Annotated in this window: 50 protein-coding genes (2 of these 50 cut by a window edge); 22 read left to right on the top strand and 28 right to left on the bottom strand. The window is 69.2% G+C overall.

Annotation, left to right across the window (positions count from 1 at the left end):
* From GA0116996_RS16980 to GA0116996_RS16965, 4 genes are all read right to left on the bottom strand, one after another.
* Positions 1-752, bottom strand: the 5' portion of a protein-coding gene (locus GA0116996_RS16980; protein ID WP_092313978.1) for a phosphotransferase. 325 nt of this gene lie to the left of the window's left edge; only the first 752 of its 1,077 coding nucleotides appear in the window; it begins with the start codon at positions 750-752; its stop codon lies off the left edge, out of view.
* A 56-nt stretch (positions 753-808) separates the two neighbouring features.
* A complete protein-coding gene (locus tag GA0116996_RS16975; RefSeq protein ID WP_092313976.1) occupies positions 809-1,537 on the bottom strand; it encodes a histidine phosphatase family protein in 729 nt (242 codons plus the stop codon).
* Positions 1,538-1,610: 73 nt separating this feature from the next.
* Positions 1,611-2,390, bottom strand: a complete 780-nt coding sequence (locus GA0116996_RS16970) for an oxepin-CoA hydrolase, alternative type (RefSeq protein ID WP_092313974.1) — start codon at positions 2,388-2,390, stop codon at positions 1,611-1,613.
* 52 nt (positions 2,391-2,442) lie between these two features.
* Positions 2,443-3,966, bottom strand: coding sequence for a 3-hydroxyacyl-CoA dehydrogenase (locus GA0116996_RS16965; RefSeq protein WP_092313972.1), 1,524 nt, complete (start codon positions 3,964-3,966; stop codon positions 2,443-2,445).
* 187 nt (positions 3,967-4,153) lie between these two features.
* Between GA0116996_RS16965 and GA0116996_RS16960 the strand changes: the two genes are divergently transcribed.
* On the top strand, positions 4,154-4,798 hold the full coding sequence (locus GA0116996_RS16960; protein ID WP_092313970.1) for a glutathione S-transferase: 645 nt from the start codon (positions 4,154-4,156) through the stop codon (positions 4,796-4,798).
* Between the two features lie 109 nt (positions 4,799-4,907).
* On the opposite strand, the gene GA0116996_RS16955 is transcribed toward GA0116996_RS16960, so the two are convergent.
* Entirely contained in the window at positions 4,908-6,080 is a 1,173-nt protein-coding gene (locus GA0116996_RS16955; protein ID WP_092313968.1) for a pyridoxal phosphate-dependent aminotransferase, read from the bottom strand.
* A 77-nt stretch (positions 6,081-6,157) separates the two neighbouring features.
* Positions 6,158-6,706, bottom strand: a complete 549-nt coding sequence (locus GA0116996_RS16950) for a PIN domain-containing protein (protein WP_092313966.1) — start codon at positions 6,704-6,706, stop codon at positions 6,158-6,160.
* Positions 6,707-6,755: 49 nt separating this feature from the next.
* Here GA0116996_RS16950 and yaaA point away from each other — a divergent pair, with 49 nt between their 5' ends.
* Positions 6,756-7,541 carry a peroxide stress protein YaaA gene (gene yaaA / locus GA0116996_RS16945; RefSeq protein ID WP_092314152.1) on the top strand — a complete coding sequence of 262 codons (786 nt, stop codon included), beginning with the start codon at positions 6,756-6,758 and terminating at the stop codon, positions 7,539-7,541.
* Between the two features lie 38 nt (positions 7,542-7,579).
* Positions 7,580-8,713 (top strand): M14 family metallopeptidase, encoded by a 1,134-nt coding sequence (locus GA0116996_RS16940; protein ID WP_092313964.1) that lies wholly within the window; start codon positions 7,580-7,582, stop codon positions 8,711-8,713.
* Positions 8,714-8,899: 186 nt separating this feature from the next.
* Here the strand turns inward: GA0116996_RS16940 and GA0116996_RS16935 are convergent, their stop codons facing one another.
* The 3 genes from GA0116996_RS16935 to GA0116996_RS16925 form a co-directional block, all read right to left on the bottom strand.
* A complete protein-coding gene (locus tag GA0116996_RS16935) occupies positions 8,900-9,694 on the bottom strand; it encodes a BspC domain-containing protein (protein WP_375790488.1) in 795 nt (264 codons plus the stop codon).
* 250 nt (positions 9,695-9,944) lie between these two features.
* The gene (locus GA0116996_RS16930; RefSeq protein WP_092313962.1) at positions 9,945-10,832 is read right to left on the bottom strand and encodes an N-formylglutamate amidohydrolase; all 888 of its coding nucleotides are present in this window, start codon (positions 10,830-10,832) and stop codon (positions 9,945-9,947) included.
* Positions 10,833-10,846: 14 nt separating this feature from the next.
* Positions 10,847-11,833: a tripartite tricarboxylate transporter substrate binding protein BugE gene (locus tag GA0116996_RS16925; protein WP_092314148.1), complete on the bottom strand. Its 987-nt coding sequence runs from the start codon at positions 11,831-11,833 to the stop codon at positions 10,847-10,849.
* A gap of 130 nt (positions 11,834-11,963) precedes the next feature.
* Here GA0116996_RS16925 and GA0116996_RS16920 point away from each other — a divergent pair, with 130 nt between their 5' ends.
* Positions 11,964-12,872 carry a LysR substrate-binding domain-containing protein gene (locus tag GA0116996_RS16920; RefSeq protein ID WP_092313960.1) on the top strand — a complete coding sequence of 303 codons (909 nt, stop codon included), beginning with the start codon at positions 11,964-11,966 and terminating at the stop codon, positions 12,870-12,872.
* Between the two features lie 98 nt (positions 12,873-12,970).
* On the opposite strand, the gene GA0116996_RS16915 is transcribed toward GA0116996_RS16920, so the two are convergent.
* The 3 genes from GA0116996_RS16915 to GA0116996_RS16905 are packed head-to-tail and all read right to left on the bottom strand — an operon-like array spanning position 12,971 to position 15,677.
* A complete protein-coding gene (locus tag GA0116996_RS16915; protein ID WP_092313958.1) occupies positions 12,971-14,146 on the bottom strand; it encodes a vWA domain-containing protein in 1,176 nt (391 codons plus the stop codon).
* Between the two features lie 29 nt (positions 14,147-14,175).
* A complete protein-coding gene (locus tag GA0116996_RS16910) occupies positions 14,176-14,778 on the bottom strand; it encodes a GNAT family N-acetyltransferase (RefSeq protein WP_092313956.1) in 603 nt (200 codons plus the stop codon).
* Positions 14,779-14,795: 17 nt separating this feature from the next.
* The gene (locus GA0116996_RS16905; RefSeq protein ID WP_092313954.1) at positions 14,796-15,677 is read right to left on the bottom strand and encodes an AAA family ATPase; all 882 of its coding nucleotides are present in this window, start codon (positions 15,675-15,677) and stop codon (positions 14,796-14,798) included.
* Between the two features lie 539 nt (positions 15,678-16,216).
* Here GA0116996_RS16905 and GA0116996_RS16900 point away from each other — a divergent pair.
* Both GA0116996_RS16900 and GA0116996_RS16895 read left to right on the top strand, forming a co-directional pair.
* The gene (locus tag GA0116996_RS16900; RefSeq protein ID WP_018005502.1) at positions 16,217-16,564 is read left to right on the top strand and encodes a c-type cytochrome; all 348 of its coding nucleotides are present in this window, start codon (positions 16,217-16,219) and stop codon (positions 16,562-16,564) included.
* 10 nt (positions 16,565-16,574) lie between these two features.
* The gene (locus GA0116996_RS16895) at positions 16,575-16,973 is read left to right on the top strand and encodes a c-type cytochrome (RefSeq protein WP_012352395.1); all 399 of its coding nucleotides are present in this window, start codon (positions 16,575-16,577) and stop codon (positions 16,971-16,973) included.
* A gap of 83 nt (positions 16,974-17,056) precedes the next feature.
* Here the strand turns inward: GA0116996_RS16895 and GA0116996_RS16890 are convergent, their stop codons facing one another.
* Positions 17,057-18,007, bottom strand: a complete 951-nt coding sequence (locus GA0116996_RS16890) for an FAD:protein FMN transferase (protein WP_167355521.1) — start codon at positions 18,005-18,007, stop codon at positions 17,057-17,059.
* Positions 18,008-18,377: 370 nt separating this feature from the next.
* Between GA0116996_RS16890 and nosZ the strand changes: the two genes are divergently transcribed.
* From nosZ to GA0116996_RS16860, 6 genes are all read left to right on the top strand, one after another.
* Complete coding sequence (nosZ, locus tag GA0116996_RS16885) at positions 18,378-20,321, top strand: TAT-dependent nitrous-oxide reductase (protein WP_092313951.1); 1,944 nt, start codon at positions 18,378-18,380, stop codon at positions 20,319-20,321.
* A gap of 69 nt (positions 20,322-20,390) precedes the next feature.
* The gene (locus GA0116996_RS16880) at positions 20,391-23,009 is read left to right on the top strand and encodes a 4Fe-4S binding protein (RefSeq protein ID WP_092314144.1); all 2,619 of its coding nucleotides are present in this window, start codon (positions 20,391-20,393) and stop codon (positions 23,007-23,009) included.
* Positions 23,006-24,292, top strand: a complete 1,287-nt coding sequence (locus GA0116996_RS16875) for a nitrous oxide reductase family maturation protein NosD (protein ID WP_092313949.1) — start codon at positions 23,006-23,008, stop codon at positions 24,290-24,292. The genes GA0116996_RS16880 and GA0116996_RS16875 overlap by 4 nt, the downstream gene beginning before the upstream one ends.
* Positions 24,267-25,208 (top strand): ABC transporter ATP-binding protein, encoded by a 942-nt coding sequence (locus GA0116996_RS16870; RefSeq protein ID WP_092313947.1) that lies wholly within the window; start codon positions 24,267-24,269, stop codon positions 25,206-25,208. Before GA0116996_RS16875 ends, GA0116996_RS16870 begins: the two co-directional genes overlap by 26 nt.
* A 2-nt stretch (positions 25,209-25,210) precedes the next feature.
* A complete protein-coding gene (locus tag GA0116996_RS16865; RefSeq protein WP_092313945.1) occupies positions 25,211-26,047 on the top strand; it encodes an ABC transporter permease in 837 nt (278 codons plus the stop codon).
* Entirely contained in the window at positions 26,047-26,592 is a 546-nt protein-coding gene (locus GA0116996_RS16860) for a nitrous oxide reductase accessory protein NosL (protein WP_092313943.1), read from the top strand. The genes GA0116996_RS16865 and GA0116996_RS16860 overlap by 1 nt, the downstream gene beginning before the upstream one ends.
* 35 nt (positions 26,593-26,627) lie before the next feature.
* On the opposite strand, the gene aroG is transcribed toward GA0116996_RS16860, so the two are convergent.
* Both aroG and GA0116996_RS28075 read right to left on the bottom strand, forming a co-directional pair.
* Complete coding sequence (gene aroG / locus GA0116996_RS16855) at positions 26,628-27,707, bottom strand: 3-deoxy-7-phosphoheptulonate synthase AroG (RefSeq protein WP_092313941.1); 1,080 nt, start codon at positions 27,705-27,707, stop codon at positions 26,628-26,630.
* Between the two features lie 164 nt (positions 27,708-27,871).
* Complete coding sequence (locus GA0116996_RS28075; protein WP_133250543.1) at positions 27,872-28,252, bottom strand: hypothetical protein; 381 nt, start codon at positions 28,250-28,252, stop codon at positions 27,872-27,874.
* Here GA0116996_RS28075 and GA0116996_RS16850 point away from each other — a divergent pair.
* Positions 28,218-29,273 carry a class I SAM-dependent methyltransferase gene (locus tag GA0116996_RS16850; RefSeq protein ID WP_092313939.1) on the top strand — a complete coding sequence of 352 codons (1,056 nt, stop codon included), beginning with the start codon at positions 28,218-28,220 and terminating at the stop codon, positions 29,271-29,273. The genes GA0116996_RS28075 and GA0116996_RS16850 overlap by 35 nt on opposite strands.
* Positions 29,274-29,367: 94 nt before the next feature.
* Here GA0116996_RS16850 and tldD read toward each other — a convergent pair whose 3' ends face one another.
* From tldD to GA0116996_RS16835, 3 genes are all read right to left on the bottom strand, one after another.
* Complete coding sequence (gene tldD / locus GA0116996_RS16845; RefSeq protein WP_092313937.1) at positions 29,368-30,828, bottom strand: metalloprotease TldD; 1,461 nt, start codon at positions 30,826-30,828, stop codon at positions 29,368-29,370.
* A 96-nt stretch (positions 30,829-30,924) separates the two neighbouring features.
* On the bottom strand, positions 30,925-31,752 hold the full coding sequence (locus tag GA0116996_RS16840) for a carbon-nitrogen hydrolase family protein (protein ID WP_092313935.1): 828 nt from the start codon (positions 31,750-31,752) through the stop codon (positions 30,925-30,927).
* 17 nt (positions 31,753-31,769) lie between these two features.
* Positions 31,770-36,104 (bottom strand): YhdP family protein, encoded by a 4,335-nt coding sequence (locus GA0116996_RS16835; RefSeq protein WP_208601253.1) that lies wholly within the window; start codon positions 36,102-36,104, stop codon positions 31,770-31,772.
* A 302-nt stretch (positions 36,105-36,406) separates the two neighbouring features.
* Here GA0116996_RS16835 and glnE point away from each other — a divergent pair, with 302 nt between their 5' ends.
* Positions 36,407-39,274, top strand: coding sequence for a bifunctional [glutamate--ammonia ligase]-adenylyl-L-tyrosine phosphorylase/[glutamate--ammonia-ligase] adenylyltransferase (gene glnE, locus GA0116996_RS16830; RefSeq protein WP_375790487.1), 2,868 nt, complete (start codon positions 36,407-36,409; stop codon positions 39,272-39,274).
* Positions 39,264-39,908 carry a rhombosortase gene (gene rrtA / locus GA0116996_RS16825; protein ID WP_092313931.1) on the top strand — a complete coding sequence of 215 codons (645 nt, stop codon included), beginning with the start codon at positions 39,264-39,266 and terminating at the stop codon, positions 39,906-39,908. The genes glnE and rrtA overlap by 11 nt, the downstream gene beginning before the upstream one ends.
* Positions 39,909-39,923: 15 nt before the next feature.
* On the opposite strand, the gene mprA is transcribed toward rrtA, so the two are convergent.
* From mprA to GA0116996_RS16805, 4 genes are all read right to left on the bottom strand, one after another.
* Complete coding sequence (mprA, locus tag GA0116996_RS16820; protein WP_092313929.1) at positions 39,924-41,555, bottom strand: MprA protease, GlyGly-CTERM protein-sorting domain-containing form; 1,632 nt, start codon at positions 41,553-41,555, stop codon at positions 39,924-39,926.
* 149 nt (positions 41,556-41,704) lie between these two features.
* Complete coding sequence (locus GA0116996_RS16815) at positions 41,705-42,151, bottom strand: hypothetical protein (RefSeq protein WP_092313927.1); 447 nt, start codon at positions 42,149-42,151, stop codon at positions 41,705-41,707.
* A gap of 89 nt (positions 42,152-42,240) precedes the next feature.
* Positions 42,241-43,983: a DNA repair protein RecN gene (gene recN / locus GA0116996_RS16810; RefSeq protein ID WP_092313925.1), complete on the bottom strand. Its 1,743-nt coding sequence runs from the start codon at positions 43,981-43,983 to the stop codon at positions 42,241-42,243.
* A 66-nt stretch (positions 43,984-44,049) separates the two neighbouring features.
* The gene (locus GA0116996_RS16805) at positions 44,050-44,967 is read right to left on the bottom strand and encodes an NAD kinase (protein ID WP_018006940.1); all 918 of its coding nucleotides are present in this window, start codon (positions 44,965-44,967) and stop codon (positions 44,050-44,052) included.
* A gap of 102 nt (positions 44,968-45,069) precedes the next feature.
* Here GA0116996_RS16805 and hrcA point away from each other — a divergent pair, with 102 nt between their 5' ends.
* The 3 genes from hrcA to GA0116996_RS16790 all read left to right on the top strand — a co-directional run bounded on the left by hrcA (position 45,070) and on the right by GA0116996_RS16790 (position 47,718).
* On the top strand, positions 45,070-46,104 hold the full coding sequence (hrcA, locus tag GA0116996_RS16800) for a heat-inducible transcriptional repressor HrcA (RefSeq protein WP_018006939.1): 1,035 nt from the start codon (positions 45,070-45,072) through the stop codon (positions 46,102-46,104).
* A gap of 106 nt (positions 46,105-46,210) precedes the next feature.
* The gene (gene hemH, locus GA0116996_RS16795; protein ID WP_092313923.1) at positions 46,211-47,326 is read left to right on the top strand and encodes a ferrochelatase; all 1,116 of its coding nucleotides are present in this window, start codon (positions 46,211-46,213) and stop codon (positions 47,324-47,326) included.
* Complete coding sequence (locus GA0116996_RS16790; protein WP_092313921.1) at positions 47,323-47,718, top strand: RNA-binding S4 domain-containing protein; 396 nt, start codon at positions 47,323-47,325, stop codon at positions 47,716-47,718. Before hemH ends, GA0116996_RS16790 begins: the two co-directional genes overlap by 4 nt.
* 62 nt (positions 47,719-47,780) lie before the next feature.
* Here GA0116996_RS16790 and GA0116996_RS28555 read toward each other — a convergent pair whose 3' ends face one another.
* Positions 47,781-47,903 carry a hypothetical protein gene (locus GA0116996_RS28555; protein ID WP_260153857.1) on the bottom strand — a complete coding sequence of 41 codons (123 nt, stop codon included), beginning with the start codon at positions 47,901-47,903 and terminating at the stop codon, positions 47,781-47,783.
* Positions 47,904-48,228: 325 nt separating this feature from the next.
* Between GA0116996_RS28555 and grpE the strand changes: the two genes are divergently transcribed.
* On the top strand, positions 48,229-48,804 hold the full coding sequence (grpE, locus tag GA0116996_RS16780; RefSeq protein WP_092313917.1) for a nucleotide exchange factor GrpE: 576 nt from the start codon (positions 48,229-48,231) through the stop codon (positions 48,802-48,804).
* A gap of 99 nt (positions 48,805-48,903) precedes the next feature.
* Positions 48,904-49,335 carry a thioredoxin family protein gene (locus GA0116996_RS16775; RefSeq protein ID WP_092313915.1) on the top strand — a complete coding sequence of 144 codons (432 nt, stop codon included), beginning with the start codon at positions 48,904-48,906 and terminating at the stop codon, positions 49,333-49,335.
* A gap of 42 nt (positions 49,336-49,377) precedes the next feature.
* Here GA0116996_RS16775 and GA0116996_RS16770 read toward each other — a convergent pair whose 3' ends face one another.
* Positions 49,378-50,673: a phospholipase A gene (locus GA0116996_RS16770; RefSeq protein WP_092313913.1), complete on the bottom strand. Its 1,296-nt coding sequence runs from the start codon at positions 50,671-50,673 to the stop codon at positions 49,378-49,380.
* Positions 50,674-50,806: 133 nt separating this feature from the next.
* Positions 50,807-51,238 (bottom strand): DUF1841 family protein, encoded by a 432-nt coding sequence (locus GA0116996_RS16765; protein WP_092313911.1) that lies wholly within the window; start codon positions 51,236-51,238, stop codon positions 50,807-50,809.
* Between the two features lie 100 nt (positions 51,239-51,338).
* On the opposite strand from GA0116996_RS16765, the gene GA0116996_RS16760 reads away from it, so the two are divergent.
* On the top strand, positions 51,339-52,277 hold the full coding sequence (locus GA0116996_RS16760) for a DMT family transporter (protein ID WP_092313909.1): 939 nt from the start codon (positions 51,339-51,341) through the stop codon (positions 52,275-52,277).
* An 88-nt stretch (positions 52,278-52,365) separates the two neighbouring features.
* Positions 52,366-52,953 (top strand): malonic semialdehyde reductase, encoded by a 588-nt coding sequence (locus tag GA0116996_RS16755; RefSeq protein WP_092313907.1) that lies wholly within the window; start codon positions 52,366-52,368, stop codon positions 52,951-52,953.
* A gap of 74 nt (positions 52,954-53,027) precedes the next feature.
* On the opposite strand, the gene GA0116996_RS16750 is transcribed toward GA0116996_RS16755, so the two are convergent.
* The 3 genes in view from GA0116996_RS16750 to GA0116996_RS16740 are tightly spaced (at most 16 nt apart) and all read right to left on the bottom strand, a layout consistent with a single transcriptional unit that may run on beyond the window.
* A complete protein-coding gene (locus tag GA0116996_RS16750) occupies positions 53,028-53,753 on the bottom strand; it encodes a Coq4 family protein (RefSeq protein WP_092313905.1) in 726 nt (241 codons plus the stop codon).
* A gap of 16 nt (positions 53,754-53,769) precedes the next feature.
* Positions 53,770-54,753, bottom strand: a complete 984-nt coding sequence (locus GA0116996_RS16745; protein WP_092313903.1) for an alpha/beta fold hydrolase — start codon at positions 54,751-54,753, stop codon at positions 53,770-53,772.
* On the bottom strand, positions 54,750-55,895 hold the 3' portion of the coding sequence (locus GA0116996_RS16740) for a flavin-containing monooxygenase (RefSeq protein ID WP_092313901.1). The gene runs 408 nt beyond the window's last position; only the last 1,146 of its 1,554 coding nucleotides appear in the window; its start codon lies off the right edge, out of view; the stop codon is at positions 54,750-54,752. The genes GA0116996_RS16745 and GA0116996_RS16740 overlap by 4 nt, the downstream gene beginning before the upstream one ends.

The raw sequence follows: 55,895 nt of genomic DNA, 5'->3' as shown, positions 1-55,895 counted from the left end.
ATCGGATGGCCCAGCGTCGACAGCTCCCAGTCCAGCACCGCCAGCACGCGCGGCTCGGTCGGATGGAACATCAGGTTGTCGAGCCGGTAGTCGCCATGCACGATCGAGGTCAGGTCGGCATCCTGCTGCGGGATATGCTGCGGCAGCCAGTCCATCAGCGCATCCATGGCCGGGATCGATTCGGTCTCGGACAGCTTGTACTGCTTGGTCCAGCGCTCGATCTGGCGCTGGAAGTAATTGCCGGGCTTGCCGTAGTCGCCCAGGCCGATGGCGTTGTAGTCGACCGAGTGCAGCGCGGCGATGACGCGGTTCATCTCGTCGTAGATGGCGCTGCGCTCGGCCGCGCCCATGCCGGGCAGCGACTGGTCCCACAGCACGCGGCCGGCGACGAATTCCATGATGTAGAAGGCGCGCCCGATCACGGATTCGTCCTCGCACAGCGCATACATGCGCGCCACCGGCACATCGGTGCCGGCCAGCGCAGCCATCACGCGGTACTCGCGCTCGATCGCGTGCGCCGACGGCAGCAGCTTGCTCTTGGGGCCGGGCTTGGCGCGCATCACGTAGGTCTGTCCCGGCGTGGCCAGCTTGAAGGTCGGGTTGGACTGGCCGCCCTTGAACTGCTCCACGGTCAGCGGGCCGGCAAAGCCCTCCACGTGCTGGCGCATCCAGGCTTCCAGCGCGGCGGTGTCGAAACGCTGCGTGTCGGCCACCGGGCGCGTGCCTTCGAAGTGCGATACGTTGCTGGTCATGCTGTCTCCGTTGGTTTTCTGTTCGGGTTCGATGAGGAAAGCGGGGGCGGGGAACCTTAGGCGGGCGGCTGGCGTCCGCGCAAATACTGGTGCAGCAGCACTTCCATGGTGGTGTGGCGCGAGCCGCTGTGCACCGGCGTGGGCGGCGAGTAGTTGGTCATGCGCACCACCCAGTCGAGCGGGCCGTCGCCCATGTCGAGCACGTTGATGCAGCCGGCGGTCTGCAGCAGCGAGCCGAAGAACACGCGCCGCCCGCAGCTGATGGCCTGCGACAGGATGGCGCGGTTGGTGCCGCCATGCAGCACCATCAGCACGGTATCCCAGTCGGGGTCGTCGCGCAGGCGCGCCAGCGCGGGCAGCACCCGGTCGAGGAAGGCGCCGACGGTCTCGCCGTTGAGAAAGCGCTTGTGTTCCGGCACCTCGCCTTCGAAGGCGCCGATAAAGGCGTCGCGCAGGTCCTCGCTGGCAATCGCGGACAGGTCGCCGCCGCGGATTTCCTGCAGATCCGGCCAGACTTCGGGGGCGATGCCGTCCATCTCCGGCAGTTCGGCCAGCACGCGCTGCGCGGTCTCGACCGTGCGCGGCAGGCCGCTGACGATGACGCGGTCGAAGCGGACCTGCTCCGCGGCAAAGGCGCGGCCGGCGGCGCTGGCCTGCATGCGGCCGGTTTCGTTCAGCGGCACCAGCTCGGGCAGGGCGGTGCGGCGCCCGGCGTCGTCGAAGTAGGAAACCGCACCATGCCGCATCAGGTAGATGCGGCGACGCGAGGACGGCGGCAATTCCATGCGTGGTCTCCTTGCATTGTGCCGGCATGCCCGTCTGCGCAGGCTGGCCGTGGGGTTGATCCGCCCGCGCGGATCAGCGGTATTGCGGCTTGCGCTTCTCCAGGAAGGCGCTGATGCCTTCGCCGCCGTCGGGGTGGTGCAGCGCGGCCACGAAGCTGTCGCGCTCGGCCAGCAGATGGTCGGCGCGCGAGGCGGTGGCGGCATGGTTGATCAGCGCCTTGATGCGGCCCACCGCGTGCGGCGATTGCCGCGCCAGGCCCGATGCCAGGCGCAGCGCTTCGTCCAGGGCCTGGCCCGGCTCGGTGACGCGGTTGACCAGCCCGAACTGCGCCAGCCGGCCGGCGTCGACCGGCTTGCCTTCCATCATCAGCTCGCTGGCCAGCGGCCGCGGCAGCGCGCGCGCGATCTCGTACGAGCCGCCGCCGTCGGGCGTCAGGCCCACCGAGACGTAGGCCATCACGAACTTGGCATCGCTCGCTGCCACCACGAAGTCGCAAGCCAGCACCACCGAGAAGCCCGCGCCCGCGGCCGCGCCTTCCACCGCCGCGATGATCGGCTTGGGAAAGGCGTGCAGCGACTCGATCCAGCCGTTCAGCAGCGCGATGCTGGCGGCCTGCACCTCGGGCGGCTGGCTGCGGTTGCCGAGCAGCCGGTTCAGGTTGCCGCCGGCGCAGAAGATGCCGTCGGCGCCGGTGATGATGACCGCGCGCAGCGAGTCATCCGCCGCGGCCTGTTCCAGCGCCTGCTGCGAGGCCGCGTAGATGTCCGGGTGCAGCGCGTTGCGCGCCTCGGGGTTCGAGATGGTCAGCACCAGCGTCGAATCGACGCGGCGGGAAAGCAGCTGTGCGGGCATGGGCGTGGCTCGGTGGGGGCGGGCTGTGGGGGCGGCCGCGACGGCGGACGGCTTACTGCTCTTCGGCCAGCAGCGACAGGCCCAGCCCGGCACGGCGCCACAGCCACGGGCTCGGGCGGTAGCGCATGTCGCCGGTCAGCGCTTCCATGTTGCGCAGCGTCTCCAGCACCAGTTGCGGGCCGACCGCGTCGCCGAGCGCCAGCGGGCCCTTCGGGTAGCCAAGGCCGAGGTTCACGGCAAGGTCGATGTCCGCCGGCGTGGCGATGCGCTGCTGCGCGATATCGCTGGCGATGTTGATGATGCAGCAGAGCACGCGCTGGGCGACAAAGCCGGCCGAATCGCGGATTACCGTGACCGGCACGCCGTCGCTGGCAAACAGGCCGTGCGCGGCGTCGCGCGCGGCGGCGCTGGTGGCCGGCGTGGTCATCAGGGTGCGGCGCCTGGTGGCCTCGAACGGCAGCAGCGTGTCGATGGCGACGGTGCGGGCCGGGTCCAGGCCTTGCTGCAGCGCGCTGGTGGTGGCGTCCAGGCCCAGCGGCGTGACGATGATCAGTGCATCGGCCGAGGGCTGGTTGCCGCCTTCCGGGGTCACGCCGAGCGCACCCAGCAGCTTGGTCACCATGGCATGGCCGCGCTCGCTGGCGTGGCTGACCCAGACGCTCGACGGGCGCGCGGCCGGCACCGCGGCGGCGGCCGGCACCTGCTTCTGGCCATCGGCGTAGGCATAGAAGCCGGCGCCGGCCTTGCGCCCGATCAGCCCGCCGACCGCGCGGATCGCGGTGATCGGCGACGGACGGTAGCGCGGCTCCTGGTAGAACTGGTTGTAGATAGATTCCATCACCGGGTGCGACACGTCCAGCCCGGTCAGGTCCATCAGTTCGAACGGGCCCATGCGGAAGCCGGCCTGCTCGCGCATGATGTTGTCGATGTCGGCGAATTCGGCCACGCCTTCCTGCGCGACCTTCAGGCCTTCGATATTCATGCCGCGGCCGGCATGGTTGACGATAAAGCCCGGCATGTCCTTGCAGCGCACCGGCGTATGGCCCATGCGGCGCGACAGCGCCATCAGCGCATCGCCCACGGCGGGATCGCCCGACAGGCCGTCGATGACCTCGACCACCTTCATCAGCGGCACCGGGTTGAAGAAGTGGTAGCCGGCGATGCGGCCCGGATACTTCGCGCCCACGGCGATCGCGGTGATCGACAGCGACGAGGTGTTCGAGGCGATGATGGCGTCCTCGCGCAGGATCGCTTCCAGCTTTGCGATCAGGTCGCGCTTGACTTCCAGCTTCTCGACGATGGCTTCCAGCACCATGTCGCAGCCGGCCAGGTCTTCCAGCGCGCCGCAGGGCTTGACGCGGGCCAGCGTGGCCTCGGCGTCGGCGGCGCTGAGCTTGCCCTTGTCGGCGAGCTTGGCCAGCGTGTCCTGCAGGTACTTGCGCGCGGCTTCCACCGCCTGCGGGTTGGCGTCGTACAGGTTGACGGTCAGGCCTGCCTGCGCGGCGATCTGCGCGATGCCCCGGCCCATGGCGCCGGTGCCGACGATACCCAGCGTATCGATGGTGAAAGTGCTCATCATTCGTCCCAAAAGTTGTGGTTAAATTAGCACGATCGTACGTTTTTTGCACCTTCCGCGACAGACCGGCAGGGCAGGCGGCGTGCGCTGATCGGCCAGCCGGTTCACTGCAGACGCCGGATGGTCCACAATCCCCCGTTCCACGCGATTCGATGCGGGAACCCATCCCATAACGGAGACAGACGACATGCTGAAGCTCTGCGGATTTGCCGCCAGCAACTACTACAACAAAGTGAAGCTGGCGCTGCTGGAAAAGAACGTGCCGTTCGAAGAGGTGCTGGCCTGGATCGGCGAGACCGATCCGGCTGCCACGCCCGCGGGCAAGGTGCCCTACATCATCACCGAATCCGGCCCGCTGTGCGAGTCCGAGGCCATCGCCGAATACGTGGAAGCGGCCTATCCGCAGACGCCGCTGCTGCCGGCCGACCCGTACCAGGCGGCCAAGGTGCGCGAGATCATCGTGTTCCTGGAACTCTACCTGGAGCTGACCGCGCGCGAGCTGTACGCGGAAGCCTTCTTCGGCGGCAAGGTCAGCGACAGCGTCAAGGAACGCCAGCACAAGCTGCTGAGCCGCTATATCCCCGCCTTCGCCAGCCTGGCGAAATTCTCGCCCTACATCGCGGGCGACCGCTTCACGCTGGCCGATTGCGCCGCCGCGGTGCACCTGCCGCTGGTATCGTCGTGCACCAAGATCATCTATGGCACCGACATGCTGGCGGACCTGCCGGTCAAGGACTACCTGAAGACGCTGTCGCAGCGCGAGTCGGTGCAGAAGGTCAATGCGGACCGCAAGGCGAATACCGAGCTGATGATGAGCCGCAGCAGGAAGTAAGCGGTTCGGCTTGCCACTGGAGTAATCCCACCCTCGCTTGCGGGAGAGGGGAGAAACACCGCCATCCGCTGCAAAAACGCCCGCGATCCGCGGGCGTTTTTATTTCACTTCAAAGCTTCCCCAGCCGCTCCAGCGCCAGCGCCAGCGTCTCTTCCTTTTTCGCAAAGCAGAACCGCACCACGCCCGATTCACGCGGCTGCGAGTAGAAGGCCGAGACCGGAATCGCGGCCACGCCGATCTCGCGCGTCAGCCACATGGCGAAGTCGGCCTCGCTCAGGTCCGAGATCGCGGAATAATCGACGCACTGGAAATACGTGCCGTCCGACGGCAGCAGCTTGAAGCGCGAGCCCGCCAGCCCCGCGCGGAACAAATCGCGCTTGGCCTGGTAGAACGCCGACAGCTGCAGGTAGGGCGCCGGATCGGCCATGTAGTCGGCCAGGCCATGCTGCACCGGCGTGTTCACCGTGAATACGTTGAACTGGTGCACCTTGCGGAACTCCGCCATCAGCGCCGCAGGCGCGGCGACATAGCCGACCTTCCAGCCGGTCACGTGATAGGTCTTGCCAAAGCTGGAGATGACGAAGCTGCGGCGCGCCAGCTCCGGGTGGCGCGACACCGATTCATGCTGCTGGCCATCGTAGACCATGTGTTCGTAGACCTCGTCCGACAGCAGCAGGATGTCGGTGCCGGCCAGGATCTGCGCCAGCTGGTCCATGTCGCCGGCGCGCCAGATCGTGCCGGTGGGATTGTGCGGCGTGTTGACGAGGATCATGCGCGTGCGCGGCGTGATCGCGGCGGCGAGCTTGTCGAAGGGCACGCGGAACGCGGGCGCTTCCAGCGCGACCGGCACCGCGGTGGCGCCGGCCAGTTCGATCGCGGGCAGGTAGCTGTCGTAGCACGGCTCCAGCACGATCACCTCGTCGCCCGGATGCACCGCGCACAGGATCGCGGTCAGGATGCCCTGGGTGGCGCCCGCGGTGACCGTGATCTCGGTGTCCCAGCTGTACTGGTGGCCATACAGGCTGGCGACCTTGGCGGCGATGGCCTGGCGCAGGCGCGGCACGCCCGCCATCGGCGGGTACTGGTTATGGCCGGCGCGCATGGCACCGGCCACGGCATCGACGATGCTCGGGTCGCAGTCGAAGTCCGGGAAGCCCTGGCCCAGGTTGACCGCGTTCTTTTCGGCGGCGAGTGCCGACATCACGGTAAAGATGGTGGTGCCGACGCCGGGCAGGCGCGACGGCGGCGGCGTCAGTGGGGCGAGCGTGGTGTCTGCGGACATAGAGCGCGAGTCAATGCAGTGGGAACGGTAGGCGGTCAGGCGTGCGGCAGCGCAGGGCGGCGCCGCGAGCCGCCATTCTAAAGCGGATCCGCGGCGGTGGCCGGGTCCAGCGCGGCCAGCCAGGCGCCGAATGCCGGCGGCGTCATCACTTCCACGCCGCTGCTGCGGCGCAGGCGGCTGCGCAGCTTGAGCACGGCCTTGTCCTTCGACACCAGGCAGGCGGCGCCGGCAAAGTGGGCAAGCTCGACGAACTTCTGGTCGTCGGTGTCCTTGCAGCGCGGCAGGCGGAGCGCGTCGCAGTCGGCCTGCGGCGGCGGCGCCTCGAGGCTGGCGAGGCGGTCGACGGTGGCCAGCGCGGCGCCGATATCGACGTCAAAGCGCGCAAATTGCGGATAGGCCAGCACCCGGCGCAGTTCCTCGCGGCAGTCGGCGCGTATCACCGGGGCGATGGTGCCGGCTTCCAGGGCGGCGCGGATCGGCTCGACGTGCGGGTCCTGGAAGACCAGCAGGTCCACCCAGATATTGGAGTCCAGCACCACGCGCGGCGCGGATGTGATGCCGGCGGGGCGGCCGGCGGTCCCGGCAGTGCCGGCAGGCGGGGTGGTTGCGGTGGTGTCGAGGCGCATTCGCTACAATCTGGGCTTGTTTGTCCTTGGCTACTGCCGCGATTTTGCCATGCTCATCGTTTTGTCTCCCGCCAAGTCGCTGGACTACGAGACTCCCGCCCGCATCAAGACCCACACGCTGCCGCGCTTCATCGACCGTTCCGCCGCGCTGATCGAGCGCCTGCGCCGGCTGGCGCCGCAGGACGTGGGCGCGCTGATGGACATCTCCGACAAGCTCGCCGTGCTCAACGTGACGCGCTACGCCGACTGGTCGCCAGCGTTCACCGCGGCCAACAGCAAGCAGGCGGTGCTGGCCTTCAACGGCGATGTCTACGACGGCCTCGACGCGAAATCGATGTCGCCCGAAGACCTTGGCTTTGCGCAGAAGCACCTGCGCATCCTGTCCGGCCTGTACGGCGTGCTGCGCCCGCTGGACTGGATGCAGCCGTACCGGCTCGAAATGGGCACGCGCCTGGACAATGCCGCCGGCAAGGACCTGTACGCGTTCTGGGGCGACGACGTCACGCAGATGCTCAACGCCGACATGGCCGAGCTCAGGCCGGAGGGCGCGCCGGTGCTGGTCAACCTGGCTTCGGAAGAATATTTCAAGGTGGTGCGGCCCAGGGTGCTGCAGGCGCGCATCGTCACGCCGGTGTTCGAGGACTGGAAGGGCGGCCGCTACAAGATCATTTCGTTCCACGCCAAGCGGGCGCGCGGCACCATGGCGCGCTACGCGCTGACGCACCGCGTGACCGAGCCGGAGAAGCTCAAGCGCTTCGCCGAAGACGGCTATGCCTTCGACAAGGCGGCCTCGGACGCCACCCGCTGGGTGTTCCGCCGTCGCCTCGAAGACTGACCACGCGTTCTGAACCCATCGCCACGAGACCGCCAGCCATGCTGCATATCTCTTCGCATTTCGATTCCGGCGCCATCGAGGTCGAGGCGCTCGACCGCGCCGACGATATCCGCCTGCGCATCCGTGCCGATTCGCATGCCGACTTCCGCCAGTGGTTCCATTTCCGTTTGCAGGGCGCGGCCGGGCAGGCCTGCCGCATGCATTTCCTGAACGCGGGCGATTGCACCTATCCGGACGGCTGGCGCGACTACCGCGCGGTGGCGTCGTACGACCGCGCCAACTGGTTCCGCGTGCCGACGCGCTTCGACGGCCAGGTGATGACCGTGGAGGTCACGCCCGAGCACGACAGCATCTGGTTCGCGTATTTCGAGCCGTATCCGGACGAGCGCCACCTGTCGTTGCTGGCAAGCTGCCAGCGCTCGCCGCTGGCGCGGCTGTCGCACCTGGGCAGCACGGTCGACGGGCGCGACATGACCCGCGTCACCATCGGCGAGCCCGGTCCCGGCAAGTCCACCATCTGGATGATCGCGCGCCAGCACCCGGGCGAGAGCATGGCCGAATGGTTTGTCGAGGGCGTGCTGCAGCGGCTGACCGGCACCGGCGTGTGGGCGGGCGACCCGGTCGCGCGCAAGCTGCTCGAGCGCGCGGTGTTCCATATCGTGCCGAACATGAACCCGGACGGCTCGGCGCGCGGCAACCTGCGCACCAACGCCGCGGGCGCCAACCTGAACCGCGAGTGGATGGCGCCCAGCCCGGATACCAGCCCCGAGGTCTACCATGTGCGCCGCGCGATCGAGGCCAGCGGCTGCGACATGTTCTTCGATATCCATGGCGACGAGGGCCTGCCGTACAACTTCGTCGCCGGCAGCGAGATGCTGCCCGGCTTCACCGAAGCGCGCCGGCGCGAGCAGCAGCGCTTTATCGAGGCTTTCAAGCGGGCCTCGCCGGATTTCCAGGACGTGCATGGCTATGCGGCCAGCAAGTACAACGCCGACGCGCTCAAGCTGGCGTCGAAGTACATCGGCCATACCTTCGGCTGCCTGGCACTGACGCTGGAGATGCCGTTCAAGGACAACGCCGACCTGCCGGATCCGGCGGTCGGATGGAATGGCGCGCGCAGTGCGCTGCTGGGAACGGCGATGCTGCAGGCGATACTGGATTATCTGGGCTGAGGCCGGCGATCGGTTTGCTCCCCTCTCCCGCTTGCGGGAGAGGGGCAGGGGGTGAGGGCAGGCGCGTGGCAAGCACGAGGCCTCAGCACTTCGTCGAAACGCTCGCCCTCACCCCCGCCCCTCTCCCATAAATGGGAGAGGGGAGAGCACAAGCGCCCCACTCGGGCGCCCGTGGTCTGATTGCGCCTACTGCTTCTTCTTGCTCTTGCTGCTTGCCTTGGCCGACGTCGACTTGGCAGAGCTCGACTTCACCGACTTCGATGCCGAAGCCTTGCCGGACTTCGAAGCCGTGCTCTTGCCCTTGGCCGCCTTGCGGCTCTTGCTGGCCGACGTGCGCGTGGCGGTGGGTACCGCCGGCGCGGCGGCGGGCTCGCTGATGGTGGCGCCGCTGCTGTCGAGCAGTTCGTACGCCAGCATCATGCCGTCGTCATAGCCGCAGCGCACCTTCACCGGTTGCCAGTCGTCGCTGCCCTTGCGCTTGTGCGCGGTGGCGGCGAAGGTGACCACCGAGCTGACCGGAACCGCCTGCTTGCCCGGCGAGAAACGCCCGCTCCAGGGCTCGGTGGTGGCTTGCCCCGCGGCGAGCGCGCCGGTGGGGATCTTCAGCGCATCGTAGGTGGCCGAGCGCGGCACCACCCAGCTGGCGTGCGCGGCGCAGTCGGCCACGTCGCTGCTGGCGTTCTCGGTCTTCATCAGCTGTTCGCGCATGCGCGCGCGGTACTCGGACAGGCTGACGCGGCCGCGGTCGGGCAGGTTGATGGTCTTGATGGGAGGCGAAGCGGAAGCTGCCGGGGCGGGGAGAGCGGCGGGGCGGGCTGGTACCGGGGTGGGTGCGGTGGCGGGAGCCGGCGCCGGGCTGGCGGCGGTGCCCGCGGCCTCGTCCGGCAGGTTGGCGCAGCCTGCCAGCGCGATCGCACCGGCTACGGCGGCGGCCACCATGCGCAGCCGGCTGCCGAGCATTGCGGAGATTCGTCGGATCACGGTGTTAGCGTTGTGAGCGTGTGTGCTTGCCCGGGATTGCCTGCCGGCGCCAGGGGCCCGGCAGCCAGGATGGGTTCGCAAAGGATTGCCATGATAGAGGAAACCCATCTGCCAAAGTTCCTAAATCTTGTTACCCATTCTTCTAAAGCCTGGCCGACACGCTACCGCCCGCGCGAAGTGATCCCGGCGCGGGCTCGCATTTTCCGAAGCGCACCCCGGCGGCGCGGCCGGACCGGGGAGCGCAGGGGTTTCAGGCCACGCGCGACGGCATCGCGCGCGTAAAGCGCAGCAGTTCGTCGAGCAGGCCGTTCAGGTCGTGCCGCAGCTTGGCAAAGCCGGCGGTATGCGTGAGGCCGGTCTCGTCCATGTAGAGCTTGCGGTTGACCTCCAGCTGCAGGCTGTGGCGGCCGGCCTGCGGCTGTCCGACCACGCGCACGATCTCGACGCCCTTGTACGGGTGGTTGCGCCAGACTTCGTAGCCCATCTCCTTGAGCACGCCCTCGACCCGGTCGGTGAAGCGCTTGTCACAGGTGGTGCCGTCGCGGTCGCCGACGACGAAATCCGGATGCTCCAGGCCGGGGAATTCGGTCGCGAACGGCGCGGCGTGGCTGGGCATCGAGTGGCAGTTGATATGCCAGGCGCTGCCATGGCTGGCGACGGCGCGCTCGGCCAGCTTCTGCAGCTGCGCGTAGTAGGGCAGGTAGCAGCGCTCGATGCGCGCCTGCACCTCGGCCACGCTCAGCCTGCGGTCGTAGATGGCTTCGCCGGTGTCCAGCACGCGCCAGACCAGGCCCTTGCCCAGCCGGGTCTTGGAGGTTTCCTGCTTCGCGCCGGGCCAGGGCGCGTCGAGCAGTGCTTCGTCGATTTCTTCTAACGCGCGGTTGGCGTCGAGGTAGCTGCGCGGAAAGCCCGCGCACAGCAGCGGGATGCCGCGCGCCGGGGCGCCGGCGTAGAGCTCGTCGACGAAGGTGTCCTCGGCCTGGCGCAGCAGCGGCAGCGGCAGCGCGGGATCGGGGCGGAAGTCCGTCGGGTACGTGGTCGCGCTGTGCGGCGAGTCCAGGAACAGCGCCGCGGGCTCGCCCTCGGGCTGGTACAGGCAGAACGGACTGTCCGCGATGGTTCGGTCGGTGTCGGTCATGGTGTGCGTTGCGTTCAGTCGAGCGAGATCTTGGCGGCGGCGGCCACGCGCTTGTTCTTGGCCACTTCGGTCTTGATCTGGGCGGCAAAGTGCGCCGGGGTGTCGCCCACCGGCGTGGCGCCGAGCTTCTCCAGCTTGGCCTTGACCTCAGGCAGCGCCAGCACCTTGACCGCGGCGGCATGCAGCTTGTTCTGCAGGTCGGCCGGCAGGTTGGCCGGCGCGATCAGGCCGAACCAGGCGGCGTCGTTGACCTCGCCCAGGCCGAGCTCGGCAAAGGTCGGCACATTGGGCAGCGCGGCCACGCGCTTGGGCGCCGCCACGGCGAGCGCGCGCAGCTTGCCGCCCTCGATAAACGGCAGCGACGACGGCAGGTTGTCGAACAGCACCTGCACCTGGCCGGCCAGGGCGTCGTTCAGCGCCGGACCCACGCCCTTGTACGGCACGTGCAGCAGTTCGGTCTTGCTGCTCATCTTGAACAGCTCACCCATCATGTGCGAGACGCTGCCGTTGCCGGCCGAGCCATAGGCCAGCTTGCCCGGCTGCGTCTGCGCCAGCGCGATGAAGGCCTTCATGTCGGTGGCCTTGACCGACGGGTGGATGCTCATCACGTTCGGCACCGAGGCCAGGTTGGTGATGGGGGTGAAGTCCTTGGTGGCATCGTAGGACAGGCGCGGGTACACCGCCGGGTTGATGCCGTGGGTCGAGGCCGTGGCGATGCCGAGCGTGTAGCCGTCCGGCGCGGCCTTGGACAGGAAAGTGGTGCCGATGCTGCCGCCGGCGCCGCCGCGGTTGTCGACCACCACGGCCTGGCCCAGCTGCTGGCCAAGCTTGTCGGCGACGATGCGCGCGACGATGTCGGTGGTGCCGCCGGCGGGGAACGGCACCACCAGCGTGATCGGCTTGGTGGGGTAGCCGGACTGCGCGGCGGCACTGAACGACAGGCCGGTGGCGAGGGCAGCCGAGGCGGCGGCGAAGACGCGGAGAAGGTGGCGACGTTGCATGATCTTGGTGGCGAAAGGTATCAAGGAAGAGACAAAGGCGTTTTCACGATTCTGCTCGTGCAAGCAGAACCCTCGCAAACGAAATAAAATCCCTAGCTCATTCCATTTGGTCGTGAAGTAGAGGTGATTTATGCGACGCCTATGTCCGTCGCTGACCGAGTTGCACGCCTTCGAGGCGGCGGCGCGCCACAACAGCTTTACCGTAGCCGCCCGCGAGCTGCATGTCACGCAGGGCGCGGTCAGCAAGCAGGTGCGCAGCCTCGAGGCCTACCTCGGCGTCGAGCTGTTCCAGCGGGTGCGCCAGCGGCTGGTGCTGACTCCCGCGGGCGAGCGCTACCTCGAGCGCATCGCGCCCAGCCTGAACGAGCTGGAAGCCGCCACGGTGGAATTGATGGCGGGGCAAGGGCGGGGCGGCGTGCTGCATATCGCCAGCATGCCGACGCTGGGCGCCAAGTGGCTGATCCCGCGCCTGCCGCAGTTCTTCGCGCGGCATCCGGAGGTGACGCTGGAGTTCGTGCCGCATGCGCAGGGCTACGATTTCTCCGAACCCGACCTCGATGCCGCGATCCGCTTTGGCGATGGCGTCTGGCCCGGCAGCCTGGCCGACTACATGACCGGCCGCGAGGTCCTGCCGGTATGCCGGCCGGGCCTGCTCGCATCCGAGCCCGATGGCGTGGCGCCGACCCCGGCGGCGTTGCTGCGCTATCCGCTGTTGCACCACACCACCGTGCCGGAGGCCTGGCCCGACTGGTTCGCCACGCTGGGCCTGCCCACGCGCGACGCCTGGAGCGGCGCGCGCTTCGACCAGTTTTCACTGCTGACGCAGGCGGCGCTGTCGGGACTGGGCATCGCGCTGATCCCGCGCTGCCTGATCGAACAAGAGCTGGCCACCGGCGCGCTGGTGGTGGCGCATCCGGCGCAGGTGCTGGCCAAGAAGGGCTATTACCTGTGCTATCCGGAGCAGAAGCAGCACCTGCCGGCGCTGCGCACGTTCAGGGCGTGGGTGATGGAGGGGGCGGACCTGGCGCGGCCCGGGTGAGGGCAGGCGGGCAATATCGGGGGCCCGACTTCGCGGATGCTCCCGCCCTCACCCCGACCCTCTCCCGCAGGCTGGAGAGGGAGCACGCCGCCAGGCCCTTACTTCGACAGCACCTTCATCGCCTGCTCCAGCCCCGCCAGCGTGACCGGGAACATCCGTCCCTTCATCAGCTGGTTGATCACCGTGATCGACTGCCGGTACTGCCACAGCCCTTCGGGTTCGGGGTTGAGCCAGACGAAGTGCGGAAACTGCTCGGTCATCCGGTTCAGCCATACCGCGCCGGCCTCGGCGTTGTTGTACTCGACCGACCCGCCCGGTTGCAGGATCTCGTACGGGCTCATGGTGGCGTCGCCGACGAAGATGATCTTGTAGTCGGGCGTGTACTTGTGCAGCAGGTCCCACGTCGCCAGCTTCTCGGCGTGGCGGCGGCGGTTGTTCTTCCACACGTAGTCGTACAGGCAGTTGTGAAAGTAGTAGTACTCGAGGTGCTTGAATTCTGTCTTGGTGGCCGAGAACAGTTCCTCGACGCGCTTGATGTGGTCGTCCATCGAGCCGCCCACGTCCATCAGCATCAGCACCTTGACCTTGTTGTGGCGCTCGGGCCGCAGCTTGATGTCGAGCAGGCCGGCGTTGGCCGCGGTGGAGTGGATGGTGTCGTCGAGGTCCAGCTCGGTGTCGGCGCCTTCGCGGGCGAAGCGGCGCAGCCGGCGCAGCGCGACCTTGATGTTGCGCGTGCCCAGTTCGACCTGGTCGTCATAGTCCTTGTAGGCGCGCGCCTCCCACACCTTGATCGCGGTGCGGTTGCCCTTGGACGGGCCGCCGATGCGGATGCCTTCGGGGTTGTAGCCGCCATGGCCGAACGGCGAGGTGCCGCCGGTGCCGATCCACTTGTTGCCGCCCTCGTGCTTTTCCTTCTGTTCCTCGAGCAGTTGCTTCAAGCGCTCCATCAGCTTGTCGAGGCCGCCCATGGCCTCGATCTTGGCTTTTTCCTCGGCCGACAGCTCGCGCTCCAGCGTCTTCTGCAGCCAGTCGAGCGGGATGTCGGACTTCCAGTCGACCAGGCTCTCCACGCCCTTGAAGTAGGCGGCAAAGGTCTGGTCGAACTTGTCGAAGTGCTTCTCGTCCTTCACCAGCGTCATGCGCGACAGGTAGTAGAACTCGTCGATGGAAGGCGTGATGACCTGCGCCTTGAGCGCTTCCAGCATGGTCAGGTATTCCTTGACCGACACCGGCAGCTTGGCGTGGCGCAGCGAGAAGAAGAAATCGATCAGCATGGTGCCTCGCTTTCAGTCGGCGCTGCGCGTCAGCGCTGGCGCTCGAGCTGGAATTGCAGGTGTTGCCGCACCGCCGGCCATTCGCTGGCGATGATCGAGAACACCACGGTGTCGCGCAGCGTGCCGTCCGGCATGCGCATGTGGTTGCGCAGCACGCCGTCCTGCCTGGCGCCCAGGCGGGCGATGGCGGCGCGGCTTTGCTGGTTCATCCAGTGCGTGCGGAACTCCACCGCGATGCAGTCGAGATGGTCGAAGGCATGGCCCAGCAGCATCAGCTTGCACTCGGTGTTCAGCGGCGTGCGCTGGACCCGGCGCGCATACCAGGTCGAGCCGATCTCGACGCGCCGGTTGGCCGCGTCGATATTCATGTAGGTGGTCATGCCGGCCAGCTCGCCGGCCGCGTCGCGCACCGCGAACGGCAGCATGGTGCCGCGCCGCTGCAGGTCCAGGCGCCGCGCGATCTCGGCCTCCATGCGCTCGGGCGCCGGCACGCTGGTGTACCAGAGCTTCCACAGCTCGCCGTCGGCGCAGGCGGAGCGCAGGCCGTCGGCGTGTTCGGGGCGCAGCGGTTCCAGCGTGGCATGCCGGCCCGGCAGGGTCACGGGGTTGGCAAAAGCGGTCGTGTCGGTCATCGGGCTTGGCCGCGCGCTCAGCGGTTGGCGCGGTTCATGAACACCAGGCGCTCGAACAGATGCACGTCCTGCTCGTTCTTCAGCAGCGCGCCGTGCAGCGGCGGGATCGCGGCCTTCTTGTCCGGGCTCTTCAGCGCCTCGGGCGGGATGTCCTCGGCCATCAGCAGCTTGAGCCAGTCGATCAGCTCGGACGTCGACGGCTTCTTCTTCAGGCCCGGCAGGTTGCGCATCTCGTAGAACGATTCCAGCGCTGCGGCAACCAGCTCGCGCTTGATGCCGGGGTAGTGCACGTCGACGATCTGCTGCATCGTCTCGGCATCGGGGAACTTGATGTAGTGGAAGAAGCAGCGGCGCAGGAAGGCGTCGGGCAGTTCCTTCTCGTTGTTCGAGGTGATGATCACCAGCGGACGGTGCTTTGCCTTGACCAGTTCGCGGGTCTCGTAGACATAGAACTCCATGCGATCGAGCTCGCGCAGCAGGTCATTGGGGAATTCGATGTCGGCCTTGTCGATCTCGTCGATCAGCAGCACCACCTGCTCGTCGGCCTCGAAGGCCTGCCACAGCACGCCCTTGACGATGTAGTTGCGGATGTCGTGGACGCGGTCGTCGCCCAGTTGCGAATCGCGCAGGCGCGACACGGCGTCGTACTCGTACAGGCCTTGCTGCGCCTTGGTGGTCGACTTGATATGCCATTGCAGCAGCGGCATGCCCAGCGCGGCGGCAACTTCCTCGGCCAGCATGGTCTTGCCGGTGCCGGGCTCGCCCTTGATCAGCAGCGGGCGCTGCAGCGTGCGCGCGGCATTGACGGCCAGCTTGAGGTCGTCGGTGGCAACGTACTGGTCGCTGCCTTCGAAGCGGACCGGCTGGGAGGAGGCGTGGGCGTTGGCGGTGTTTGACATGAGGCAACCTGAGGTGGCGGCCGCTCGGGCGAGGGCCGGGTTGGCGTGCTGGGCGCGGTCTCTTCGCGCTGTGATGCGCGCTTTCGTTATGGAAAACTGGGTCCGTGGCGGGCGCCCGCGTGCCGCTGGCGGAGCGTCCGCGAACGGTCGTGCGGATTCCCGGGATGGGCCAGTATAAAAGACCTTTGCGGTTCGTGTTGGGGCGCGCCGACAGGGTTCCGCCGGCACTGGCGGCTGGCTGGACTGGCAGGTGCCGGCTGCGGTACAATGCGGCGGTTTGACGCGCCCCCACGTCCAGTTCTCCAGTATCCGGCAGTCCGCGTTCAGAAGTCCCAGCGGCCCTTCCGGGTCGCGGCGATTGCGCGAGGTGGTTCCAGAATGGTGTTCCACACCCCGGCAAACCGACCGGATGCGACATCTCTGGCGGGTTGCACCCCGGCCATCCGACTGGCTGCCCTGGTTGCTCCGCAGAAGCATTCTGAAACCGTCTCCGCCCGGCAGGGCAGGTCACACGGTGTAACTTCCAATCCGCAAAGACAATGAAAAAGCTCCTCACGATGGTGGTGCTGGGCGCGGCTGCAACGGCCGTGCAGGCACAGGAAGTCAAGGGCAATGGAGACGCTGCCAAGGACAAGGTTGCAATGTGCATCGGGTGCCACGGCATTCCGGGCTACCGTGCGTCCTTCCCCGAGATCTATGAAGTGCCGCTGCTGGGCGGCCAGAGCGCCAAGTACATTGAGAATGCGCTGAAGGCCTACCAGAAGGGCGAGCGCAAGCACCCCACCATGCGCAGCATCGCCGCGACGCTGACCGAGCAGGACATCGCCAACGTGGCGGCGTACTACTCGCAGCAGACCGCCGGCACGCAGAACAATTCCCTCAAGTAAGAGACCCCACATGAAGACGCTCAAGACGCTTTCGTTCGCGCTCGGCGCACTCGTGCTGGGTGCTGCCGCCATGCCGGCCTCGGCCGCCGACCTTGCCAACGGCAAGACCCTGGTCGAAAAAGGCAACTGCGTGGCCTGCCATGGCGCCGGCATGAACAAGCCGATCTCGCCGGACTACCCCAAGCTGGCCGGCCAGCATGCCGACTACCTGTATCACGCGCTGATGTCCTACCAGGTGTCGGGCAATGCGCTGGTGGGCCGTTCCAACGCGATCATGGCGGGTCAGGTCAACGCCAACCCGGCGGTCACCGACAAGGACGGCAAGCCGCGCCCGTTCACGCGCAAGGAGCTGAAGGACATGGCCGCCTATATCGAGTCGCTGCCGGGCGACCTGGTGCTGAAGAAATAACGGCGACGGCCGGCGGCACTGGCCGCCTGCACGCAAGCAAGCCGCTTCACTGGAAGCGGCTTTTTTTCGTCCGCGGCCCGCGTTCAGGCCCGCCGCAGCCGCTGGGCCATGCCTGGCGAGATCCAGCGGCCACGGTCGCCCACCGCCAGCCCATCGACGCCGGCGAGCCCGCCGGCCAGCCGGTCCCAGGCGGACTGGCCGGCCACCATCAGCGCGGCGCCCAGCCCGTTGACCGCCGCCACGGTCGGCGCCACCAGCGTCACCCCGCGCGGCCCGGCAGACGGCAGGCCGGTGGCGGGATCGAGCACATGGTGATAGCGCCGGCCACCGGCGACAAAGCAGCGCTCGTAGTCGCCGGAGGACGCCACCACGGCATCGGACACCTGCAGCACGCCTAGCAGCCGTGCCGGCGCGAGCGGGTCGCGCACGCCGATGCGCCAGTCGCGTCCCTGCAACTTCCCCATGGCCAGCACATCGCCGCCACCGTTGACCATCGCATTGGCCAGGCCATGGCGGCGCAGCACCTGCATGCCCGCGTCCAGGATCGGCAGCTTGGCAATGCCGCCCAGGTCCAGGCGCATGCCAGCGCGGGCCAGCATGGCCTCGCCGCGGCGGGCGTCGAGCATGACCTGCCGGTAGTCCACCAGCGCTCGCTCGCGCGCCAGTTCGGCGGCGTCGGGCAAGCGGTTGCCATCCGCGCCGAAGCGCCAGCCGGCGAACGCTCCGACGGTGATATCGAAGGCGCCGCGGGATCGTGCCGAAACCGCCGCGGCGGCCTGCAGCACCGTCATCAGTTCCGGCGCCACGCGCACCGGATGGCGGCCCGCCGCGCGGTGCAGGGCGCTGACCTGGCTGTCGGGCCGGTAGCGGCTCATCAACTGCTCCAGCCGCATCATCTCTGCAAAGGCCACGGCGATGGCCGCCTGCGCTACGCCGTGGCGGTCGCCTTGCACGACCATGTCCACGCGTGTGCCCAGCAAGCGGCGCGATGCATGCGTGACCGTGGGATCGGCCAGCGCGGGCCGCACGAACATCCCGGTGGCGAGCAGCGGCACGCTCGCGGCGCCGCGAACGATGGCGCGGCGCCTGTGGTCGACGTGGTCGATGTGGTCGATATGGGGAATGGAAGGCTGCGTGGGCAGTAGGGTCTTGAAGCGCATGACGAGGATGGTGTCGATCGCGAAAGCGGCAGTGGGCCTTGCCGTGCCGCCATTCTGTCCGCGGCGCTGGCTAAAAACATGCATCGATAATGAATATTCAAGAGAACCATGACGATCATCAACCTCGATCGCTCCATCTGCTTCGACCATCTGTAGCCGGCGGCAGCAAGCCACCACAAGACAACTCAAGCAGAAAGCCGGCGGAGCTGACTCCGCCTTTGCCATGACGGTTCGAGGAACGAAGATGACCAGGCATACGCAGCATCCCCTGCCACCCCACGATGCACCGGCCGCGCCCGGACGGCGGCGCTTTATCCATACCGCGGCGCTCGCCGGCGTTGCCGGCGTGGCCGCCTGCACCGACAACGGCGGCGCGCCGGTGGCAGCCACGCCGGCCAGCGGCGCCGGTGCCCATGCCACCCCGGCGGGCAGCACCGCCGCCGGCGCGGTGCACCTGAAGCCAGGCGAGCTGGATACCTATTACGGCCTGTGGAGCGGCGGCCATGCCGGCGACATGCGCGTGCTGGGCCTGCCCTCCGGGCGCGAGCTGCAGCGGATTCCGTGCTTCGTGCCGGACGCGCTGACGGGGTGGGGCATCACCAATGAATCGAAGCGCGTGATGGGCACCCGCCCCGATGGCAGCCTGCAATACACCGTCGGCGATACCCACCACGTGCACGCCTCGTACAAGGACGGCAACTACGACGGCCGCTATGCGTGGATCAACGACAAGATCAATGCCCGGCTGGCGCGCGTCCGGCTCGACTACTTCATCTGCGACAAGATCACCGAGCTGCCCAATGTGCAGGGCTTCCACGGCATCTTCCCGGACAAGCGCGATCCCGTCGACGCCAGCATCAACTACACCACGCGCGTGTTCTGCGGCGCCGAGTTCGGCGTGCCGCTGCCCAATACGCCGACCGAGGACGGCAGCAAGTACCGCTCGCTGTTCACCTGCGTCGACGCCGAGTCGATGGCGGTGCGCTGGCAGGTGCTGATCGACGGCAACTGCGACCTGGTGGCGACCTCGTACGACGGCAAGCTGGCCGCGACCAACCAGTACAACGTGGAAATGGGTGTGCGCTTCGAGGACATGATGTCGGCCGAGCGCGATGCCTGCCTGTTCTTCAACATCGCCCGCATCGAGGCGGCGGTCAAGGCCGGCAAGTTCAAGACTATCGGCGACTCGAAGGTGCCGGTGGTCGACGGCACGCATGCCGCCAACCAGGACCCGGCCACCGCGCTGACCGCCTATGTGTCGGTGCCCAAGAACCCGCACGGTGTCAACGCCAGCCCCGACCAGAAGTACTTCATCTGCGCCGGCAAGCTGTCCCCCACCGGCACGGTGATCGAACTGGCCAGGGTGCTCGACTGGTTCGACGGCAAGCTGGCCAGGCTGGACGACGCCATCGTCGCTGAAGTCGAGCTGGGCCTGGGGCCGCTGCATACCGCCTTCGACGGCCGCGGCAATGCCTACACCACGCTGTTCCTGGACAGCCAGGTGGTCAAGTGGAACATCGACGCGGCGATCCGCTTCCACCGTGGCGACAAGAGCGCCAGGTACGTGGTGGACCGGATCGACGTGCAATACCAGCCCGGCCACCTCAATGCCTCGCAATCCGAAACCGTGGCCGCCGACGGCAAGTTCCTGGCGGTGGGCTGCAAGTTCTCGAAGGACCGCTTCCTGCCGGTGGGTCCGCTGCACGCCGAGAACGAGCAGCTGATCGACATCTCCGGCGACAAGATGGTGCTGCTGGCGGACCATCCCGTGCACAGCGAACCGCACGACTTCATCATCTTCCGGCGCGAGCTGCTGCGGCCCAAGCAGGTCTACGCGCTCGACGATTTCCCGCTGGCGATCAAGGACGCGCAGGAATCAGGCGTGTTTCGCAACGGCCGCAAGGTGACGGTGAAGCTCACCTCGCAGGCGCCGGTGTTCAGCCTGCGCGAGATCAAGCTGAAACGAGGCGACGAGGTCACGCTGATCCTGACCAACCTGGACAAGATCGAGGACCTGACGCACGGCTTTGCGATCCCGAAGTACAACATCAACTTCATCGTCAATCCGCAGGAGACGGCGTCGGTGACCTTCGTTGCCGACAAGCCCGGCGTGTTCTGGTGCTATTGCACCCACTTCTGTCACGCGCTGCATCTCGAGATGCGCAGCCGCATGATCGTCGAGGCCTGAGCCGGCTTGGCGTAGCGTTGCGCGCGGCGCATCGGCCTCGCGCAGCACTACGGCTGCTGCCTTTCCATGATGCTGGCTATCTTCAAAGGACTCGTCGCGGTCCTCGCCGCGTGGCTGCTCTCGCTTGGCCTGGCCGCGCCGGCGCATGCGGGCGCCTACGAGGCCGAGCTGCCGCCGCAACTCGCCACCGCCCCCGACCTGTGCGCGCTGGTGCCGTGCGCGCAGGTGCTGCCCGGCGCCACGCATTTTTCGTCGCGCATGGGCCAGCCGCCCTATGTCGAGGGCTATCGCACCGGCCCCGGCGGCAAGCGTGAGCTGCTCGGCTACGTCATGCTGTCCACCGATATCACCGATACCCCGGCGTACTCGGGCAAGCCGGTGGTGACGCTGATCGGCATGGATACGCAGGGCCGCTATGCCGGCATCAGGGTGCTGAAGCATTCGGAGCCGATCCTGTTGCTGGGCATTCCGGAAGCCGCGCTGCTGGATTTCAACCGGCAGTACGTCGGCAAGTCGGTCACCGACAAGATCGAAGTGGGGCAGTCGCGCCCCGACGAAGGCGTGGTCGGCGTCGATGCGATTTCGGGCGCCACGGTGACGGTGATCGCGCAGAACCAGGTGCTGACCACGGCGGGTGCGGCGGTAGCGCGGCAGGTCGGCATCCTGGCGCCAACCCAACGCGCGCCGGCTCGCTACGTTGAAAGCGGCATGCACTACAGCTGGCCGCAGCTGGTAGCGATGGGGGCGGTGCAGCGCCTGCTGGTGCAGCCGGCGCAGGCCGGCTTAAGCGGCGGCCTGCGGGGCGGCGGCGGGCCATTTATCGAGTTGTGGTTCGGCGATCTCAACCATCCCGATATCGGGCGCAGCGTGCTGGGCGATGCCGGCTGGCAGGGCCTGCGCGCGCAGCTGCGGCCGGGCGAGCACGCCATCTTCGTGATCCGCACCGCGGGCACCGAGTCGTTCAAGGGTTCGGGCTTCGTGCGTGGCGGCATCTATGACCGGGTGCAGGTGCGCCAGGACACCGACGCCTTCACCTTCCGCGACCTCGATTACCTGAACCTCTATGGCGTGGCCGCGCCGGGCGCGCCGGTGCCGACCGAGTCGGCGATCTTCGTGGTCCGCTCGCCGGCCTTTTCCGCGGCGTATCCGTGGAAGCTGTCGTTCCTCGGCAACCGGGTCGACCGCGCCACCGGCACGCGCAGCTTTGCCAGCTTCGACGCGCCGTACTGGCTGCCGGCGGCGCTGCTGCAGGGTGGCCGCCCCCATATCGACGTGCCCGAAGCGCCGTGGCGCAAGGTCTGGCGCCGGCAGGCCGGCACCATCGCGCTGTTCGTGGCGCTGCTGGGCGCGGTCACGCTGGTCTACGCGCTGCGCGAGCGCCTGACACGGCGTGCCACCCACAAGAACAAGTGGCCGGTGAATGCGTTCAAGTACACGGCATGGGCCATCAGCATCGGGCTGGTGGGGTTTGGCGCGATGGCGCAGCCGTCAATCACGCAGGTGCTGACGTGGTTCCATGCGCTGCTGCTGCGCTGGGACTGGGCCTTGTTCCTGAGCGATCCGTTTATCTTCTGCTTCTGGATCTTCATCATCGTCACGGTGCTGCTGTTCGGGCGCGGGCTGTTCTGCGGCTGGCTGTGCCCGTTCGGCTCGCTGTCCGAGGCGATCTACAAGCTCGGCGGCTTCGTCGGGCTGAAGCGCTGGCAGCGGCAGTTGCCGCGGCGCTGGCACGACCGGCTCAAGTGGGTCAAGTACGGCGTGTTCTTCGGGCTGCTGGCGGTCTCGGTGTTCTCGATGGCGCTGGCCGAGAAGCTGGCGGAGATCGAACCGTTCAAGACCACTTTCCTGGTCGGCATCGCGAACCGCGCGTGGCCGTACGGGCTGTTCGCGTGCGCGCTGCTGGGGCTGTCGCTGTTCATCGAGCGGCCTTACTGCAAGTACCTGTGTCCGCTCGGTGCGGCGCTGGCCATGCCAAGCACGTTCCGTTGGTTCGGGCTGCGGCGCAAGCCCGACTGCAATCGCTGCAAGGCATGCGCGGCGGGTTGCGGCGCGCAGGCGATCGATGCCGATGGCCGCATCGACCAGCGCGAGTGCCTGCACTGCCTCGACTGCATGGTGCTCTACACCGATACCCACGGCTGCCCGCCGCTGGCACGCGAGCGCAAGCGGCGCGAGCGCGAGGGGCTGCCGCTGACGCCGGTGGCTCGCAACGGGTACTTCATTCCACTGGTGCCGGTGACGGCCGCTGCGGCACAACCGACGGGCCCCGATCCGCGCATGCCGACCGACCCCGTGACGCCGCCCTACGCCGCCGCGACGGGCGCCGCGCGCTGCTTCGCCGAGTTGTGGGACCACCTGTGGCCCTGGAGCGGGCGGGGCTGGCGCTTTGCCGCGGCGTTGCAGCTGGCGGGCGCGGCGGTCGCGCTGGCGGCAACCGTGGCGTGGGCGCTGGCGGCCAGCGGACAACTGCGCGCCGGCGCGGTGATCGGCTGGTGGCTGGGCTGGAGCCTCTACGAGGTGCTGATCCGCCTGTCGGCAAAGCGCTATGTCAAGGATGGGCCATGGTGGCGCGGCCGCCATCGTCGCGCCACCGTGATGGACATGCTCAGCTATGTCGGCTTCAAGAACCTGGTGGTCGGTGCCGTGCTGTTCCTGGCGCTGAAGGCGATGGGGATGCTGTCGGCATGAAGCTGCTGTCCGGTATCCCGTTGCTATGGCTGGTCGCCGGCATGACCGGTGCGCCGGCGGCGACCTGGCGCGTGCAGCCCGGCCAGTCGCTGCAGGCGGCGATCGATGCCGCGGCTGCCGGCGACACCATCGAGATCGCGCGCGGCCACTACACCGGCAACTTTACCGTCGGCAAGCCGCTGGTGCTGCGCGGCATCGCGCGGCCCACGCTCGGCGGCGCGCTGCGCGGCGATACGCTGCGTATCGCCGCGCCCGACGTGACGGTCGAAGGACTGATCGTGCGCGACTCCGGCGACAGCCTGAAGGACCAGAACGCCGGCATCTACATCGCGCCCGGCGCGCACCGCGCCGTGGTGCGGCACTGCGAGCTGACCTACAACCTGTTCGGCCTGTGGATCGAAAAGGCCGACGAGGTCCGCGTCGAGGCCAACACCATCACCGGCAAGCGCGACTACAACTCGGCGCAGCGCGGCAACGGCGTGCAGCTCTACAACACGCGCGGCGCCCGCATCCTGAACAACCACATCAGCTTCGTGCGCGACGCGCTCTACGTCGACGTGTCGCACCATGCCGTGTTTCGCGGCAACCGGCTGCACCATAGCCGCTACGGCACCCATTACATGAACTCGTACCACAACCTGTGGGAGAACAACGACAGCTACCGCAACCGCGGCGGACTGGCGCTGATGGAAGTGCGCGACCAGGTGGTGCGCAACAACCGCACCTGGGCCAATGCCGACCACGGCATCATGCTGCGCACACTGCAGGATTCAGTGATCGAAGGCAACGTGGTCGCGCACAACCAGCGCGGCTTCTTTATCTACGATGTCGAATATGCGCAGCTGCGCGGCAACCTGGTGCTCGGCAACGCCATCGGCGTGCACCTGTCGGCCGGCTCGACCCGCAACGTGGTGCAGGGCAACGACTTCATCGGCAACCGCGAGCCGGTGCGCTATGTCGGCGCGCGCGACGAGGCCTGGGGCGGACGCAATCCGGCCGAAAGGCAGCAGGGCAACTACTGGGGCAACTACCTCGGCTGGGACCGCGATGCCGATGGCGTGGGCGATATCCCGTACCGGGCCAATGACCTGGTCGACCGGCTCAGCTGGCGCTATCCGGGCGTGGCGCTGCTGCTGGGCAGCCCGGCGCTGCAGGCGCTGCGGGTGGCCGGGCGCCAGTTTCCGGTGATCCGGGCGCCGGGGGTGGTCGACGAATATCCGCGCATGCGTCCGGCGCGCGCCAACTGGAGGCATTGGCATGAGCCGGCCGACGCCAGCCGCTGATCCGGCCATGGATGCCATCGTGCTGTCCAACGTCAGCAAGCACTTCGGCGCGCTGCGCGCCGTCGACGATGTCAGCCTTGGCGTGGGGCAGGGCGAGCTGCTCGGGCTGATCGGCCATAACGGGGCGGGCAAGAGCACGCTGTTCCGGATGATGCTGGGCCTGTTGCCGCCGACACATGGCACCTTGCGCGTGGCTGGTGCCAATGTGGGCAGCCGCGCGTTTCGCGCGGCACGCCGCGGCATCGGCTACCTGCCCGAACATCTGGTGCTCCATGACAACCTGAGCGGCCTGGAGACGCTGCGCTTCTTCGCGCGGCTGAAGGGCGTGAAGGCAGAAGCCTGCGCGCCGATGCTCGACCAGGTGGGCCTGTCCTCTGCCGCCGCGCGTCCGGTGCGCGAGTACTCGAAAGGCATGCGCCAGCGGCTGGGCTTTGCGCAGGCGCTGCTGGGCGCGCCGCGCGTGCTGTTCCTCGACGAGCCGACCAATGGCCTGGACCCCGCCGCGATCCGCGACTTCTACGCCATGCTGAACGCGCTGCGCGCGATCGGGGTGACCATCGTCATCACCTCGCACATCCTGGCCGAACTGCAGCAGCGCATCGACCGCTTTGCGATCCTGTCGGCGGGCCGGCTGCAGGCCGCGGGCAGCCTCGAGGCGCTGCGCGCCCGGGCCGGCCTGCCGCTGACGCTGGTGCTGCGGGTCGAGGCGGGCGCGCGCGACGAGGCGCTGCGCCGGCTGCGCGCGCTGCCCGCGCTGGAGATCGACGATGCGCCGCCCGGCGCGCTGACGGTGCGCTGCGCGCCCGCCGCCAAGATGGCGGTGCTGGCCGCGCTGCAGCCGCTCGCCGGCCGGCTGCTGGACCTGCAGATCCACGAGCCGTCGCTCGAGGATCTGTTTCTCGGGATGAGGGCATGAGCATGGGCGATTGGCTCGACGCGCGGCAGGTGGCCGCGCTGGCCGGCAGGGAATTCCGCGAGCGCATGCGCAACCGCTGGGTGCTGGCGGTGGCGGCGGTGTTCACGGCGCTGTCGCTGGCGATCGGCTACTTCGGCGGCGCCGAGCAGGGCGTGCTGGGCCCGCGCTCGCTGGAGTTCGTCATCACAAGCCTGGCCAGCCTGGTGATCTACCTGGTACCGATGATCGCGCTGCTGCTCGGCTTCGACGCCGTGGTGGGCGAGCGCGAGCGCGGCTCGCTGGACCTGCTGCTGTCGCTGCCGCTGACGCGCGGCGAGCTGCTGCTGGGCAAGTACCTCGGCCTCGCCGCCGCGCTGGTGCTGGCCACGGCCGGGGGCTTTGCGCTGATGGCGCTGCTGCTGGCGCGCCAGTTCGGCTGGGCGGGCCTGTATCACTACCTCGGCTTCGTCGCCAGCGCGGTGCTGCTCGGGCTGGCGTTCCTGAGCCTGGCGCTGTGGCTGTCGGTGCTGAGCCGCGACCGCGCGCAGGCGTCGGGGCTGGCGATCGGGCTGTGGTTCTTCTTCGTGCTGGTGTTCGACCTGCTGCTGCTCGGCATGCTGGTCGCCGGCAGCGGCGCGGGCGCACAGCATGCCGCCACCGACTGGATCGCGTGGCTGCTGTTGCTCAACCCCGCCGACCTGTTTCGCATCGTCAATGCCTTTTCATTGGACCAGCTGCGCAGCGCCGGGGGCGTTGCCAGCATCGTGCCGCCCGCGCTGGCCAGCCCGTGGCCGACCGGCGCGGCGCTGCTGGCGTGGATCGCCGTGCCGCTGGGTCTTGCCGCCAGGAGTTTCCGCTGATGTGTACCCCGCTGTGTACCCCGTTCTCATGGCATCGCCGCCACCTGTTGCTGACCCTTGCCGGCGGCGCCGTCCTGCTCGCCGGCTGCGGCGGCAAGCCGCAAGCGCCGGCACAGCCGCAGGAGTTCGACGCCGCCACCGCATGCGCGCTGGACGGCATGCTGCTGGCCGACTACGCCGGGCCCAAGGCGCAGGTGTTCTATGCGGGTGACGCGCGACCGCACTGGTTCTGCGATACGGTGGAAATGTTCCACGCGCTGCTGCGGCCGGAACAGCTGCGACCGGTGCGCGCGGCGTTCGTGCAGGACATGGCAGGGGCCGACTGGGAGCAGCCGCGCGGCCACTGGTTCGACGCCACCACCGGCATCTACGTCGCCGGCAGCCGGCGCCACGGCGCGATGGGGCCGACGCTGGCGAGTTTCAGGACGGAAAGCGATGCCGCCGCCTTTGCCGGCCGCCATGGCGGGAAACTGCTGCGCTACGCCGAGGTGACGCCGGAACTGGCCGACCTCGGCGGCGGCGCCATGCAGGACAGCCGGATGTAGCACGGCGGGCCGAGTGCCCGCCGTCAGTTGCCGCTTCAGTTGCCGCTGCCCGACACCAGCCGGCGCTGGCGCACCGATTCGGCCAGGCCCTCGAGCACCTTGACCGAGTCGTCCCAGCCGATGCAGGCATCGGTCACGGACTGGCCATAGGTCAGCTCGTCGACCGGCTGGCCCTGGACGTGGTCCTGGCGGCCGGCCACCAGGTGCGATTCGACCATCACGCCGATGATGCGCTGATCGCCGGCGGCAATCTGGCGGCCGATCTCGGCGCACACCGGGATCTGGTTCTCGTGCTTCTTGCTGCTGTTGGCATGCGAGGCGTCGATCATCAGGCGCGAGGCCAGGCCGGCCTTGGCGATGGCATCGCACGCTTCCTGCACGCTGGCGGCGTCATAGTTGGGCGCCTTGCCGCCGCGCAGGATCACATGGCAGTCCTCGTTGCCCGAGGTCGACACGATCGCCGAATGGCCGCCCTTGGTCACCGACAGGAAATGGTGCGGCTGCGACGCGGCCTTGATCGCGTCGACCGCGATCTTGACGTTGCCGTCGGTGCCGTTCTTGAAGCCGACCGGGCACGACAGTCCCGACGCCAGCTCTCGGTGCACCTGCGACTCGGTGGTGCGCGCGCCGATCGCGCCCCAGCTGACCAGGTCGGCGATGTACTGCGGGCTGATCATGTCGAGGTACTCGGTGCCGGTGGGCACGCCCATTTCGCTGATGGTCAGCAGCAGCTCGCGCGCGGTGCGCAGGCCGTCGTTGATCTTGAAGCTGCCGTCCATGTGCGGGTCGTTGATCAGGCCCTTCCAGCCCACCGTGGTGCGCGGCTTTTCGAAATACACCCGCATCACGACCTCCAGCTCGCCGGCGAAGCGCTCGCGCTGCACCTTGAGCAGCTTGGCGTATTCCAGCGCGGCGCGGGTATCGTGGATCGAGCACGGGCCGATGATGACGATCAGCCGGTCATCCATGCCGTGCAGGATGCGGTGCATGGCCTGGCGCGCGCCGTAGATCACGTCCGAAGCCTGTTCGGAGCAGCCGAACTCGCGGATCAGGTGCGCGGGCGGCAGCAGCTCCTTGAGTTCGCGGATGCGCAGGTCGTCGGTGTTCTTCAGCATGATGGCTCCAGGATTCTTGTGAGGTCGTGAGTGTGTGGGAAAACAAAGGGGTATAAAAAAACCGCCAGGGTCGCTGGCGGTTTTTTTGTATTCGGGGCGCTGCTTACAGCCATCCCTCCCTATCCGCCAGCGGTGTGAGATCGCCAAAAAAGTAAAAGTAAAACTTAGCGGACATGGCGGGAAAAGGCGTTGGCTTGGGTCAGCTTGAAACGATTTTCTTCGCGGGCGCTGGATTTATGCTGCACTGCGTGGCAGAAAGGCAGGAAATTGCGCGCCGCTTCGATAATTTTCGTTGCGCATTGGCTGCTGGCCGCGCGACGAAGCATCTTTATAGCGCCTTTTGCCAGGGTTGGCAAGTGTCGCCGCAGCCATGCCGTGCGCTGGCGCACCAACCCGCCTTGCATTTCGGCGATGCCTTGCGAGCCTGGTGCCGCCGCCGCTTTTCGGCTTTTCCAGGCATGGCCGATGGCTATATTGGAAGCGGGGAGCAGTCGCACGGGGAGGTGCATCATGAGCGTCGATGAAGCGAGGCTGAATGCCTTCATGGAAAAATTCGTCGGCGATATCGGCGCGGTGATGCATGCCGCGACCGTGGTCGTCGGCGATGAACTCGGCCTGTACAAGGCGCTGGCGGAAAAACCGATGACCGTCGCCATGCTGGCGGCCAAGACCCATACCGACGAGCGCTACCTGCGCGAATGGCTGTCGGCGCAGGCGGCCAGCGGCTATGTCGACTATGACGCGGGCTCGAAGCAGTTCAGCCTGAACGAGGAACAGGCCTATGCGCTGGCGCAGGAAGGCAGCCCGGCCTTCATCCCGGGCGCGTTCCAGATTGCGGTGGCGCAGTTCCGGGCGATTCCGAAGATGATCGACATCTTCCGCAATGGCCGCGGGCTGGGCTGGCACGAGCACGACCCCGCGCTGTTCCACGGCACCGAACGCTTCTTCCGGCCCGGCTATGCGGCGCACCTGGTGTCGGAATGGATCCCGGCGCTCGACGGCATGGCGGCGCGGCTCAAGGCGGGGGCCATGGTGGCGGACGTGGGCTGCGGCCATGGCGCGTCGACCATCATCCTGGCGCAGGCGTTTCCGGCGTCGCGCTTCGTCGGCTTCGACTACCACGAGCCTTCGGTGCGCCATGCGGCCGAGGCCGCGCGCCGCGCCGGCGTGTCCGAGCGCGTGCGCTTCGAGGTGGCCAGCGCCAAGGACTACGGCGGCAAGGACTATGACCTGGTGGCGGTGTTCGACTGCCTGCACGACATGGGCGATCCCGTGGGCGCGGCGCGCCACGTGCGCGAGACCCTGCGCGCCGACGGCGCCTGGATGATCGTCGAACCGTTTGCCAACGATGCGCTGGAACAGAACCTGAACCCGGTGGGCCGGGTGTTCTATTCCGCGTCGACCTTCATCTGCACGCCGGCATCGCGTTCGCAGGAAGTCGGCCTGTGCCTGGGCGCGCAGGCGGGCGAGGCGCGCCTGCGCGCGGTCGCGGAGCAGGCGGGCTTCAGCGGCTTCCGGCGGGCGGCGCAGACGCCGTTCAATCTGGTGTATGAAGTGCGGCCGTGAGGCCGAGAGACATGTGGCCGGCAACTGCGGCCTCGAGCTTGCCGTCCGGGTACTCCCTCTCCCGCAAGCGGGAGAGGGGAGCAAGCCAGCGGCCTCAGGCCGTCCCGCCCACCGTCATGTTCTCGATGCGCAGCGTCGGCTGGCCCACGCCCACCGGCACGCTCTGGCCTTCCTTGCCGCACACGCCCACGCCGGAATCCAGCCGCATGTCGTTGCCGATCATGGTCACGTCCTTGAGCGATTCCGGGCCGTTGCCGACCAGGGTCGCGCCCTTGACCGGGTAGGTGATCTTGCCGTCCTCGATCATGTAGGCCTCGCTCGCCGAGAACACGAACTTGCCGTTGGTGATATCGACCTGGCCCCCGCCGAAATTGACCGCATACAGGCCGCGCTTGACGCTGGCGATGATCTCCTGGGGGTCCTTGTCGCCGTTGAGCATGTAGGTGTTGGTCATGCGCGGCATCGGCAGCGCGGCATAGCTTTCGCGGCGCGCGTTGCCGGTGACCGGCATTTTCATCAGGCGCGCGTTGAGCGTGTCCTGGATGTAGCCGCGCAGGATGCCGTCCTCGATCAGCGTGGTGCACTGGGTCGGGTTGCCTTCATCGTCGAGGTTGAGCGAGCCGCGGCGGTTGGCCAGCGTGCCGTCGTCGACCACGGTCACGCCCTTGGCCGCGACGCGTTCGCCCATGCGGCCGGCGAACGCCGACGAGCCCTTGCGGTTGAAGTCGCCTTCAAGCCCGTGGCCGACCGCCTCGTGCAGCAGCACGCCGGGCCAGCCCGGGCCCAGCACCACGGTCATGGCGCCGGCCGGGGCCGGGCGCGCATCGAGGTTGACCAGCGCCGACGACACCGCCTCGTCCACGTACTGCTGCAGCAGGTCGTCGGTGAAATAGCCGTAGGCATAGCGGCCGCCGCCGCCGGACGAGCCGATCTCGCGGCGCCCGCCCTGTTCGGCGATCACCGTGACCGAGACCCGTACCAGCGGGCGCACGTCGGCGGCGATCACGCCGTCGCTGCGCGCCACCAGCACCACGTCGTATTCGCCGGCCAGGCCCGCCATCACCTGGACCACGCGCGGATCCTTGGCGCGCGCCATGCGCTCGATGCGCTCCAGCAACGCCACCTTTTCCGCCGCGCTCATCGAGTCGAGCGGGTCGTTGGGCGTGTACAGGTTGCGCCCCGCGTGCGTGGCCAGCTCGCCGGCGACCTTGACGCGGCCGCTGCCGGCGCGGCCGATGGTGCGCGTGGCGGCTGCCGCCTGCGACAGCGCGGGCAGGCTGATTTCATCCGAATACGCGAAGGCGGTGCGGTCGCCCGAGACGGCGCGCACGCCCACGCCCTGGTCGATACTGAAGCTGCCCGACTTGACGATGCCTTCCTCCAGGCTCCAGGCCTCGTTGCGGGTGTACTGGAAGTACAGGTCGGCGTAGTCGACCTTGTGCGTGAAGATATCGGCCAGCACGCGCTGGAGCCTGGCTTCGTCCAGGCCGTACGGTGCCAGCAGCAGTTGCTGCGCGGTGGCCAGGTTGCGGATTCCGAGATCGCCGGCGTTCATGAGAGGTCCTTTTTTTCCTTGTGCCGCGCGGGCTGGCCGGCGCGGCAAACAATCCTGTGGGCGAGGGCGCCATCGGCCCCCGCGCTTGCGTACATGCTACAGCACCCGGTGCCGCAATGCCGGGAGGTTCTGCCGGACTTCTTCCAGCCGCGCCGGGTCGATCACGCCGCCGACCACGCCTTCGCCTTCGGGCAGCATCGCCAGCACTTCGCCCCACGGGTCCACCAGCATCGAATGGCCCCAGGTGCGACGGCCGTTCTCGTGCTTGCCGCCCTGCGCCGCCGCCAGCACATAGCACTGGTTTTCGATGGCACGGGCGCGCAGCAGGATTTCCCAGTGGGCCTGCCCGGTGGTGTAGGTGAAGGCGGCCGGCATCAGGATCAGGCTGGTGCCGCCGTCGGCGGCCAGGCCGCGGTACAACTCCGGGAAGCGCAGGTCGTAGCACACCGACATCGCCACCCGGCCGCACGGCGCGTCGAAGCTGACCGGCGAGCGCCCGGCCAGGATGGTGCGGGACTCGTCATAGCTTTCGGTGCCGCGAGTGAAGCCGAACAGGTGGATCTTGTCGTAGCGCGCGATGCGCTCGCCGCGCGGGTTGAAGGCGAGCGAGGTGTTGTACACGCGCTGCGGGTCGTCGCACCACATCGGCAGCGTGCCGCCGACCAGCCAGATGCCATGGCGGCGCGCCGCGTCGGCCAGGAACTGCTGCACCGGGCCGTCGCCGTCGTGCTCGCGCACCGCCACCTTGTCGGATTCGGCGCGGCCCATGATGCAGAAGTATTCGGGCAGCAGCACCAGTTCGGCACCGCCGGCGGCGGCTTCGGCGATGCGCGCCTCGGCGCGCGCCAGGTTGGCGTCTAGCGACGTGCCGGTCACGGTCTGGACGGCGGCAACGCGGAACGGGGCAGGGCTGGCTGGTGTCATGGGCGCGGCATCTTCTTCTAGCGCGGGAAGGCCGGGTCCGCGCGGTTCTGGAAGGTTGGGCCTTGCGCCTTATTGTCCTCCACTTTGCCGACCTGTGGGTTGGCCCAGCTGCCCGAGATGCGGTAGTGCTGGGTGAACATCTTGGAGAACTCGTCGGCGAACAGCAGTTGCGCGGCGAGCGTGCCGATGCCCAGTGCCGGGTTGATAAAGGCGGCCGCGATCGACGTGGTGGTGGCGTTGATGCGCGGCACCACCTCGACCTGCAGGTCCTGGGTCTCGCGCAGCAGGTTGGCGGTGCCGCTCATGCTGGCGATGATCTGCGGGCTGCGCAGCCGGAAGTCCTGGATCGTGCCGACGCCGTTCTCGATGGTGCCGGTGCCGGTGATGCGGTCGAACAGCAGCCCGCGCCCCGAGAGCGTGCGGAAGTCCAGCGTGGCAAAGCGCAGCAGGCCCTGCAGGCTGAGCACGCCGAGCAGGCGCGCCGCGCCCGGATCGACGCTGAGGATCTGGCCGTTCTCCAGGTCCAGCGACAGCTTGCCGGTCAGCGTGGGGTAGTCGATCGACAGCGGCGAGCCGCGCCACGCCACGCGGCCCTCGAGCTTGCCCTTGCCGTCGCTGAGGGTATGCGGCAGCCCCAGCCGGTCCAGCGTCGCGCCGGCATCGCGCACGTCGATGGCGAACGACAGCAGCGTGCGGCGCTCGGCGCTGGCGTCGGCGCGCAGGCGGCGCGGCACGCGCCAGCTGCCGTTGCCGGTCAGGGTGGCGCCGGGCTGTTCGATCTGCAGCTTGTCCAGGGTCCAGACCGGATCGGTGCCGCCGGCACCGGTGTCGGTATGCGCCTTGACCTCGAGCTTGCCGAAGTCGTGGCCGCGCAGCATGAACTGGTCGGCGACCAGGTCGATCGCGGGCAAGGTGTCGATGCTGCTGGCCAGCGCATCGACCACGTTGTGCTCGTCATTGGCATCGGGCACGTTCAGGCGCGCCAGGCGCAAGCGCAGCGAACCGGCGGCAGGCGTCGCGCCCGGGCGCCACTGCGCCGCGCCGGCGATCTGGCGCGAGTCGACCCTGGCGTTCCAGCCATCGGCTTCGCGGCTGGCGTCGAGCGCGACCTCGTCCAGCGTGCGGCCCATGCCATGCAGCGTGCGCGCGCGCAGCGCGATGCGGTTGGGCAGGAACGGCGAGGGCGACTCGCTGGCGCCCGCACCGGCGCCGCCCCCGGCAAAGGCCGCGCGCCAGGCATCGATATCGAGCTGGTCGAAGGTGGCCGCGGCGCTGACGCCGGCAGCCGGCAGCGGCGCCGCCTGCTGCACGCCGATGCCGCCCGCCAGCACTTCGAAGCCGCTGCTGCCGCTACCACTGCCATCGCGGCGCAGCAGGTAGCGCGCGTTGAGCACATTGCCCAGCTGCAGCGCCAGTTCGTCGGTGGCGGCACGCGCGGCATTGGCCGCAGGCGCGGCCGGGCGCAACTCCACGCGCAGCGGCAATGACGGCGCGGCGGCCTTGGCCAAAGGCGCCGGCAGTTGCAGCGCCATGCCGTTGAGATCAGAGTGCAGCTGAACCTGCAACTGCCGCTCGCGCACGCCGATCACGGCGCTGTAGCCGGTGCTGCCTTCCATCCGCGCCGCCAGCGGCGCCAGCGCCGTGCCCGCCGCGGCCTCGCGCAGCCCGGCGGCCGAGGCCTGCCCAGTCGCGCTCACGCGCGTGGCGCCGTCCGGCTGCGTGCCGCCGGCAAGGCGCAGCTCGCCGCCAAGAAAGCGGGCGCGCAGGTTCTCCAGCCCGAAGCCACGCTCGTTGAAGGTGATGACGCCGCTGGCATTGCCCAGCGGCGGCAGCTGCGGGCTGAGCACGACATCGTTGCCGGGAAAGCGGAAGCGGCCATCGACCTTGGCCGCGTCGGCGTGCTCGAGCGGCATCTCGAGCTTGAGCTTGAGCTCGCCGTTGCCGCCGGCCCGGGCCGCGTCGGCCACGTGCCCGGTCCACTCGCGCACCGGCGAGGCGTTGATGTAGCGCACGAAGCCTTGCACCGGCCCGGTGGCGCTGCCGTCGATGGCGAGCTTGCCGCGCGGGCTCAGGTCGTCGATGCGGCCGCTGACATCCTGCAGCGTGACGCCGGCAATGTCCTGCACCGTGGCGCGGCGTGCCAGGAAGGTCATGCCGCCGCGGTCGAACACCACGCGCCCGGCGATATCGGTGAACACCGGCCACGACGATGTACCGGCGGCGCCGTGGGCCGGCTCGTGGCCGGCGTCGTGCGGCGCGATCTGGTAGCTGACGTGTTCGATCGGTACCTCGACGCGGAATTCGCCCGCCTTCTCGTGCGGCGCCTGGAACGGGAAGTGCGCGAGGTCGCCGCGCAGCACGAAGCTGACCCCGGCGGCCTCGCCGCCGGTGAGCGCGCCGGAAAGGTAGTGGCGGGTCGCGGCGGGAATGCTCAGCGGCAGGTAGCGCGGCACGCGCGCCACCCTGGCGCGCGTCATCTCGCCGGCGAGGTCGGCGATGCCCGAGACGCCATCGCCGCCTTCGCGCCAGGTGCCGCGCACCGAGCCGGCGGCGTCGGCATTGGCAAAGCGCACGCCGTCCAGCGTCACCGCGAGCTTGCCGTCGCGCTGCTGCCAGCGCACGTCGCCGGCGATCTGGTCGAACGGCAAGCGCGGGTCTTCGAACAGCCCCGGCAGCACCAGCGCCGCGTCGTTGCCCTCGAAGCGCGCGCTGCCCTGCTGGTCGTCGAGCGAGAAGGTGCCGGACAGGTGCGAGAAGCCCGGCGTGCCCAGGCGCGGATGCCCCGCGGCGTCGAGCGCCGGCACCGCGGGCTGGCCGTTGACGGAGACATCGCGCAGCGTGCCCTGGATGCTGTAGTGGGGCTTGCCGCCGCCGCGCTCGAGCATGCCGGCGCGCGCGCGGGTCCAGCTGACGTTGAGGTTGTCGAGGTGGCCGGCCGGCTGCAGCGCGCGCAACTGGCGCAGCACCGCGGTGTCGATCGGCATCGAGGTGGCCAGCGCGCGCACCGTGTTCAGGTCCAGCGAGGGCGCCTTCAGCGAGAACTTGTTCAGGGTGCCGTCCTTGGCCCGGGCCCAGCCGATGGCGACCTTGCGCATGCCTTCGCGCCAGCTGCCGTCGGCCACCGCGGGTGCGTGGCTGTCGGCGGGCACCGCCGGCTGCTGGGCCTGCAGCGGCTGCCACAGCAGCGTGTCGACGGTCAGCAGGTTGCTGCCGTCGCGCTCGGTGCGGTGCAGCAGCAGGGCCTGCGCATTGGCCAGCCGCAGCGGCGCGGCGGCGCCGGCCAGTTGCAGGTCGACACCGCTGGCGCGCAGCCGGGTCTGGCTGCGCACGATGCGCCCCTGGCGGAATTCGATGCTGCCGTCGGTGCTGAAGGTGCCGCTGGCGACACGCTCGAACATCGCCAGGTAGCGCTGCAGCACCGGCAGCTGCAACTGGCCCAGGTCCCAGGTGGCCTGGCCGGTCCAGTGGCGCCAGTTGCCGGCGCTGTGCAGGTAGTCGTCGCGGAAGGCCGAGCGCACCTCGAGCGGGCGCGGACCCAGTGCCGGCGAGCGCGCTTCCAGGTGGAAGGTGTGGCGCGCGCCGTCGCGGCGGGTGTCGAGGCGGATCTCGCCGATGTCGAGCCGGGGCAGGCGCGCCTTTTCGTCGAGCCAGCGCAGCTTGCCGTCGGACAGCGCCACGCGCCCCTGCGACATCAGCCAGCCCAGGAAGCGATCGTCGTCCTGCTGGCCGCCGGTGGCATCGACCACCATGCCGGCGACCAGCAGCCGCCCCTCGGCGGTGCGGCGCACCAGGATGTCGGTGCCGCTGGCGCTCAGGCTCACGAACTGCAGGTTCATGCTGATCAGCGAACGCCACGCCAGCTTGCCGTCGAGCGTGGCCGCCGACAGCAGCGCGCGCTGCTGGCCGTCCACCGCGCTCAGGCCGCGCGCGCGGAAGGCGGGGTGCCAGCCGTCCCAATAGGTATCGAGCGAGCCGATGCTGACCTGGGCCGACAGCGCCTGCGAGCCGCGCTGTTCCAGCCACTCGCGCGCGGCGGAGGCCTGCGGCCACAACACGAAGCGGATCAGCAGCCCTGCCGCCAGCGCCAGCACGGCCAGCGCCAGGGCCACGCGCACCAGCGCGCGCCCCAGGCCGCGCCAGAACTGATGGCGCACGGCCGCCGCGGCGGCGCGGGCAGCGGTCCGGCCCAGCGCCCCGGCGCGCGCCCACGCGGAGCTCCGGCGGGGGGCGTCAGGGGTGTCGATGCCAAGGGAACCGGTGGGCGCAACGGGCAGCGTGGTGGCGGCCTCGTGCCCGCCCGCGCCGCCATTGGGGGGAGAACCGTCAGCGGGTTGTGGGGCGCGGCTGGACATGCGCAGATTATCCGACAATACTAGCCGCTCTCCAATCTGGTGCCCGGCCGGCTAAAACAAGAAATGCGCAAGCTGCGCGCACCGCAGCAGCGCTGGCGCGTCCGCGGCGCGAGCGGCGGGGCGCCGCAGCGGGGTACCCCTGGCCGCACCTTTCGCACCTTGCTTGCATTTCAAATACTGGAATGACTGCCTCTGATCCGACGAGTTCCGCCGCTGGCGCCGCTGCTGACCAACATGGCGCGCGCGCCACACCGGAACCCGCCCACGCGGCGTCCGTCGCACCGGGGCAGGGCCCCGGCACCATGGCTGCCGGCGCCTTTGCCGTCACCGCGGCGCAGGCGCTGCGGCCGGACGGCGAAGGCCCCCGGGCAGGCGGCGACGTATTGTACTCGGCCGCGTACTCGCACTACGCCCGGCGCGTGCTGCAGGCCCGCCCGGACCTGCCCGAGATCCTCGCCGCCGCGGTGGCGCAGCCGCTCACGCGCGCCTGGATGGAAGCACGGCTGCAGGCGCTGCATGCGCCCTCGGCCGACACCGAAGATGCCGCCAAGCGCGCGCTGCGCCGGTTGCGTGCCGAGGTCATGTGCGCGGTGATCGAGCGCGACCTGCGCGGCCTGGCGACGCTGGGCGAGGTTACCGGCGCCATGACCGACCTGGCCGAACTGGCGATCCAGCACGGCCTGGCGGTGCTGGGCGACGATCTTGCCGCCACCTTCGGCCGCCCGGTCGGCGCCCACAGCGGCGAGGTGCAGGAGCTGGTGGTGGTGGGCATGGGCAAGCTGGGGGGGCGCGAACTCAATGTTTCGTCCGATATCGACCTGATCTTCCTCTACGACGAGGACGGCGAGACCCAGGGCGGCCCGCGCAGCCTGTCCAACCACGAGTACTTCATCCGCCTGGGCCGCCGGCTGATCAACCTGCTCGCCGACGTGACCGCCGACGGCTACGTGTTCCGTGTCGACATGCGGCTGCGTCCCAATGGCGATGCCGGTCCGCTGGCCTGCAGCCTGGGCATGCTGGAGGAATACCTGGTGGTGCAGGGCCGCGAGTGGGAGCGCTATGCCTGGATCAAGGGCCGCGTGGTGTCGGCGCTCGGGTCGCCCCATGCGCAGCGCACCGCTGGCCTGCTGACGCGGCTGACTTCGCCGTTCGTGTTCCGGCGCTACCTTGACTACGGCGTGATCGCGGCGATCCGCTCGCTGCATGCGCAGATCCGCAGCGAGGCCGCCAAGCGCAGCGGCGGCCTGCCCGGGCACGGGGTCAACCAGCGCTCGTTCAATATCAAGCTGGGACGCGGCGGCATCCGCGAGATCGAATTCATGGCGCAGGTGTTCCAGCTGATCCGCGGCGGCCAGGACCCCGCGCTGCGCATCCGGCCGACGCTGGAGGTGCTGGCGGTGGCGGTCGAGCGTGGCCTGCTGCCCCCCGGCCAGGCCGGCCAGCTGGGCGATGCCTACCGCTTCCTGCGCCAGCTCGAACATCGCCTGCAATACCGCGACGACGCCCAGACCCACCACCTGCCGACTTCACCGGACGAGCAGCACGCCGTGGCGCAGATGATGGGCTGCAGCGACTGGCCGGCCTTGCTGGCGCGGCTTGCCGAGCTGCAGGAACCGGTCGCGCAGCAGTTCGAAGCCACCTTCTCCGACCCGGATGCCGGCCCGTGCGAGGCCCTGTGGCCGGACATCGTCATCCACGACAGCGCCGCGCGCGCGCAGGACAACGCCCAGGACCCGTCGCACGCTGAAGGCGACAGCGCGGTGCCGTGCCAGCGGCTGCAGGCGGCCGGCTTTACCGACTGCAACGCGCTGCTGGACCGGCTGCGCGCGATCGCCGCGTCGCTGCGCTATCGCGCGCTGTCCGAAGCCAGCCGCGCGCGCTTCGACCAGCTGGTCAACCGCGCGCTCGACCTGGCCGCGCGCCAGGACGATCCCGATAGCACCATCGGACGCTTTATCGACTTCCTCGAGGCGATCAGCCGGCGCGCCTCCTACCTGTCGCTGCTGTCCGAATACCCGCAGGCGATGGACCGCGTCGCGCAGACGCTGCATGCCTCGCGCTGGGCCGCGGCCTACCTGACGCGCCATCCGCAACTGCTCGACGAGTTGCTCGACAGCGACGCGCTGGCCGGCGCGCCCGACTGGGCCGCGTTCCGCAAGCGCCTGCATGAACGGCTGCTGGCCGCGGAGGGCCAAGTCGAGCAGCAGATGGACATCCTGCGCCGCGAGCACCATGCCGAGACCTTCCGCGTGCTGCTGCAGGACCTGCAGGGCATGCTGACGGTGGAGCAGGTGGCCGACCGCCTGTCGGACCTGGCCGATGCCATGCTCGACGCGACGCTGGAAACGGTGTGGCGCCAGCTCGCCACGCGCCACCGCGAGGCGCCGCGCTTCGCCGTGATCGCCTATGGCCGGCTGGGCGGCAAGGAACTGGGCTATGCCTCCGACCTGGACATCATCTTCCTGTACGACGACGAGCACGAGCGTGCGCCCGAGGTCTATGCCGCCTATGCGCGCCGCCTGATCACCTGGCTCACCAGCCATACCGCGGCCGGCGCGCTGTTCGACGTCGACACGCGGCTGCGCCCCAATGGCGCGGCCGGCCTGCTGGTGACCAGCTTCGACGCGTTCCGCCGCTACCAGCTGCGCGAGGGCGACAACACCGCCTGGGTCTGGGAACACCAGGCGCTCACGCGCGCGCGCTTCTGCGCCGGCGACGCCGCCATCGGCGCGCGCTTCGAGGCGCTGCGCTGCGAGGTGCTGTGCCAGGAGCGCGACGCCGCGGCGCTGCGCGGCGAGATCGCGCAGATGCGCCGCAAGGTGGCCGAAGGCCATCCCAATCCCACCGAGCTGTTCGACCTGAAGCACGATCGCGGCGGCATGGTCGATATCGAATTCACGGTGCAGTACCTGGTGCTGCTGCACAGCCGCGCCCATCCGCAGCTGACGCGCAACGCCGGCAATATCGCGCTGCTGCGCGAGGCCGGCGAGCTGGGCCTGATCGATGCCGCGCTGGCGCTGGCGGTGGGCGACGCCTACCGGCTGTTCCGCGCGCGCCAGCACCAGCTGCGCCTCGACGGCCAGGTCCATGCGCGCGTGGCGCCGGCATCGATGGCCGCGCAGACCGCGGCGGTGGGCACGCTGTGGCAGGCCGTGTTCGGTGAGGACTGACGCCGCGGGGCGGCCGGCACCCGCCGGCGCATCGTGGCCGGGGCTGCTGGCAGCGGTGGCGCTGGTATGGGCGCTGTCGGCGGCGTTCACCTTCCTGCCGTGGTGGCACGCTCATGGCCTGTACCTGCGCGATGCGGTGCGGGTGGACGGGCAGTGGTGGCGCCTGGCCACGGCGATGTGGGTGCACCTGGACGGCCATCACTGGCTGGCCGACATGCTCGCCGCCACCGGCGTGCTGGCGATCTGCGCGCGCGTGGCGCGGGTGCGCAGCCTGCTGCTGGTGCTGGTGGCGTGCGGCATCGCGGTGCAGCTGGCGCTGCTGCGCGTGCCGGCGATTGCCTGGTACGGCGGGCTCTCGGGCGCGTTGCACGGGCTGGCGCTGTGGGGCGCGCTGGGGCTGCTGCGCGCGCCGGGACTGGCGCGCATCACCGGCGTGCTGCTGTGCCTGGGCGTGCTGGCCAAGATCTGGGTGGAACAATCGTGGCTGGCGCCGGTGGTGTTCGATCCGGCGTGGGGCTTCGGCGTGGTGCGCGTGGCGCATGCGGCCGGCGCCGTGGCCGGCCTGCTGTGCTGGGTCTTACAGGAGTGGTGGCTGGCGCGGCGGCCGCCGCGCGATAACGGCGCCGCCGCCTGAGCGCCACCGCTGCCGCTAGCCGCGGCGGCGCAGCGCGAAGCCGCTCAGTCCCGCCAGGGCGAGCAGCAGCCCGCTCCACAGCGGCACCGCGCCGCCGCCACCGCCGCCATCCGCGGCCGGTGCCGGCGCGGCCTGCGCCGGCGGCATGCCCAGCGCGGCCAGCAGCGCGCCGTCGGCATCGAGCAGGCCCGCGCCGCACACACCCGGATTGGTGGTGCAGAAGGTGCCGGAGGGATGCGGGCGCGCCGAACTCTTCAGCGCCGCGGTGACCTGCGCCGGTGTCAGCGAGCCGTTGAGCGTGAACATCATCGACACCACGCCCGAGACCATCGGCGCGGCGAAACTGGTTCCCGCCGACGACGCCACCACGTAGTTGCCCAGCGCCGTCTTGCCGTCGTTGCTGAGCGTGCGGATCACCGAAGGCGTGACCGTGCAGCGGCCGTCGACCACCTGCGAGTTGCCGCAGCCCCCGCCCGGCGCGCTGATCGCCACCTGCGGGCCAACGTTGGCATAGCTGGCGTTCTCGCCGCCGTTGGCGTGCGCGGTAACCGCGATCACGCCGCTGCAGTCGGCCGGCGCCTCGACCGCGCCGCGGTTGTTGCCGGCCGCGGCCACCACCACCACGCCGCGCGCATTCAGGTCGTTGACGGCCTGCTGTTCGATGCCGCTGCAGGTGCCGCCGCCCAGGCTGATATTGACCACGCGCGCCGGATTAGGGTTGTCCGGCACGTTCGGCACCGGCAGGCCGCCGGCCCAGCGCATGCCGTCGACGGTGTCGGACAGCAGCGCGCCGCAGCGTCCCGAGACCCGCACCGGCAGGATGCGCGCATTCCAGTCGACGCCCGCGATATCGCGCGAGTTATTGGTCAGCGCCCCCAGCACGCCGGCCACGCGCGTGCCGTGCCAGCTGTTGTTGGTCTGTTCGGGCGTGGGCGTGCTGCTGCCCGGGCAAGTGAAGCCGGCCGGCAGGTTGTCGCCGGCATCGGTCGGATCGCCGTCGCGGCCGTCGCCGTCATTGGAGACCGTGGTGGTGCTGATGAAGTCGAAGCCGGACAGCAGCCGGCCCTGCAGATCGGGATGGGGCAGGATGCCGGTGTCCACCACCGCCACCACCATGCCGCTGCTGCCGCCGGTGCGGTCCCACGCGCGCGGCAGGTTGACCCCACCCACGGCGGTGCCGGTGCCCTTCAGGTACGGCTGGTTGACCTGGAACTCGGGATCGTCGGGCAGGGTGTCGTGCAGCCGCAGCCAGCGGTCGGGCACGGCGTCGGCCACGCGCGGGTCCTGGCGCAGCCGTGCCGCCGCCGCTTCGGGGTCGGCGGCGAAGGCGTCGGGGAGTTGCAGCAACTGCAGGTTGCCGCCCATGGCGCGGCGTGCCGAGACGGCGATGCCGGTGCGCTCGCTCAGCTGCTTGAGGGCTTCGGCGGCAGCCGGCGACTTGACGGCGCCGTTGCCATCGACCGCGGTGGTGCCGTCGCGCCAGCGCACGATGACGTGGCCGGTATAGGCCGGTGCGGACTGCGCGCCGGCTGCGAGTGCCGTGCCGGTCGGGACCGCGCCGCAGGCAGCGGCAGCGGCCATGGCGATGGCCCGCCAGCGGCGGGCCGCGAAGTTGCGGCAGAACACGGACAGCGCGGATTGCGGCATGGATTTCCTCCTCCCTGGGGCGTAGCGCGCGGGCCGGGGCCGGCGCGTGGGCATGTTATGTAGCGAATACGATCCAGCCGGGTTGTGCAAGGGCGGTTTTTGGTCTTGTCCCCGTTCGTTAGTGCGGCATTCCGTACAGATTTCCAGCCTTAGCGCGGTGGCATGTCGCGGCTGGTTGGAATATTGCGGCTGGGCTTGAGCAGCCGGTCCGGTTCGGCGGTCTCGATGCGCGGCGTGGCGCGCAGCGTGTCGACGGCCTGGTCGAGGGTGGCATCCGCCGACGGCGAGATCGCCGTGACCAGCCAGACCCCACCCGACATCGGCCGCTTGACCACGTAGCGGATCGGGCCCTTGATCTCGGCCAGCAGCTTGCCGGCGTCTTCGGACAGGTCCACCGCGGGCGGCTTGAAGCGGACCATGATGTCGCCAAGCGCACGGTCATCGCTGATGCTGCCCGGCGGCGGCGCCGAAGCCTTGGGCTGGGCCTGGCAGGCGGACAGCGCCAGCAGTGCGGCCGAGGCGGCGGTGGCAATGGCCAGCACCGCGCGCAGCGAGGCGCGCGGGCGGTGGCCGATGGGCGGCGCTGAGCGGGTCATGGGGAAGCTCCTGTCGATTGATAAATTGGCACGATGCCACGCAAGGCCGCACAAGGTGGCGCGAGCGTTGGCCTTAGCCTTACTTGGCCTTAGCCGGCGGCGACGCGGCGGCCGCGCTTGCCCGCGCGCGCGGGCTGGCCGGCGCCGCTGTCGGCCATGCCCTGCGCCAGCATCTCCTCGGCATGTTGCAACGTCGTGGCGGTGACGGTGGCGCCGCCCAGCATGCGCGCGGTCTCGACCACGCGTCCGGCCGGGTCGAGCACGCGGATGCGCGACCGCGTCACCGAAGCATCGGCCTCGGCCGTGGTTTCCTTGCTGACCAGCAGGTGGGTGCCGGCCTGCGCCGCCACTTGCGGCAGGTGGGTCACGCACAGCACCTGGCGCGCGCGGCCGAGTTCCTGCAGGCGCCGGCCCACCACCTCGGCGACCGCGCCGCCGATGCCGGTGTCGACCTCGTCGAAGATCAGCGTGGGCGTGGGCGAGGCTTCGCTGGTGATCACCGAGATCGCCAGGCTGATGCGCGCGAGTTCGCCGCCGGAGGCCACCCGGGCCAGCGGCCGCGCGCTGACGCCGGCGTGGCCCGCCACCAGGAACTCGACCTGCTCGAGGCCGTAGCTCTGGCCTTCGTCGAGCGCATTGAGCGCCGCGACGAAGCTGCCGCCGGCCATCGACAGGCCCTGCATGGCGTCGGTGACCGCGCCGGACAGCGCCTGCGCGGCTTGCTTGCGGGCGTGGCTGAGATGCTGCGCCAGCGTCAGGTAGGCGGCCTTGGCGGCGGCCTCGCGCGCCATCACCTTGTTCAGGTCCTGCGCGGCCTGCAGGTCGTCGAGCTGCTGGCGGCGCGCGACCAGCTCATCGGCGAGCTGCTCGGGCGGCAGGCGATACTTGCGCGCGGTGGCGTGCAGCGCCTGCATGCGCTCTTCCACCACCTGCAGCCGCTCGGGATCGAGCTCGAGCCGGTCGACATAGCGCGTCAGCGAATGCGCGGCTTCCTCGGCCTGCACCTGCGCCGGCTCGAGCGCGGCCAGCACGTCGCGTAGCGCGGGATCGACATCGGCCAGCTGCTGCAGCCGGTGCACGATGCCGTTGAGCGCCGACAGCACCGAGCCGTCGGCCTCGGACAGCGCATCGAGCGCGGCGCGGCTGCCGTCGATCAGGCCGGCGGCGTGCGAGAGCCGGTTGTACTCCGACTGGATCTCGTCCCATTCGCCCGGCTGCGGGTTGAGCTTGTCCAGTTCCCCCACCTGCCATTCGAGCCGCTCGCGCTCGAGCTGCATCTCGCGCGACTGGTGCTCGACCGCTTCGCGCTGGCGCACGCAGGCACGCCAGGCACGCCAGGCCTCGGCCACCGCGGCGGCCTGCTGGGTCAGGCCGGCGTGGGCGTCGAACAGCAGCCGCTGCGCATCCGGGCGCAGCAGTTGCTGGTGCGCATGCTGGCCATGGATGTCCACCAGCTGGTCGCCGACTTCGCGCAACTGCGCCAGGGTGGCGGCGGCGCCGTTGATAAAGGCCTTGCTGCGGCCGCCGGCATCGACGGTGCGACGCAGCAGCACGGTCGGCACGCCGCCGTCTTCTTCGCTGTTGAGCTCGCGCTCGGCCAGCCACGCATCGAGCGCGGCATGGGTCGAAAAGATGGCGCTGACGCTGGCGCGCGGCGCGCCTTCGCGCACCACGCCGGCATCGGCGCGCTCGCCCAGCACCAGCGCCAGGGCGTCGATCAGGATCGACTTGCCGGCCCCGGTCTCGCCGGTGAACACGGTAAAGCCGGAGGCGAAGTCCAGGTCGAGGGTGTCGACGATGACGAAATCACGGATGGACAGGCTGCGCAGCATCGTGGCGGGAAAGGTGGTCGGTCCGATGAAGGCTCGGGCTCGGGCTGAGGGGCGACTGGAAAGCGCTCAGAGGCGGTTGTCTTCGGACGGGTATTCGTGCCAGTGCAGCTTCTTGCGCAGCGTGGCGTAATAGTTGTAGCCCACCGGGTGCAGCAGGTTGATGGTCTTCTGCGAGCGCCGTACCACGATGCGGTCGCCCGGCAGCAGCGAGGTCAGCGACTGCATGTCGAAGTTGACGCTGGCGTCGCGCGCGCTGGCCACCTCGATGGTGACCTCGGCGTCGTGCGGCAGCACGATCGGCCGGTTCGACAGCGCGTGCGGGGCGATCGGCACCAGCACCACGCCCGACAGCGTGGGATGCAGGATCGGGCCGCCGGCCGACAGCGCGTAGGCAGTCGAGCCGGTCGCGGTCGACACGATCAGGCCGTCGGAACGCTGGTTGTACATGAAGTGGCCGTCGACCGAAACCGCCAGCTCGACCATGCCGGAGATGCCGGAGCGGTTCACCACCACATCGTTCAGCGCCAGCGCGGAGAAGATGTCCATGTCGTCGCGCACCACGCGCGAGGCCAGCAGCAGGCGGGTCTCGGACTCGTAGCGGCCGTCGAGCATGTCGGGCAGCACGGTGTGCGCGTCTTCCAGCGCAATATCGGTCATGAAGCCGAGGCGCCCGTGGTTCACGCCGATCAGGGGCACGTCATAGCCGGCAAGCTGGCGGGCGATGCCCAGCAGCGTGCCGTCGCCTCCCAGCACCACGGCCACGTCGGCCTGCGTGCCGATCTCTTCGGCGGACAGGGCGGGGTAGGCGGTCAGCCCGGTGGCCAGCGCGGTCTCGCGCTCGAACACCACATCCTGGCCGTTGCGCAGGATATAGGAGGCGATTTCTTCCAGCGGCCCTTCGATGCCGGCGGTGGAGTACCTGCCCACCAGGGCGACGGTCTTGAATGGAGTGCGCACGGCGCTGGCTTTGGCTGGGGCGGACATGCCGGGATTAGACCATACCGCCGTGACGGTTGTCAGCAGGCGCCGGCGGCCCATCCGGCCGGTCCGCCAGAAGGTCCAAAACTTGCGTAAAATCGGGGCATCATGGATGAACGTTCCAAAACGCTGCTCAAGACCCTGATCGAGCGCTACATTGCCGAAGGCCAGCCGGTCGGTTCCCGCACCCTGTCCAAGTACTCGGGGCTGGACCTGTCGCCGGCGACGATACGCAATGTGATGTCCGATCTCGAGGAAATGGGCTTTATCGCCAGCCCGCACACGTCGGCCGGCCGGATCCCGACGCCGCGCGGCTACCGGCTGTTCGTCGACTCGATGCTGACTGCCAAGCCGCTCGAGCGCAACGCCGACCTGGCCGAGCTGACCGGGCAGATCCAGGACCAGCTCGGCGGCCAGCAGCTGGGCCCGCAGCGCATGATCACCGCGGCCGCGCGCACGCTGTCGAACCTGTCGCACTTTGCCGGCGTGGTGATGACGCCGCGCCGCGCGCAGGCGTTCCGGCAGATCGAGTTCATGCGGCTGTCGGACAAGCGCATCCTGCTGATCATCGTCAGCCCCGAGGGCGACGTGCAGAACCGCATCATCCAGACCGAGCTCCCCTACACGCCGGCGCAGCTGATCGAGGCCGCCAATTTCTTCAATTCGCACTATGCCGGCATGAGCTTCGACACCGTGCGCAGCCACCTGCGGCTGGAGCTGCAGGACCTGCGCCGCGACATGTCGCAGCTGATGCAGGCCGCGGTCGAGGCCGGCAGTGCCGCCGAGGACGAGGACGACGACCACGTCTACATCAGCGGCGAGCGCAAGCTGCTCGAAGTCGACGACCTCGCCTCGAGCATGGACAAGCTGCGGCGCCTGTTCGACGTGTTCGAGCACAAGACCAGCCTGCTGCAGCTGCTGGACGTGTCCAGCCATGCGCAGGGCGTGCAGATCTTCATCGGCGGCGAAAGCCAGCTGGTGCCGATCGAAGACATGGCGGTCATCACCGCGCCGTACGAGGTCGACGGGCAGATCGTCGGCACGCTGGGGGTGATCGGCCCCACGCGCATGGCCTACGAGCGCGTGATCCCGATCGTCGACATTACCGCGCGGTTGCTGTCCAGCGCGCTGAGCCAGAACTAGTGGTCCTGCGTTCCGGTCTGACCGGCGGCTCTATTCCCGCCGCGCGGGCCCGGCGCCAGTGCGCCGCGCCCGCCCCATCCCGGCATCGCGCCAACCCGGAAGCGACATGACGTTTTCTCCCGAACCGGCCTACCAGCACGGCCAGGCGCCGCGCACGGCGATCCTGCTGGTCAACCTGGGCACACCCGATGCCCCCACGCCCAAGGCGGTGGGGCGCTACCTGAAGCAGTTCCTGTCCGACCCGCGCGTGGTGGAGATTCCGCGCGCGGCGTGGCTGCCGCTGCTGTACGGCGTGATCCTGCCGCTGCGCTCGCGCGCGTCGGCGCTCAAGTACGAATCGATCTGGCTGCGCGAGGCCCATATGACGGGCTCGCCGCTGCTGGTCTACAGCGAGCGCCAGGCGCACGCGCTGCAGCGGCTGCTGCACCAGAACGGCCACGACGTGACGGTGGCGTGCGCGATGCGCTACGGCAACCCGTCGATCGCCTCGGTGATGGAAGCGCTGCGCCGCCAGGGCTGCGAGCAGGTGCTGGTGCTGCCGATGTATCCGCAATACTCGGGCACCACCACGGCCACGGCCTTCGACGAGGTGTTCCGCGTGCTGGGCCAGTGGCGCAACCAGCCAGAGCTGCGGCTGGTCAAGCATTTCCATGACCATCCCGCGTATATCTCGGCGCTGCAGCAGCAGGTCGGCGCCTACTGGAGCCGGCACGGCATGCCGGATTTCGGCCAGGGCGACAAGCTGATCCTGTCGTTCCACGGCGTGCCGCGGCGCACGCTCGAGCTGGGCGATCCCTACCACTGCGAATGCCTGAAGACCGGCCGCCTGCTGGGCGAGGCGCTGGGCCTGCAGCCCGGGCAGTACCAGGTGACGTTCCAGTCGCGCTTCGGCAAGGCCGAGTGGCTGCAGCCCTATACCGCGCCGACGCTGGCGGAACTGGGCAAGGTCGGGGCCGGGCGCGTGGACGTGTTCTGCCCGGGCTTTCCGGCGGACTGCATCGAAACGCTGGAAGAAATCGCCATGGAAGGCCAGACTGAGTTCAAGGTCGCGGGCGGCAAGGACTTCCATTTCATTCCATGCATGAACGATGCCGCGCCGTGGGTGGCGGCGATGGCGGAGATCGCGCTGCAGCACCTGCAGGGCTGGCCGCTTGCCACGCCGCATGCGCATGATCTGGAGGCGCGGCGCACGCGTGCGCAGGCGCGGGGAGCGGCGGCATGAACGTGGATTTCGACGCGGATGCGCGCCAGCGCATCGACAAATGGCTGTGGTGCGCGCGTTTCTTCAAGACGCGCTCGCTCGCGGCCGAAGCGGTGGAGCGCGGCAAGGTGACGGTGAACGGCCAGCTGTGCAAGAACTCGCGCGAGGTCAAGCCCGGCGACAAGGTTGCGCTGGAAGCACACCAGCAGCGCTGGGAGCTGGAAGTGAAGGGCATCGCCGCGGCGCGCGGGCCGGCGCCGGTGGCGCAGACGCTGTATCAGGAAAGTGCCGAGAGCCAGTCGCGCCGGGCCGCCGACGCGGAGCGCCGGCGCCTGCAGCCCGAGCCCTCCGCGCAGCTCCAGGGGCGCCCGACCAAGCGTGACCGCCGCCGCATCGACGACTTCAACAGCTGAGATGGCAGCGCGGCGGCACCGTTGCCGGTGCCGCCGCGCGATGGATCGCCAGGTGGGGCAGCTTATTCCTGCGCGACGTCCTGGCTGACGAAGGGAACGATGTAGTGCTTGAACACCGCCTTGCCACTGCCATACTCCGTATCGCGCGGGGTGAAGGCGCCGGACAGGCAGATAAAGACGGTCATGACCGCCAATGCGGCCACGAGGCACAAAGTCACGACTGGGAGCTTATGCATGGCCAACCTTTCGGAAGCGGCACAAAAATGAACCATCTCCAAGGCCCTCGACATTTTTGTCATTTTTCTTACTAGGAATCTTAGTGAGGGCGTTGGCGCAAAGCAATAAGGCGTCGATTGCATCGGGCCGGGCTTTGTAACCGTGTGTTTCGGCGTCGCGCCGGCGCCACTCTTGAAATGCGGCGAGCTGCCACCACCTGCGTCGGGCACACGCCGATTTACCACCCGCGGCCAGCTCACGGCGGGCCGCGACACTGCATTGATACGGATCGACATGGAAGACCAGAAGCAGACGCCATCCAACCAGACTGCGACGCCTGCGGGCGATGAGGTGGCCAGCACCGCCACCGCCAGCCCGGAGACCGGCGCGCCCGACACCGCGGCTACCGCCGTGGACGACGTGGCGGCCCAGCTGGCCGCCCTGGAAGCCAAGGCCAGCGAGCATTACGACCTGTACATGCGCGCCGTGGCCGAAGGTGAGAATATCCGCCGCCGGGCGCAGGAAGATGTCGCCAAGGCGCACAAGTTCGCCATCGAGAACTTTGCCGACAACCTGCTGCCGGTGATGGACAGCCTGCAGGCCGCGCTGGCCGACGGCTCCGGCGATATCGCCAAGCTGCGCGAAGGCGTGGAACTGACCGCGCGCCAGCTGGCCGCCGCCTTCGAGCGCGGCAAGATCGTCGAACTCAACCCGGTAGGCGAGAAGTTCGACCCGCACCGCCACCAGGCCATCTCGATGGTGCCGGCGGAGCAGGAGCCCAACACCGTGGTGACCGTGCTCCAGCGCGGCTACACCATTGCCGACCGCGTGCTGCGCCCCGCGCTGGTCACGGTGGCGGCGCCCAAGTAAGCCGCCGGCCGTGCCGGCCCGACGCCCGGTGCCAGCCGGCCCGGGCGTTCGTCATTGGCAGCGAGCCTCAGCCGGGGCGAACCGCATCAGGAGCGAATCATGAGCACCGAACCGCAAGCCGGCGCGCCGGATCCGTCCGCGGCCCCGCATCTGGACCACCGCGCCTTTGACGCCTTTGCCATGCGCGAGGTCGACGCGGCCACCATCGACGGCGCCATCGCCGCGGCCGGCGACGCGCTGGTGTGCGTGTTCTTCTGGGGCGTCGACTGCTTCAACTGCGAAATGGCGAAGAAGGCGATGCTGGCCAACCCCGGGCCGGTGCGCGCGCTGGATCTGCACTGGCTGCACGCCAACGTCTATGCGCACCCGGAACTGGGGCGGCGCTTCGGCCTGCACGGCATCCCGGTGTTCATGTTCTTCCAGAACGGCAAGAAGCTGGGCCGGGCCACCGGCTGGCACGGACACGGGCAGTTCGCCGCGGCCGTGGCCAATGCGCGCCTGAAGGCCAGCGGCAAGCCGCTGGCCGGCTAGCCGCCCGGCTTCAGCGCATCAGCGCATCAGTGCATCAGCGCGTCAGCGCGTCAGCGCGTAGCCGATGCGGAACTGCCAGGGCAGCTTGTGGTTGTAGTCGAGCAGGCTCTCGCCATAGCCGACGAAATATCCCGCCATCAGGTACCCGGCCGTGCCGGGGATCAGCCGCGCCATCGGGTAGGTCAGCTGCGCGTCGACGCTGCCGTACCACTTGCGCGTGCCCTTGCGCAGCGTTGCCGAAAGCTCCCATGAGTCCGGCCGCCCATAGGCGATGCCCAGGTCCATGAAGCCGCGGTAGTGGGCGATGTCCGGGTTGTCGGCCTTTTCCACATAGGCGTAGAGCTTGGGCGCGACGCGCCAGTGCCAGTCGTTCTGGTCGCCAAAATAGAAGGTCGGCTTGACGAACACCGTGTTGATGCTGCGCGACTCCACGCCATTGCGGCCGTTGGACTCATGCTCCAGGCCGGTGGCCAGCGACATCCGGCTGATCACGCTGTTGCGCACCCCGGTATCCGACAGGTAGTAGAACAGGCTGGGCCGGTAGTTGGTGTCGCGGAACGGCGCCGAATCCTCGCTCAGGTCCCACAGCGAGAACTGGGTGTAGCTGAAATAGAGGTTGTCGAACAGGCGCTTCGAGGCAGGGTCCTCGCCCTCGAAGATGCGGTACTTGAAGCTGAACTGGAACTTGGCGTTGGCGCCACCGTGCGCGCCGGCCAGGAAGTACATCGGGTCGTGGAACGACAGCCGGGCGCTGTCGCGCAGGTCGGCCGGGGCGGGCGCCGTGGCCTCGGCCGTGGTGATCCCCGTCACCGGGACGGGGGCGCTGTCGGCGGATTCAGCGCTGTCCACTGTGGCCGGCGCCTGGCTGGCCACCGGCGGCGTCGACGTGGCCGTCTCGCCCGGCTGGGGCAGCCGGTTCAGCGTGACCAGCACCGGAGCGGCGTCGATGCCGGTGGCATCCAGCCGCACGTGGCCGCGCAGCACCGGCGGCAGCGCCACCGTGTAGCGGATGGCGCGATGCTCGCCGCGGCGCAGGTTGACCACGGCGGGGCCGGAGACCTCGCGCCACAGCACCAGCCGCACCGGTGCCAGCAGGTCGCCTGAGGCGGTCACTTCCAGTGTGTCGGGAATACGGTAGCGGCGCGTGGTGTTGTCGGCCGACACCACCAGGGTCAGCGTCAGCGGCTGGTTGCCGTCGATCACGCGTGGCGGCTGCAGCAGCGCCACGCCGGCATGGCCGGCCAGCGGCCAGGCAAGCATCAGCGACAGGCAGAGCGGGGCGACGGCACGGCTGGCTGGCGCCAGGCGCTGCCGCGGGAAAAGGGCATTACGGGGCATGAAGATGAGCGACGTTGCCGGGTGATGGCAACGCAACTAGGGGAAAACTCGGAGCCCAAAGCCTACCACGCACGCCCAAAAGGATTGTGAGGAATTGTACGCTGCACTTTTTGCGCGTACCTGCGGGCGGCGGTCAGCGGTTGGCGCGGCGCTTGACGCAATCGACGTAGTGGTCGCCGTCCGGCGGCTGGCCGCTGCGCTGGGCCTGCCACAGCATCTCGCCCAGGCATTCCATCACCTGGTGCTGGGCTTCGTGCGGGGAATCGAGCCGGCGCGCCAGCGCCTCGTAGGCCTGGCGGATGCCGCGCGGCTGGTCGACCGAGACCTGCTCCGAAATCGACAGGTGCATCGCCAGGTGCAGGAAGGGATTGGTCTGGCCTTGCTCGGGCGTGTAGTCCTGCGCCAGCGCGCCTTCGGTGTCGCGCAGCAGCGCGTGGTACTCGGGGTGCTCGCCGATCCAGTCGACGGCGATGGCTTCCAGCGGGGTCAGCACGCCGCCTGCGATCTGCTTCTGCCAGGCATCGCAGAAGAACCGGCGGACTTCTTCTCGTGAGGGATTGAACATGGTGGCGCCATTGTAGACGACGGGGGCAAGCCTTGCCGGCGGCCCGACCGTGGCGATGGCGCCAAGTAGAATGCGGGATCGCCGACTCTCTGCCCGCCCGATGAGCGCTTCCGCCCCCACCGCCCCGACCGCTGCCCGCGACAAGCTGGCCGGCGTGCTGCTGATCGCGGTCTCGGCCAGCGCCTTCGGCGCCATGGCCATCTTCGCCCGTTTTGCCTACGCCGCCGGCGCGGACGTGTACGGGCTGCTGCTGGTGCGCTTCCTGCTGGCCGCGGCGGCGCTGGCGTGGGTGATGCGCACGCGCGGCATCGCGCTGCCGCGGTGGCGCCGCGTGCTGGCCCTGGCGGCGATGGGGGGCATCGGCTATGTCGGCCAGTCGTTCTGCTTCTTCAGCGCGCTCAACCACGCACAGGCCAGCCTGGTGGCGCTGCTGCTGTACCTGTACCCGCTGTTCGTGACCATCCTCGCGGCCATCTTCCTGAAAGAGCGGCTGACCACTGCCGCGGTGGTGGCACTGGTGCTGTGCTCGGTCGGGGCCGGGCTGACGGTCGGGGGCGGCGCGGGCTCGCCGCTGGGGATTGCGCTGGGGCTGGCGGCGGCGGTGATCTATTCCGTCTACATCATCGTCGGCGCGCGCCTGACCGCGGGCGTCAATCCGATCGCCACCACCACCGTGATCTGCACCGCGGCGGCGCTGGTCTACGGCGTGGTCGGCATGCTGCGCGCCGGCGCCGGCACGCCGCCGCAGTTCCCGGCCGATGCCGGCGGCTGGCTGGCACTCGCGGGGATCGCGTTGCTGTCTACCGTGCTGGCGATCCTGACCTTCTTTGCCGGGCTGCAGCGCCTGGGCGCGGCGCAGGCGTCGATGCTGTCGACGCTGGAGCCGGTGGTCACCGTGGTGCTGGCGGCCTTGCTGCTGGGCGAGCAGATCGGCGCGGCGCAGGCGCTGGGCGGCGGCCTGATTCTGGCGGGGGTGCTGTGGCTGACCCGCCGCGGCAGCGCGCCGGCGCCGGCGCAGGCGGACGTGCAAGGGAATTGAACGGGTTGCTCAAAGGCGCTGTCGCGAGGCGCGCCAGCGCTTGGGTACAATCGCGCCTTCTCTCACCTCCCGTACAGAAAGGACGCGCATGTCCCAGATCGACCACGCCGCGCTGGCACAACTGTTCACCGAGGCCCGCACGCACAACGTGTGGCAGGACCGCCATGTGGACGACGCCGTGCTGCACCAGATCTATGAAGCGATGAAGTTCGGCCCGACCGCTGCCAACAGCAGCCCGGCGCGCATCGTGTTCGTCAAGAGCGCCGCCGAGAAGGCGCGCCTGGTGGACTGCGTGTCGGCCGGCAACGTCGACAAGACGCGCTCGGCGCCGGTGACCGCGATCATCGCCTTCGACACCGCCTTCCACGACCAGCTGCCCAAGCTGTTTCCGCACGCCGACGCGCGCTCCTGGTACGCCGGCAACGACGCAAAGATCGCGCGCGACGCGCTGATGAACAGCTCGCTGCAGGGCGGCTACTTCATCCTGGCGGCGCGCGCGCTGGGCCTGGACTGCGGCCCGATGGGCGGCTTCGACGCCGACAAGGTCAACGCGGCGTTCTTTCCGGATGGCAAGTGGCAGGTCAACTTCCTGTGCAACCTGGGCTATGGCGTGGCCGACAAGCTGTACCCGCGCGGCCCGCGCCTGTCGTTCGACGAAGCCTGCCGCATCGTCTGAGCACGCCCGGCACCGGCAAGCAAAAAAGCGACCCGCGTGGTCGCTTTTTTTATCGCGGTTTGCCAGGCGTGCGATCAGGCCGTCCATTGCTGCATCGGATTGCAGGCCAGGTAGCGGCGCGGTTCGCCGATCCCGAGCCGCGCGCGCGCCGCGTCGATCGGTTCGTGCAGCAGCTTCTCGTAATCCTCGCCCAGCAGCCAGCCGGCGCGGCGGCCCAGCCGGTAGCCTTCCAGCACGGCGCGCGCAAAGGCCAGGCTGCCGCTCACGCGCAGGCTCTTCAGCGACGCCGCGATGGCGATGAAGGCCCAGCCCCTGCCGCCGGTCTGCGCATAGCTGAACGCCACCAGCGCGGCTTCGCCCAGGCTTTCGTCGGCGCGGTAGCCGGTGAGCACATGCCAGATATCGTGGATGTCGCGCGTGCGCCGGCCGAACCACAAGTAGGCGTCCTCGAGCAACGGTTCCTGGTCGAGGTTCGACACCCTGGCCAGTCCGTCCGCGCTGTATCCGGTCTGTTCGAGGAATGCGCGATAGGCGGCGCCGACCGTGCCCGGCGCGAAGGCGGCCACGTAAGCGGGATCGGACAGGCGCTCGGCCAGTTCGATGCGCTGGTAGACCATGCGGCGGCCGTCGTGCGTGGCCAGCAGGCGGCTGAAGTTGCGCGGCATCGACGGGCCGTTGAGCGCGCGCATGATGCGGAATACCTGCTCGGTGTCGTTGCCGTCCGCCATCAGCTTGCGCACGGCGCGGAACGCGGCGAAGAGATCCTGCTTGTAGGGATTGGAACCGGTCGTGGTGGCCATGGGCGGTCTCCTTGGATCAAGCGGCCTGTGCCGGCCTCGGCCCGGACACCTGCATTCGCGCGGCGGCGGCGCGCACGAAATCGACGCTGGTGGCGATGGCGGTCACCGGCAGCATATGCCCGCCGCTGACCAGGGTCAGCGAGGCGCCGGGCACCCTGGCCACCAGCGCTTCGCCATGCTCGGCGAAGTCGAGGATGCGGTCGTCGCGGCCGTACAGCACGCTGACCGGCACGCGCAGCGAGCCGTAGTCGCGCAGCAGCGCCGGCAGGCTCTGCGCGGCGCCGATCAGGTCCTCCGACGCCGCCAGGAAGTGGCGCGGGCGCAAGGCCAGCAGGCCGCCGCCGCGGGTCGGGAAGTCGTCCGGCACCGGGTCGGGGCCGAACACGATGTCCATGACCTCGGCGCGATGACGGATCGACATCGGCACCACCAGGGTCCAGGCCAGCAGCCGGCGCTGCCACGCGCGCGGCACGGTCATGGCCCTGAACACCGGCGAGATCTCCCTGGGCGGATGCGTCAGCGGCGCGATCAGCGCCAGGCCGCCGACGCGTTCCGGATGGCGCACTGCCAGCGCCAGCGCAATGGCGCCGCCCAGCGAATGGCCCACCACCAGCGGCCGTTCCAGGCCCAGCCGGTCGCACAGTGCGGCGAGCGCGTCGGCCTGCGCGGGCAGGTCGGCGGCGCTGCCGGGCGTGCGCGTGGAATGGCCCGCGCCGGGGCGGTCGACCGCGATGACACGGAAGCTCTCGGCCAGCGGCGCGATCATGCCGTAGCCGAAGTTTTCGAGCTGGCCCGACAGGCCATGTACCAGCAGCAGCGCGGGGCCTTGCCCGCGCTCCACCACATGCAGCCGCGCGCCGGGCACGTCGATAAAGCGGCCGGGCGGCGGCATCGCGGCTTCGATACGCCGGACGGTGCGCCACGTGTACAGCCATAGCGCCGCGCCGGACAGCAGGAGCAGCGCCAGCACCACGGCCACGGCGATAAGCGCGAAGGTCATGGCTGTACCTCGCCGGCGGCGACGGCTGCGACCGTGTTGGCGCCCGTTGCCTCCTGCGCGTTGCGCGGCTCGCGCAGCGCCGGCGGCGCGCCGAACTGCAGCACGCCATCGGCGATGCGCCCGTGCCGGATCGTCAGCAGGTCTCTGAAGTAGTTCTGGTGCACGCGCCACGGCTTGCGGTCGCCCTGGCGCGGCAGCACGCCGGCGGCACGCTGCACATAGCCCGAGGTGAAGTCGAGGAACGGCGTGGGCTGCACCGCGGCGGGCGCGCGCGGCACCGCGATGCGGTGGCCATGGCGGTCCATGTGGCGCAGCAGGCGGCAGACGTACTCGGCCGTCAGGTCGGCCTTGAGCGTCCACGAGGCATTGGTGTAGCCGAACGCCAGCACCAGGTTGGGCACGTCGCTGAGCATCATGCCCTTGTAGGCCAGGCATTCGGCGGGGCGGCGCGGCTCGCCGTCGACGGTGAGCGCAATGTCGCCCAGCATGTTCAGCTTCAGCCCGGTTGCCGTCACCACGATATCCGCGTCCAGCGACTGGCCCCCGGCCAGCTCGATGCCGTTTTCGGTGAAGCGCTTGATGGTGTCGGTCACCACCGAGGCGCGGCCCTCGCGCAGGGCACGGAACAGGTCGCCGTCGGGCACCAGGCACAGGCGCTGGTCCCAGGGCTTGTAGCGCGGCGTGAAATGCGTCGCCACGTCGAAGCCCGGCGGCAGCTGCGCCGCCGCCATGCCGACCAGGCGCGTCTTGACGCGTTCCGGCCGGCGCCGTGCCAGCTGGAAGAAGGCCATGCCAAGCAGCACGTTCTTCCAGCGTGTGGCGGTGTAGGCCAGCCGCTCCGGCAGCACGCGCCGCAGGGTGCGCGCAATGGCGTCCTCGCCCGGGCGCGACACGATATAGGTGGGCGAGCGCTGCAGCATGGTCACGTGCGCCGCGCTGGCGGCCATCGCCGGCACCAGCGTGACCGCGGTGGCACCGCTGCCGATCACCACCACGCGCTTGCCGGCGTAGTCCAGCGACTCGTCCCAGAACTGCGGATGCACGATGCGGCCGCGAAAACGGTGCTCGCCGTCGAACGCGGGACGGTGGGCCTCGGCATAGCTGTAATAGCCGGCGCAGACATAGAGCAGGCGCGCGCGCAG

The sequence above is a fragment of the Cupriavidus alkaliphilus genome (assembly GCF_900094595.1).
Lineage (GTDB): Bacteria > Pseudomonadota > Gammaproteobacteria > Burkholderiales > Burkholderiaceae > Cupriavidus > Cupriavidus alkaliphilus.
Note: the sequence above shows the minus strand (reverse complement) of the source record. Positions and strands in the feature narration are given on the sequence as shown.

Coding starts and splice junctions, on each gene's coding strand:
- GA0116996_RS16975 (WP_092313976.1), bottom strand. CDS start 1,537: ATGGAATTGCCGCCGTCCTCGCGTCGCCGCATCTACCTGATGCGGCAT.
- GA0116996_RS16970 (WP_092313974.1), bottom strand. CDS start 2,390: ATGCCCGCACAGCTGCTTTCCCGCCGCGTCGATTCGACGCTGGTGCTG.
- GA0116996_RS16965 (WP_092313972.1), bottom strand. CDS start 3,966: ATGAGCACTTTCACCATCGATACGCTGGGTATCGTCGGCACCGGCGCC.
- GA0116996_RS16960 (WP_092313970.1), top strand. CDS start 4,154: ATGCTGAAGCTCTGCGGATTTGCCGCCAGCAACTACTACAACAAAGTG.
- GA0116996_RS16955 (WP_092313968.1), bottom strand. CDS start 6,080: ATGTCCGCAGACACCACGCTCGCCCCACTGACGCCGCCGCCGTCGCGC.
- GA0116996_RS16950 (WP_092313966.1), bottom strand. CDS start 6,706: ATGCGCCTCGACACCACCGCAACCACCCCGCCTGCCGGCACTGCCGGG.
- yaaA (WP_092314152.1), top strand. CDS start 6,756: ATGCTCATCGTTTTGTCTCCCGCCAAGTCGCTGGACTACGAGACTCCC.
- GA0116996_RS16940 (WP_092313964.1), top strand. CDS start 7,580: ATGCTGCATATCTCTTCGCATTTCGATTCCGGCGCCATCGAGGTCGAG.
- GA0116996_RS16930 (WP_092313962.1), bottom strand. CDS start 10,832: ATGACCGACACCGACCGAACCATCGCGGACAGTCCGTTCTGCCTGTAC.
- GA0116996_RS16925 (WP_092314148.1), bottom strand. CDS start 11,833: ATGCAACGTCGCCACCTTCTCCGCGTCTTCGCCGCCGCCTCGGCTGCC.
- GA0116996_RS16920 (WP_092313960.1), top strand. CDS start 11,964: ATGCGACGCCTATGTCCGTCGCTGACCGAGTTGCACGCCTTCGAGGCG.
- GA0116996_RS16915 (WP_092313958.1), bottom strand. CDS start 14,146: ATGCTGATCGATTTCTTCTTCTCGCTGCGCCACGCCAAGCTGCCGGTG.
- GA0116996_RS16910 (WP_092313956.1), bottom strand. CDS start 14,778: ATGACCGACACGACCGCTTTTGCCAACCCCGTGACCCTGCCGGGCCGG.
- GA0116996_RS16905 (WP_092313954.1), bottom strand. CDS start 15,677: ATGTCAAACACCGCCAACGCCCACGCCTCCTCCCAGCCGGTCCGCTTC.
- GA0116996_RS16900 (WP_018005502.1), top strand. CDS start 16,217: ATGAAAAAGCTCCTCACGATGGTGGTGCTGGGCGCGGCTGCAACGGCC.
- GA0116996_RS16895 (WP_012352395.1), top strand. CDS start 16,575: ATGAAGACGCTCAAGACGCTTTCGTTCGCGCTCGGCGCACTCGTGCTG.
- GA0116996_RS16890 (WP_167355521.1), bottom strand. CDS start 18,007: ATGTTCGTGCGGCCCGCGCTGGCCGATCCCACGGTCACGCATGCATCG.
- nosZ (WP_092313951.1), top strand. CDS start 18,378: ATGACCAGGCATACGCAGCATCCCCTGCCACCCCACGATGCACCGGCC.
- GA0116996_RS16880 (WP_092314144.1), top strand. CDS start 20,391: ATGCTGGCTATCTTCAAAGGACTCGTCGCGGTCCTCGCCGCGTGGCTG.
- GA0116996_RS16875 (WP_092313949.1), top strand. CDS start 23,006: ATGAAGCTGCTGTCCGGTATCCCGTTGCTATGGCTGGTCGCCGGCATG.
- GA0116996_RS16870 (WP_092313947.1), top strand. CDS start 24,267: ATGAGCCGGCCGACGCCAGCCGCTGATCCGGCCATGGATGCCATCGTG.
- GA0116996_RS16865 (WP_092313945.1), top strand. CDS start 25,211: ATGGGCGATTGGCTCGACGCGCGGCAGGTGGCCGCGCTGGCCGGCAGG.
- GA0116996_RS16860 (WP_092313943.1), top strand. CDS start 26,047: ATGTGTACCCCGCTGTGTACCCCGTTCTCATGGCATCGCCGCCACCTG.
- aroG (WP_092313941.1), bottom strand. CDS start 27,707: ATGCTGAAGAACACCGACGACCTGCGCATCCGCGAACTCAAGGAGCTG.
- GA0116996_RS16850 (WP_092313939.1), top strand. CDS start 28,218: ATGAGCGTCGATGAAGCGAGGCTGAATGCCTTCATGGAAAAATTCGTC.
- GA0116996_RS28075 (WP_133250543.1), bottom strand. CDS start 28,252: ATGAAGGCATTCAGCCTCGCTTCATCGACGCTCATGATGCACCTCCCC.
- tldD (WP_092313937.1), bottom strand. CDS start 30,828: ATGAACGCCGGCGATCTCGGAATCCGCAACCTGGCCACCGCGCAGCAA.
- GA0116996_RS16840 (WP_092313935.1), bottom strand. CDS start 31,752: ATGACACCAGCCAGCCCTGCCCCGTTCCGCGTTGCCGCCGTCCAGACC.
- GA0116996_RS16835 (WP_208601253.1), bottom strand. CDS start 36,104: ATGTCCAGCCGCGCCCCACAACCCGCTGACGGTTCTCCCCCCAATGGC.
- glnE (WP_375790487.1), top strand. CDS start 36,407: ATGGCTGCCGGCGCCTTTGCCGTCACCGCGGCGCAGGCGCTGCGGCCG.
- mprA (WP_092313929.1), bottom strand. CDS start 41,555: ATGCCGCAATCCGCGCTGTCCGTGTTCTGCCGCAACTTCGCGGCCCGC.
- GA0116996_RS16815 (WP_092313927.1), bottom strand. CDS start 42,151: ATGACCCGCTCAGCGCCGCCCATCGGCCACCGCCCGCGCGCCTCGCTG.
- recN (WP_092313925.1), bottom strand. CDS start 43,983: ATGCTGCGCAGCCTGTCCATCCGTGATTTCGTCATCGTCGACACCCTC.
- GA0116996_RS16805 (WP_018006940.1), bottom strand. CDS start 44,967: ATGTCCGCCCCAGCCAAAGCCAGCGCCGTGCGCACTCCATTCAAGACC.
- hrcA (WP_018006939.1), top strand. CDS start 45,070: ATGGATGAACGTTCCAAAACGCTGCTCAAGACCCTGATCGAGCGCTAC.
- hemH (WP_092313923.1), top strand. CDS start 46,211: ATGACGTTTTCTCCCGAACCGGCCTACCAGCACGGCCAGGCGCCGCGC.
- GA0116996_RS16790 (WP_092313921.1), top strand. CDS start 47,323: ATGAACGTGGATTTCGACGCGGATGCGCGCCAGCGCATCGACAAATGG.
- GA0116996_RS28555 (WP_260153857.1), bottom strand. CDS start 47,903: ATGACCGTCTTTATCTGCCTGTCCGGCGCCTTCACCCCGCGCGATACG.
- grpE (WP_092313917.1), top strand. CDS start 48,229: ATGGAAGACCAGAAGCAGACGCCATCCAACCAGACTGCGACGCCTGCG.
- GA0116996_RS16775 (WP_092313915.1), top strand. CDS start 48,904: ATGAGCACCGAACCGCAAGCCGGCGCGCCGGATCCGTCCGCGGCCCCG.
- GA0116996_RS16770 (WP_092313913.1), bottom strand. CDS start 50,673: ATGCCCCGTAATGCCCTTTTCCCGCGGCAGCGCCTGGCGCCAGCCAGC.
- GA0116996_RS16765 (WP_092313911.1), bottom strand. CDS start 51,238: ATGTTCAATCCCTCACGAGAAGAAGTCCGCCGGTTCTTCTGCGATGCC.
- GA0116996_RS16760 (WP_092313909.1), top strand. CDS start 51,339: ATGAGCGCTTCCGCCCCCACCGCCCCGACCGCTGCCCGCGACAAGCTG.
- GA0116996_RS16755 (WP_092313907.1), top strand. CDS start 52,366: ATGTCCCAGATCGACCACGCCGCGCTGGCACAACTGTTCACCGAGGCC.
- GA0116996_RS16750 (WP_092313905.1), bottom strand. CDS start 53,753: ATGGCCACCACGACCGGTTCCAATCCCTACAAGCAGGATCTCTTCGCC.
- GA0116996_RS16745 (WP_092313903.1), bottom strand. CDS start 54,753: ATGACCTTCGCGCTTATCGCCGTGGCCGTGGTGCTGGCGCTGCTCCTG.